This is a genomic window from Paraglaciecola sp. L3A3, assembly GCF_009796765.1.
In the GTDB taxonomy this organism is placed as follows: domain Bacteria; phylum Pseudomonadota; class Gammaproteobacteria; order Enterobacterales; family Alteromonadaceae; genus Paraglaciecola.
In genome coordinates this window covers 3034360-3092030 of the sequence record NZ_CP047023.1, presented here as the reverse complement: position 1 = coordinate 3092030, position 57671 = coordinate 3034360, and the positions used below count along the sequence as shown (strand labels likewise).

Below are 57671 nucleotides of genomic sequence, written 5' to 3'. Positions count from 1 at the left end.
TACCATTAGGGTACCTGAGTGGCATAGAGCAGATGCAAAACATGACAATTGGCAAGTTTTTGCAACGGGTAACTCTCGTCAGCATTCACCTGCAAGTGATGAAAATATGCTCTATAAAAATATAACTGACTTAAGAGGATTGGGAGCTAAATATGCCGACCCGAATATTGTCTATAAAGTATTGAAGTATAAAATTGGCGCTTATTCTGCAGAGCCTCCTATTCACAATACTTTCTATGCCATTAAGAAACAGCAACATTAATACAATATAAATTAATACTTTAACCACAAATAATGTGTTGTTAATGAACACTTGTTTGTCATGATTAACATAAAAATAAATAGGAATAAAAACAGATGCGAGCTCCAAAATTATTTATTTTTGCACTAGCCGTTAATTTAACTTTGCTGGGCTGTGCAAAACATTCAAGTTTAACCACTGAGCAGTTAGTCGATCTTGAATATGGTGATCCGGGCTGGGTGTTTGATGAAGCTAAGGCCGATCCAAAATATCCTGATATGGTTGAATGGGCAAAAGCAGGCGTCAGAGGAGGTATTCCTTTTCGAGACACAACACCTATTGTAAAAACAATTAACCCGGGAACAGACAATATTCAAGGGGCTATTGATCAAGTAAAAAACGGTGGCGTGATTATTTTAAAATCGGGTGCTTATACCCTTAATCAGCCTGTGTATTTAAAATCAAATATTATTCTGCGCGGCGAAACGGGTGATCCTAAAGATGTGATTATCAATATTAATTTTCGTCAGACATGGCAAGGCTGGGCGTCAAAGCGTTATGGTTTAGTATTAGATGATGTTAACAATGCGGGAATAGAAGACTTAACCTTGTTTTACTTGGTACCAGGTTTAGAACCAAAAGATAATGATGATTATAGTGACAAATGGGTTCAAGGCGTGATGAATAATGACGTTGACCGAGATGACTTATATGTGGGGTTGATAAGCTTATCTGGTACTACATCAGATTCATGGGTTGATAATTGCCGACTGCTAGAGGCCGGTACTGATCCAATTTTAACGGGTAAAAACACAAAACATTTAACTTTTCGTAATAACTTTGTAGACCGAGCCTATAACAAAGGTGGTCGCGGCAATGCTTATTTTGATATGCGCGGCCAGTATATTTTAGTGACCGGCAACACTATAAAACGTGTACGCCATCTTGCTATTGAAATGGGCGCAAAATATGTGGTGGTTTATAACAATCAATTAGAAGTGGATGTTAATTTTCATCAAGGTGATTTAGGTCATAATTTGGTTGAAAATAATACGATCCGTATTCCTGAGTGGCATAGACATAAAGGGAGTCATAATGGTTGGGCCGTTTTTGCTGCAGGTAATTCTGGTATGCATTTGGCTGCCGGAGAAGGTAATAAAATGTTTAAAAATGTAAGCGATTTACGTAATACAGGCGCAAAATATGCGGATCCAAATGTTGTTTATACTACCGTTAAATATCATATTGAAGCCTATTCTGAAACGCCACCATTACATAACACTCTGTATGCCATCAAGCCTCAAGGGCAGTAGGGCTTATTGAGTTTTACTTAAAGATTTTGGTAATTTGTGCGGTATTTCTATAGTACTGACGTGGTTCAGGTTATAGCAGATGCCGCACAAGTTATGTATTCTGGATTGTCCTGATCCCTTTTTACAATCAATGCTCTGCCTCCATTTCTCATATCAACAAAAAACTCTCTAACAGTATTTAGTAAGGCTGCACATCTAAATAGCCCCAAAAAGTAAATAAAAAGTTAAATAAATGTCTAACAAGTGTTTGTGTAGCATGACAAAATAAGTATACTTATAAGATAACGTATAAGTGATGGTTTGTATGTTTTGCAAACAAGCTTGAGATTAAAGTGGAGGATTTTCTCTAAGCGTCTTCGTCTTGTTTAGAGTAAAGCCTCAACCTAAGCTAAATCGCTAAAAAACATATGCATTTTAACCAAGAGGCCTAATGAAAAAATCTATCACTAGCCGTTTTATTATCTTAATGGCTCATTTGTTATTTTCTGCTGCTGTTCTTTCATCAAGTAATGTCAGCGCTGATCAATTAAAGGCTGACGCAGTATACAAATCAATGAATAAATTGAATTGGCAGTTAGCCTTTGAGGATAAAGGCACTGCTGCTTGGCAAGATAATTGGGTGTTAGACGGCCTAAAAGCTAAAGTAGAAAATAGCGCTAAGGGTATGACTATTTCGGCTGGCCCTAAGTGGCGAGATGACGCCCACCATGCGACCTTATGGACTAAACAAAGTTTTAATGGCGACATCAAAATAGAATATGACTTTATCCGTTTAGATAACAACGACCGTGGGGTGAATATTCTCTATGTTCAGGCGACCGGTAGAGACGTAGGACCTTATAAAAAAGATATATTTGCTTGGTCAAAACTGCGCGAAGTGCCTGTGATGCGTTATTACATCAATAACATGCACCTTTATCATTTAAGTTATGCGGCATTTGCGGTGGATAATAATGACGAGACAGCTGATTATTTAAAATCTCGTCGTTATATGCCAGAACACAAAGATGGCTTTTCTAATACAGGGTTTGGTCCTAAATATACAAAAAGCGGTTTTTTTAAGCCCGGTGTTCCCCATCATATTACCTACATAAAAAAAGGCACCGATGTTTATTTTCATGTGGAGAATCCTCAACAAACTAAAGTTTTCGATTTTGACGGTGCAAGTTTTCCTCCAGTAGAAGAGGGGCGTATAGGCCTTCGTTTGATGTATACCCGTAGTTCTTTATTTAAAAACTTTCGTGTAAGTGAATTAGCAGAGTAAAATTAAGCATTAAAAACCCACAGAGCAATTCAATATAAACATGCAGCTTAAATATGTTTTAGCGCTTTTTAAAATTAACAAAAATTGATTGTTGTAGTATTTCAGATAGGAAAACCGAATGATTAACATTACCACTTTAAACAAACTTAGCTGGACTAAATGCCGGATCAGCCTAGCGTTATCTTTGAGTACTTTGCTCATGGGGGCATGCTCAACAGATTCACCGCAGACCCAGGAGAAATCGGAAAATCTAGTGTCCAGTACTGCTGTGACCAAAAAGCCTAATTTGCTGTATATTTTTCCTGACCAATTACGTCTTTATTCAATGGGATTATGGAGCCAATCGGGTTATGACAAGGTGTTGAGAACCAAAGGCGATCCTGTTTATACCCCAGCCATTGACCAATTAGCTAAAGATAGTGTGATCTATACACAGGTGGTGAGTAATCATCCGGTTTGTAGTCCGCATCGGGCTATGTTGATGTCGGGTATGTGGCCAAGCCAAAATGGGGTGGAAGACTTAAATACTAAGGTTAATCGTACTCAAGGATTACGACAAGATATCACCACTTTTACCGATGTACTGAATGATGCGGGTTACGATACGGCTTATGTAGGAAAAGTACATTGGCAACGGATCAAGAAGGTATTTGATAAAGACGGCAATTACGTTGGTACTGAAGAGGCGCCAGGTGGTTTCGTGCCTAACCCTTTTGATAACTATGTTCCTCCTGGAGTTGAAAGGCGTGGCAACGAGTATTGGTTTCAGTCTGTGGGTGATGTACACAATGATAATAAGGCCTACTCATCTGAGCCTGATCTGGTAGCAGGTAAAAAAGATGGTGACTTTCATAACCCTCATCAATTCTCGGTAGATGTTGAAGCTGATGTGATCGTTAAATACCTTAAAAACGAAAATGGTGAACGTGATCCTAGCAAACCATTTAGTATCGTTTGGGCACCCAATCCACCCCATAATCCATATTCTGATGTAGGGGACACTAAGGCTTCTGTGTATGAACAGTATTACCAAGGATTACCAGCAGATGAGTTATTGGTTAGAGACAATGTCAAAGCCGATAAATCAAGTCGTGTTGTGCCCTGGAATGGTGATCCTAGAGCGGTGGCTAATACCCCTAAGGCAGAAACGGCTATCCCTATTTACCTTTCTCATGTTACCGCTGTCGATCAGCAAGTAGCGAAAGTACTCCAAGCACTGGAAGCCGCAGGAGAAGCTGACAACACCATAATAGTGTATACCACTGATCATGGTGAAATGATGGGCAGCCAAAGTTTAATGGCAAAAAATTATATGTATGAAGAAAGTTTTCGTGTGCCATTTATCCTTAAAGCCCCAAATGTTGCCCACCGAATTGATGATTTGATGCTAAGTACTGTGGATATTATGCCAACCCTGCTGTCTTTAATGGGTCTCGCAGATAATATTCCGGCGACCGTATCTGGTAGAGACTATTCAACCGGTGTTAAAACAGGGCAATACCAGCAAAAACCTGCTTCGGCTTTATACCTCAATATGAGCCGTAAAGGGGTACGCACAGACCGTTATAGTTATGTGGTGATTAAAACGGGTGAAACCGAGTTATACGACAACATCAACGACCCATATCAGTTGAAAAATCTCCACCCGAGTGACATTCCCGCAAGTGACTATAAGTTTCTAAAAGAGCAGCTGGGATATTGGCTTATCGAAGCTCAAGACGGCTGGGCTGAGCAAGGTAAACATGCACAACTAATAACTTACCCTAACAGTTAATTCAGTTAATTCAGTTAACGCTACAGCTTGTTGCTGTAGCGTTTCTGTCAATAGAAACAGTATTTGATAGTCACAATGCATCCGCGGTAGGTAAATATATTGAAACCCACTCAATTATTGTCAATCAGTAAAAAGCTTCACATTAATAAAATCTACAAAGTCGTTATAGCTACAGTAGTATTTTTAATTACACAGCCTGTTTTAGCTCAAGCTAAATATGGAAACTATTTGGGAGCAATAATCAAGCCCGGCTGGCAGTAATAGGTCGATTACTGCCACAGTTTTCCATTATCCTTCATTGGCTACTTTTATTTTTTGTACTAAAAAGTCTACTGCTGCTTTGACTTTGGGCACTAAATAACGCTGTTTTTGATACAACAAATATACGGCCATATTCGCATGTTGATTGATTGCCAACTCATGCTCAAACTTAAGTTCTTGTAACTGCCCGGACTTAATATATTCAGCTAACGCCCATCTAGTCGACATTAAAATACCTTCACCATTACAGGCTTTTTTTGCTAGCCATGGCCCGTTATTTGAAATCGCTACCGCTGGGCCTGAGACATCATGCCATTGATCGTTTATTTGGCATAACCAAGGTGTAGGCCCTGACGGTGCTTTAAAATAAAGGCCTTTATGCTGCTTTAATTCCAGCGCATTATTAGGCACCCCGTACTTCTCTAGATAACTGGGGGAAGCCACAGGGATAAAACCATTGTCCATTAACTTTATGGCTAACACGCGTTCATTTGGTGCATAACCACCACGGATAGCAATATCCACATCGTCACGGCCAAGTGTTGATAATTCGTCACTTAAACTGACATCTAATACAATTTCAGGATACAAGGCGCTAAATTCATCTAACAGTGGAAGCAGTATCTTGTCACCAAAACTGACCATAGAACTGATACGTAAACGGCCCATTGGTGTGGTTTGGTAACTACGCACTGTTTCATTGCTTTGTTCCAACTGATTTAATATTTGTTGTACATCCTTGTAATAAATTTGACCCACTTCAGTGAGTTTAACTATGCGGGTCGAACGTTTTAGCAAGGTTGCGCCCAAACTCTTTTCTAAGTCAGCCACTCGTCTTGACAAGGAAGAGGGCGGCACATTAAAGGCCCTGGCAGCTTTGGTAAAGCTACTAGTCTCGACGACTTTACTGAAATAACGCATGGCGCGTAGTTGATCCAATGACCTCTCCCTTAATTAAATAGCTGATTGGCTGACCTATTTTTGCTTTATTGTTGTCTTAAAAGCAATAGTGATTGCCATTTAACCCCATATATAAGTCGATTGAAACCAGTAATAATAGCTTTACTTTAAATACAGGCACTTAATTACTTTTACAGTTATTAAACATAACCTGATCTTACTAATGGAAAACTAATTTATGATTATTTTGCACGGTTTTGCCGCTAGCAATTATTACAACTTAGTAAAACACGTATTGTTATACAAAGAACTGCCATTTAAAGAACATCTTGTTTATGGCGGGAGTAATGAGTTACTGGCTATTAGCCCGGCAGGAAAAGTACCTGCTATTACCACTAAAGAAGGCCTTTATCTTTCAGAGTCGAGTGTCATTTGTGACTTTATTGAAGAGACTTATCCTGAGACTCCGCTATATCCTGAAAATACTGGGGAACGTGCAACTGTGCGGCAAATTATGAAAATAGCAGAGCTTTATTGTGAACTGCCAAGTAGGCGACTTATACCCTATGTATTTTCAGACACTGACATTCCTGAGCCAGTTAAAGCTGAAGTACGTCAGGTATTGAGCCGCGGAGTAACAGCGTTAAATCGCTTGTGTCAGTTTTCACCTTGGATTGCCGGTAAACAATTTACTATGGCTGATATCTATGTGTATTACGTAAACACTATCGTTAACACTTTTGCCTCTAGGCAGCTTAACTGGGACGTACTAGCAGATATACCCGGCATGCAAGCGTGGAATGATTCTATGAGTCAATCAGCAATTGCGCAAAAAGTAGAGGCAGAGCGTTTGGCAAATATGCCTGAGTTTATGCAGAAGGTGAAAGCCCAGGTCCAAGCTGCACAGCTAAAATAGTCTATTTATTCAACAAAAATCAAAGTATGGCCAATACAATAAAAAGCTTGGTCGAAACATTTAATCATTTACAGGAGTAAGACCTTATGAAAGAGTCAAATATTCAACTGATATCAACAATTACTGAAGACAATAAACTAACCCTAGCTTTGCAAAGCATTGAAATGCCAAAACCTAGTGCCGATGAAGTAGTTATTCGCATTGAAGCTGCGCCATTAAACCCATCAGATTTGGGTGTCATGTTCAGTGCTGCCGATATGAGTACAGCAACACAAACTGGTACTGAACAAAACCCAGTTATTACCGCTGATGTGGCTGCTAAGTTTATGCCGGGACTAAAAACACGTGTAGGTAAAGCAACGCCTGTAGGTAACGAAGGGGCAGGCACAGTTGTCGCAGCGGGCTCATCGCCTGCAGCCCAAGCATTAATGGGTAAAACAGTTGCTGTCATTGGTGGTGGGACATACCGCCAATATCACTGTGCCAATGTACAAAGTTGTTTAGTGTTAAAAGAAGGCACTACAGCTAAAGAGGGGGCCTCTTCTTTTGTTAACCCATTAACTGCATTAGCTATGGTTGAAACTATGCGTGCAGAAGGCCATAAAGCCATCATCCATGCAGCAGCGGCCTCTAACCTGGGGCAAATGTTAAACCGTATTTGTATTGCCGATGGCATAGATTTAATCAACATCGTACGTAAACCAGAACAAGAAACCTTGTTACGTGATATGGGCGCTAAATATGTAGTTAATTCAACGAGTGAAACTTTTCTTGCCGACTTAACCGCCGCGATTATTGAAACCGGTGCCACGATTGCTTTTGATCCAATTGGTGGCGGACAATTAACCAGTGACATTCTTAATTGTATGGAAGTGGCTGTGGCTCGCGATATGAAAGAGCATAGTGTTTATGGCTCAGACATATTCAAACAAGTATATATTTATGGCGCCTTAAACCGCGGTCCTATTACCTTAAATCGTAATTTTGGTTTTGCTTGGGCAGTAAATGGTTTCTTATTATTTAATGCTCTAGGCAAATTAGGCGCAGAAACAGTGATGGCAATGCGTAAACGTGTTGCAGATGAAATCACCAGCACATTTGCTAGTCACTACACACATGAAGTGTCGTTGACTGAAGTGCTACAAATATCTTCAATAGAAGCATATTCTAAACAAGCTACTGGTGAGAAATACTTAATTACACCGCAAAAATAGGAAGTCTTTAACGGATTGATTTTGCATAAATGGAAAAGCAGATACTGAGTATCTGCTTTTTTTTAGCGGAATTATTTAGCTAATTTGTACAACTCGCTACCAGTTAATAAAAAGGCACCTGTTGCATATATTTGTGTATCTTCAGCTGACACATTATCTGGAGAATCACCAATTTGTTGTACCCAGCCTAATTTGCCACTTGGTTGAACCGCATCTATTAGTGCAGCCCAAGCTTTATTGACTACCGGCATAAATGTTTCTTTATCTAATATGCCTTGATTAATCCCTGATGCAAAAGCGAAAGCCATTAGACCTGTGCCACTGGTTTCTTTGTAAGGTTGAGTGTCAGGATCTAAAACTGAAGGACGCCATAAGCCGTCTGATTGCTGAGCCCCAGCTAAACGAGTCATCATCTTACGAAAAATATCTTCGTATTTAGCTCGGCTAGGGTGATCTTTAGGGAAGTGCTCAAGAATACGGGCTAATCCTGCCGCAACCCAACCCACACCTCTCGCCCAAATCACTTTTTCACCATTTGGCTCTCTCTTGTCAAAAAAGCGAGTGTCGCGAAAAAATAGGTGATCTTTGTCATCCCACAATAAATTAACGGTTTCCCATAATTCTTTATCAGCAAATTCTAAATAACGTGAGTCACCTGTTACTTTACTTAAGTTAATCCATACTGGAGGTCCCATAAATAAGGCGTCGGCCCAACACCATCTATTTTTACATGGGCGAAGTTGAAATTGTCTATTTCCAAAAAAATCTTGCAGTAATTTACCATCATGCACTGAAGTCTGAGTAACATCTTCATAAGTTAAGGTAGTAGTTGAAGGGGTTTGTAAAATGATTTCAAAGATCACTTTAAGTGGGGTCAACATTTCTTCGTTAGGGTATTTTTTGTATAAATCTAAATATAATTGGCCAATTGCGTAGTCGTCAGCGTTATAAATTCTAGGGGCAAATAAATACTTACCATGCTTGGCTATATCAAGTAATTGCTCTGAATACTGGTCGTTACCTTTTGCACTTTCTAATTCTGCCATACGTGCCATGCCTACATAAAATGAGGCATAAACCCAACCTTGAGGATGACTACTCTCGTCTGTAGGAGCCATGTGAGCACCTTCTTCATAACCTTCAAACAAATATGTCTTGTTGTTAAATCTAGACATCTGCCAGTCAGTTACCTTTTTCATTGCTTTATATACAGATTGTTTATTTAAAGCGCTGTCTAACTGTGCTTTTTCTGTCGAAGCACAAGATAAAGTACTAAAAGCAATTAAACTGATACTGAGTTTGGCCAGTGTTTTTGCTATAGACATAGGATCCCCTTATAAATGAGTGTGTATAGAGTCACAATAAGCTCTCTATTATTGTAAGTATAAACTTATCTTTCAAACCTAATATGATATGTTTTATTAGTGAATACTTATTTTAACTAAGTGTATGACGTCAGACAAGTATATGTAAAAAAGGTACTTTGACAAGTGAATATTTAGATGATTTTAGTTGTTTAGTGTGACTTTTGTTAAAATAATGTATTTAAAACAATGGTTACACTTATGCTTGTATGATAACATGACTTCAGAGTTTACATTTTTTGTTGGAGAAAATAAATGCAAGACACTCTTTTTTCATTACAAGGTAAAACAGCTTTAGTGACTGGGGCCAGTCGTGGTTTAGGCCAAGCTTTAGCTGTTGGCTTAGCTAAAGCAGGCGCTACAGTGGTTTGCGCCAGTTCAGCTATTGGCGGCACAGATCATACATTAAGCCTTATTAAACAAGCTGGTGGCAAAGCTTTTGGCCTAGCTGCCGATTTATCTGATGAAGTTCAGGTAGAACAACTCGCTAAAGATGCGTTAAAAATCACTGGTCAAATTGATGTGTTAATCAATAATGGCGGCACTATTTCTCGCTTTCCTGCGACAGATTATCCTATGCACGAATTTAAGAAAGTGATTGATGTTAATGTCAATTCTGTATTTCAATTAAGTCAACTTCTCGGTAGAGAAATGATTAATAATGGGTATGGAAAAATCATTAATATTGCTTCTATGCTGTCTTATTCTGGGGGTATGACTGTACCAGCTTATACCGCTAGCAAACACGCTGTAGCAGGCATCACACGAGCTTTAGCAAATGAGTGGGCGGGACAGAATATTCAAGTAAATGCTATTGCACCTGGGTATTTTCGAACAGATAACACTCAAGCTTTACAAGACAATCCTGAAAGAAATCAACAAATACAAGCGCGTATCCCTGCTGGTGAATGGGGTGAACCCGAACAGTTGGTTGGGGCCGCAATCTTTTTATCGACTCAAGCAAGTGATTACGTAAATGGCCATATATTGGCCGTTGATGGCGGCTGGTTAGCCCGTTAATTTATAAGGTATATATATGACTATTCAATTTGAAACCCGTTATGCAGTAGGCCCTAACGAAGCAAAAAACTTCACTACAGAACAGTTACGTGAAGCCTTTGTGGGTGATAATTTATTTGAAGATAACAAAATAAATTTAATTTATACCCACTATGATCGTTATATTGTAGGGGCTGCGGTTCCTACCAAAGAGCCACTCGTGCTTGATTCTATCGATCCTCTGAAAAGTGAGCATTTTTTATCTCGTCGTGAATTAGGTGCGGTTAATATTGGTCAAGCAGGTGTAGTAATTGTCGATGGTGAAGAATTTAGCATAGGCAATAAAGAAGCTATTTATGTCGGTTCAGGAACCAAGGAAGTCATTTTTAAAAGCGTAAACCCAGAAGCGCCAGCTCGTTTTTATATTAATTCAGCTCAAGCTTTTAAATCTTTCCCAACCAAAAAAATAACCATGGCTGACGCGACGGTTTTACATATGGGCTCACAAGAAACATCCAATGAAAGAACCATTGCTCAACTAATTGTGCAAGGTGTGGTCGATACTTGTCAGTTGCAGATGGGCTTAACTTCTCTTAAAACCGGAAGTGTCTGGAATACTATGCCTGCGCATCAGCATGACAGACGTATGGAAGCGTATTTATATTTTGATATAAAAGAAGATCAAGCGGTTGCACATTTTATGGGTGAGCCAAAACAAACCCGTGTTATTTGGGCAGGCAACGAACAAGTGATGATTTCGCCAGCTTGGTCAATTCATTGTGGTTCTGGTACTTCAAATTATTCCTTTATATGGGGAATGGCAGGTGAAAACTTGGACTATAACGATATGGATAAATACCAAGCGTCTGAACTCCGTTAATTGGTGAAGTTATTGATAGTAGGTTAATGATATTTCTCATTAACTTACTATTGAAGCATTCCAAATTATTGAATTTCAAATGAATTTTGAGAGTAAGATGTGATGAGATGTCTCCGCTATAAAAGAGTTATGGCAATAATTTTGCTACTGCTAATTTCTGGATGTGCTGATAAAAGTAATAAAACAGTATTACGAGTAGGCCATACCCTAGATACCAAACATTCTGTACATAAAGCATTAGAATTTATGTCTGAAAGGCTTAAGTTCTACTCCAATGGCGAAATGAGCCTGAAGTTATATCCTAATGGCACATTAGGTTCAGAACGTGAATTAGTTGAATTGCTACAAATTGGTAGCTTAGCCATGACTAAAGTATCAGCCGCTACCTTAGAAAGTTTTGTAGATGATATGCGCTTATTTGGCTTACCTTATGTTTTCTCTAGTCGAGACCATCGTTGGCAGATTTTAGAAAGCGATATTGGCGAAGATATATTACATTCAATGCAATCTGCTCATTTATATGGCTTAGGTTATTTCGACGCTGGTAGCCGTAGCTTTTATTCCTGCGACAAAATGATACGGACTCCCGATGATGTCAAAGGCCTGAAAATTCGTGTCATGAATAGCCAAAATGCGGTAAAAATGATTGATGCATTTAATGGCTCGGCTACCCCAATTAGTTGGGGCGAACTATACGCTGCTTTACAACAAGGAGTGGTTGACGGAGCTGAAAATAATCCCCCTAGTTTTTATTCTGCGCGGCATTATGAAGTGTGTAAAAATTATTCTTTAAATGAACATACTTCGATTCCTGATGTGATTGTTATTAGTCAGTATATTTTTCAGCATTTATCAGAACCAGAAAAGAAATGGTTAAAGTTAGCTATGTCTGATGCGGTAGATGAACAAAAACGTCTTTGGTTAGAATCTGAAAACTTTGCTCTGGATGAAATGAAGAAGGTTGGGTTAAACATATATTACCCAGATAAAAAGCCTTTTATGCAGGCCGTATCTCATTTGCATAATGCTTATCAAGGTACAGTGGTTGGTCAATACCTTGAACGGATAAAGGCTAAACAATGAAACAGATAAATTTTTGGTTAACTAAAATTACTGGATATTTTGTATCTATATTGATGTTATTGATTGTGATAACTGTTTTATGGCAAGTATTCTCACGTTATGTGTTGATGTCGCCTAGTGCCGGATCTGATGAAATATCTCGGTTTTTATTAATTTGGTTAGGACTGCTAGGTTCGACTTATTGTTATCAACAAAACTCCCACCTCAGTTTAGATATTTTAGCCCGTAAACTGAGTCTTAATGCGCAAGTTAATTTAGCCCGCTTAGTACATTTTTTGATATTTACATTTTCATTGGCAGTACTGATTATTGGTGGCATAAACCTTGTTGCCACCACATTACAACCTGTTCAGTTATCTGCGGTATTAGAAATCAAAATGGCATATGTCTACAGTGTGATGCCTTTAACTGGGGCGATTTATTGTTTTACTGCAATAGAGAAGTTATTTTTTGTTAAAAGTGCTCATTTTGTTTCACCGCAAGTGGCAGGAGAATAAACATGGAATTTAGTGGCCTAATTTTAATTTTAGTGTTTTTTCTATTATTAGTATTAAACGTACCAATAAGCTTCTGTATTGGTATTTCAACTGTTGTTGCTATGTTATTTAGTATCGACTTTATTCCTGCAACCACCACCATTTCTCAGCGTATGGTAGGAGGATTAGACAGCTTTGCTTTACTAGCCATACCTTTATTTGTGTTATCAGGCTTACTGATGGGACGGGGAGGAGTGGCACGTAAACTGATTGATTGTGCGATGGCATTAATTGGCATGTTACCTGGCGGCTTAGCTTTGGTGAACGTTATGTCATGTACCTTATTTGGTAGTATTTCAGGTTCTGCCGTTGCGACTACAAGTGCTATTGGTAGCTTCATTATTCCTGAGATGGAAAAGAAAGGTTATGATCGTAATTTTGCCACAGCTGTGACGGCTTCTGCTGCCACAACTGGAATGATCATCCCACCTAGTAATATCCTAATTATCTATGCGATTGCCAGTGGTGGTGTTTCGGTTTCGGCGTTATTTGTTGCAGGTTACTTACCCGGTTTATTGTTAGCCTCATTATTGATGACCGTGTGTGCTGTATATGCGGTTAAAAAAGGGTTTCCTACTGAAGCTAGATTGCCTATTTCTATAGTTGCTAAAAAAGTGATTGCAGCTGTACCTAGTTTATTGCTGATAGTTATTATTATTGGCGGTATTTTAGGGGGCGTTTTTACTGCTACTGAAGCTGGGGCGATTGCGGTCTTTTATTCTTTGTTTTTAGCCGTACCTGTCTACAAAGAGGTTAAATTAGGCGAATTAAAAGAAATTTTTGTCAAATCAGGGGAAATATCTGCCATTGTATTGTTGTTAATCGCCGCATCTTCGGCTATGTCATGGATGTTATCTTATGAAAATATCCCTGAAATTATCAGCGCATCCTTGATGGCGATAAGTGAAAACCCTTTAATTATCCTACTTATAATTAACTTAATATTAATTATTGTGGGTGCCTTTATGGATATGACTCCTGCAGTATTAATATTCACTCCCATATTTTTACCTATTGTTGAAAGCCTGGGTATGTCACCACTACATTTCGGCATCATGATGGTGTTAAATCTTTCTATAGGTTTATGTTCACCACCTGTTGGGGCCGTATTGTTTGTAGGCTGTTCTGTTGGCAATACAACCATAGATAAAATTATTCGACCTATGGTGCCTTTATATATTGCGATGTTTATTGCACTAATGTTAGTCACTTATATTCCGGCAATTAGTGAGTTTTTACCCAAAGCTTTTGGTTTATATTAAAGTTAACGTGAGATTATGATGAGAAATTTAAAAAATATTTTTATCCTAGCAAGTACAGTCACTGCAATGTCTGCATGTGATGTAGGGGATAATTCAACTAAGTCAGCAAAGCAAACTGATACTCAAATTGAGCATAGCCAAGCAACTACCTTTGCCCGTTTTGTCCCTGAAAGAAATGATGATTTTGCTTGGGAAAATGATTTGGTTGCTTTTCGTGTTTATGGTCCTTTCGCTAGGAACATGTCAGAAAATGCAGGATTGGATTGTTGGTTAAAACGAGTAAAAACACCAATCGTTAACAAATGGTATAAACAAGCCTTAGAGCAAGACAAAACCTATCATAAAGATTGGGGGGAAGGTTTAGATAATTACCATGTTGGCTCTTCAGCGGGTTGTGGTAGTTCAGCTTTATGGTTAGATGATCAACGACAGCCGTTAGAAACATTTGTTGATTGGAAAATACTTGAACAATCAGCAGAAAAAACTCGCTTTGTACTTAGCTATAAAAATGAAATAAATGACATTGTATATGAAGAGAAAAAGGAAATTGAAATACAGACAGGTCAGCGAGTGTTCAAAGCCACATCCACCTATTGGCAGGACGGAGAGCTAGCTGTAGGTTTACCAATTACTGTTGGTTTAACCACTCATGATGAAGCCGCCATTGCAAACTGGGACAAACAAACAGGCATGGTCGCAACGTGGGAAGTCACAGATGGTTTTGGTCTAGGAACTGGAGTTTTAGTTGATCCTAAACGCATTGATGACTTTAAGCTGGTGCCAAGTCTAGGACAAAAAGATATTGGCCATGCTCTGGCTATCACCAAAACTGACGATAAAGGGCAAGTGACATATTATGCTGGTTATGGCTGGGAAAAAGCCCAAGAGATAACAACTTTCGCCCAATGGAAACAGTATTTAAATGAATTTTATCGTACTGAGTCTGACTTTAAATAACCTGAGTTCAGGTAAAAACAGGGGGAAGGTTAAGAAAAAACTGTCTGTTTTAAAGTGATATTTTATAAGATACCTAAAAGCTCAGTTTATTATTAATAGACTGAGCTTTTTTATTGTTAGTTAATAGGGGAGACAGAAACGAGTGTTTCTTCAATTGTACTATGGCGTTTAATACTATTGCTTAGGTGAGCTTTTGCAGAGGCTTTTGCTAGTTCACTGTCTTGCGACTGAATTGCTCTGGCAATTTGACGATGTTCATCTTGGATAACAGTTAACAGTCCTTCGCTATCACTGTCTTTTTCATACTTGGTAATAATTTCGCGAGCAGGGATCACGCCAGAACCTATGTAGTCAATAAAACGAAGAAAATATGGATTTCCTGAAGCTTCTGCAATCGCTTTATGAAATGCAAAATCTTCAGTTGTGGCTTTTTCGCCTAATGCTATCTTTTTTTCCATCGCATGCATACAAGCTATGATATTTTCCATTTGTGCATCTGAACGATATTTAGCTGCCATGCCACACATTTCTGCTTCAACTGACATACGCAATTCTAGGATTTGAATCGCATCATGAATAGATTCGAATTCAGACTTGTCAATTTTAAAAGATTGAGCTTTTTGGGTTGAGGTAATAAAAACACCTACACCCTGACGGCTATCTACTAAGCCTTCGGCTTTTAATTGCGCTACAGCTTCACGTACCACACTTCGACTCACACCAGCTTGGCTCTCGATAACTTTAGAAGAAGGTAACTTATCTCCTGGTTTTAAGGTGCCTTTTTGGATCTCTGTTCTTAAAGATTTGACTAGCTCGTTAGTTAGGCTGAGAGATTTTGGTACTTGGTTAAGTGTGAAAAGTTCCATGTCTGATAACTTATATGTAAACAATGTTAATTCGACAATAGCAAATTTCTGATCTCAGTTCCATTTAAACTTGAATTAAAACAATAGAATGGGGAGCTATTCAATAGCGATAAATTAGTAACTTACCGCTTATTCAAAGCGGTAAATTTCCTGTTACTTTTTATGGTTTGGTATTTACACAATTTTCAGTCAAGAAAGATTGGAAAGGACTGGCTGGAAAACCTTCAAGATTAATTAAACTTGCCACTGGATTGTCTGACCATGCATACCTTACTGAACAGACTGTATTTATATCTTGAGTATCAAGAATAACCCGATTATTGACAATTTTAGCGCTAGTTTTTTGGTATGTAGCATCGATACCCGCAATTTCAAACCCTAATAGTTGACCTTTGGCGATTAACTGTGGTTTAGCGTGTTTAAACTCCAATATAAGTGATTTATCCGCTTGCGTAATTGTTTCAATTAGAGGGCCTGAATATGGAATATTTTCATCATATAGCTTGGCTCTAGCAATTGCAGCAAGGCGTTCGCCTACTGTTTTTTTATTCCGCGGATGTACATCTAAACTATTGCCCACATCAATCGTCACAGCCATACCTGTATTGGCTACTGATAAGGTGTCAAGTTGGGCTTGTCTAATTTCAGCCCAGCCGCTTTCTACCGGATGATTGACTCGCTCTTTATAATTAGCTAATTGTACGTAGTAAAAGGGCAGGTTTTTTTGTTGCCATTTATCACGCCAACTTGTAATCAAGTTTTTGAATTGTGTTTGGTATAAATGAGCTCTGCCAGTATTGCTTTCACCTTGATACCAAATCACCCCTTTGGCTTTAAAATCAATCAGTGGGTGGATCATGGCATTGTATAAAACACTGTGATTGCCTTGATATCGAGTCGCTGATACTAGTGGCGTTTCTAATGTGTTATTGACGCGCCATTCTCCTGTTAAATTGATTTTTTGTTGATTATTTTCTAGATAAAATTGGTCTGTCAAAGCAAATTGATTAAAGTTGCTCCAGTCATTCGCTGTACGGATGGCAATAGTGTTATTGCCATTTTTTAATATACCGGCAGGGATCGTAATTTCGCCTAAAGGCTGGTGTGCTGCTCGTTTAAATACACGCTGATTATTGATAAATACTTCAAAATGATTAGGGTAAAAACCAACAGATAACATGGAAGGCTTGTTAATTGAAATCTCTGATAAGTTCAGACTTTTTCGCAGCCATAGGATGTTTTTAGCCAAATATTTCCCAGGTAAGTTTATACGCTGCCACTTGTTATCATCATATTGATTTGATGCGAGCTGTAATTCTTTGAATGATGTTTCATTGTGCAATTGTTTCTGCCGTAATTTGGATTTTTCATTGGATATTTGTAATTTCTTTTGCCAATGAATTGGATCTAGATAACTTGGATTTGGGTAATCATCAGATGAGCCCTTTACCATACTGTCTGGTGTCCATGCTTCAATAGGTGTGCCGCCCCAAGAACTGTTAATGATACCTATGGGAACATTAGTCTGTTGATAAATGGCTTTGGCGAAATACCATGCTACAGCAGAAAAATCTTTAACGGTTTCTGGTGAGGTCATTATCCATTGTCCTTCAATTTGTTGAGCATTTTTGGGTATCGGGCTAATACTTTTTGCAACATTAAAAAAACGTATTAATGGAAACTTGGCTTGTTCGACTGCTGTTTGCCAGTTTTCTGTAGTCCACGACAATTTCCATTCCATATTTGATTGGCCAGATGCAATCCAAACATCGCCAAAATATATATTGTTAATGGTTTTAGTCGTTTTATCTGAGCTGATGTGTAACTTGTGAGGACCTCCTGCTTTTTCTGCGGGTAATGATAGCTGCCAATCACCGGTTTTATCGGCTGTCGTTGTCCATCTAGTTTGATTAAATACAACTTGTATCTCGCTAAGGGGCAAGGCAGTACCTGTGATGATAAAAGCTTGCTCACGTTGAATAATCATATTGTCTTGAAATAACTTTGATACCGATAAAGCTGTAGCATTAAATGAGATAACACTTAGTGATACATAAATGACTATGTGAAATAATGCGGTGTAAATTTTACTCATATTTTTCTCTGTCTAGTCGGCATTGATTTAGGTTGAGAATAAATCTATTAGATTGTTGATTTTATAATTCACGGACTAAACCTTTAGGCCGTGAATCACTATTTAAACTTAAACTACAATTCTATTAACTCTTTGTTCCAGTTTTCCCATTCGCTCTTCAATCTGTTTTTTATGTGAGGATATTGCTTGATCAGGTTAGTTGTTTCATAAGGATCACTGTTGATATTAAACAAAAACTCCACTGCTTTTTTTTGTCCATTCTCTTGTTCGATTTTGGCTACTAACCATTTCCAATCGCCTTTAATGTGAGCTCGGCCAGACCAAAATTTAAAAAACAAAGACTTGTGTGGTTTCTCGGTCTTTTGCTGTTGAATATATGGCATTAAGTTAACGCCATCTAATGGTAATTGCTTGGCTAAATAGGGAGTATTAGTTGCAGCTAGCAGGGTAGGGAGTAAGTCTAAAGAACTGACACGTTGATGATAACTTGTTTCTGGCTGAATATGTCCAGGCCATTTAATCGCCATGGGTACTCTAATGCCACCTTGAAAATGTGTGCCTTTTGTCCCTCTTAATTTACCATTTGAAGATGCGTTACTGGTAGGCCCGCCATTATCATTTAAGAAAACAATAATGGTATTTTTATCTAGTTTCATTGATGCAAGTGCCTGAGTTAATTTACCCACGTTCTCGTCTAGGGATTTTGTCATGGCATATAGCTTTCGACGTCTGTCATTGCTGATTTCATCGGGCACGTTAGACAATCTCTCAGGCTCGGCATCCATGGGGGTGTGAACAGCCGTGTAAGACAGATACATAAAAAATGGATTGTGCTTATTTTTTGTTATGTATTCGATTGCATCATCGGTTAATAAATTGGTGACATATTCAGTATTTGACTCAGGCAATATTTCACCGTTACGTTGCAGGTAATTGTATTTATCGGCGATATTTTTGGGATTTTCTATATGTTTGAAATAGGTTCTGTGGCCTCCTAACAAACCGAAGAAATAGTCAAAGCCTTTACTATTTGGCTGAAACTCTTGTTGATAACCCACATGCCATTTTCCTATAGCTGCGGTTTTATAGCCTGATGCTTGAAAATGCTGAGCTATTGTGAATTCATCTGTTGGTATACCGCGAGCAAAATCACCAGGAAAACGTGTCATGTTTTTTTCCATACCAAATCTTTGTTGATAACGACCTGTTAACAATCCCGCCCGTGAAGGTGAACATACATTAGATGACACATAAGCTTCAGTGAAAGTCATACCTTGTGTGGCAATTTTGTCAATGTTTGGTGTGTCGAAATGAGCACTGCCTTGAAAGCCAAAGTCATCAAAACCGGCATCATCCACCAGAATAATAATCACATTGGGTTTGTCTTTTAGGTGATTGTTCTGTACATCTGATGACGCATGAATATGACTGCTAAGAGTAAATAACAGAGGGAATAGCAGCATTACTTTAATTTTATCAAACATTATCTTTCACCTATCATTGACCTATATAAATTAGATGTTAACGAATTGTCATTATATTTAGTTGTATGATATCTTACCTATCAACCGGTGCAAATAACAACTATTTTACCCATTAAAGCTTAAGTGAGTGTTCGTCTGATATTTATTCAGGCACTTATAATATAAGTGTAATGCTGTTTGTAGCCATGTTTGAACAAATTTAAATTTTACGTCATTTATCGATTTCGTTGCGTTTGATAACGAAACCGATATTTTTGTTGTCAGTATAAGGAATCTTCATGAAACGAGTGTTATGTCTAGCGACTATCTTTGTTTTTACCGCTTGTGGTCAAACCGTGGTGAAGCAAAATAATGCTATCGAAAAAAATACATCAGAAAATGTCACCCCATGGCAGGCTTATTTACCTGACAACCCAGCTGCGGTATTTTTAGATTATTCGGCAGTAGGGGTAAATTATTCTAATTCAGCTATTCCAACCTTACAGTTGCCTGTTTTTGATGTAACAAATTATGGTGCTATTGCTGATGATGACGTTGAAGATAAAGCTGGGATCCAGCAAGCCATTAAGGCCGCAGAAAAAGCCGGTGGTGGAATAGTGTATTTTCCTGCTGGTCGTTTTTTAATTAATGAAAGTCCAGATCGTCGTTCAGGTCTATCAGTGGGAAGTTCACGGGTTGTCTTACGTGGTAGCGGTAATGATACACAGGGAACTGAGTTATTTATGCGTTACCCACTTGCTCCACAAGATCCAAAAAAGATGTGGACTGTGCCTCCTATGATTAAGTTTCAGCCGTTAGGTGCTTCTGCTCCATCCTCTAGTAAACAGGGTAAATATATTGCTGAATCTGTAATTGTTAAAAATGCCAAACAAAATGATAGTTTGGTTGTGGTTAAAGATGCAGGCCGATTTAAGGCCGGAGATGTAGTCACATTAGATATGCAGAATACCGCGGCAAATGACGATTTCATGTTCAACAAACAACCAAGAGATAGCTGGCAAGAAGTGATTAAAAACGGAGTGCGAGCATCTGAAACGTTAGAAATAGCAGAAGTTAAAGGTGATAAAATCTATTTTAAGCAGCCTCTTATCACACGAATTAACGCTGATTATAAATGGAAAATACGCTCGATCCACACAATCAATAATGTAGGCATAGAAAACTTACGTTTTAGCGGTAACTTTAAAGATAAATTTGCTCATCATAAAAATGCTACCCATGATTCTGGCTATACCGCTGTTCAATTAAATAGAACCACCCATTCTTGGGTACAAAATGTGGTTTTTCGTGATGTATCTGTGGCTGCTACCATTTCTGGTGGGGTCGCGAATTCTATGATGCTTAATGTTATTGAGGGTAATAGGGGGCATTCTTGTTTTAATATTACCTTTGGTACACGAAACCTTACCGCCCTTAATATTGATAAAACTAATGATGGCCAATGGCACGGACCTGGCGCATCACATCTTTCTGTAGGTAACGTCATTTGGCGTTTTGTTAGCCCTAAATCACGAGGCATTGATTCACATGGCTTATTCCCTCGTTTTAGTCTTTACGACAATATCACTTCTTTCGGTTTTGGTGGCTGGGGCGGTAACTATAAAAATTTACCTAACCACCTTGAAGGGTTAGTTTTTTGGAACTTCAAACAAACAGGGAACAAGGTAGGAGAGTGGCATAAAGATAAGTTTAATTTTTGGGATGTTGATGCCCCTAAAGAACAGGCATATACCTTTTTTTCTGCAGTAAACCCTGTATTAATTGGCTATGAAGGTAGCGCTGAAGGTTACCTTGATGAACATACCGGACATGTGGCTAGTTTTGGTAAACGTGTGGCACTGGATTCATTATACGAAGCGCAATTGAGCGAACGATTAGGTGAAACACCTAAGTGGCTTGGCCAGAGGTTGTCAGAATGGCAGGAACTGTTGATTAAACATGATGTTGAAGATTAACTTATTCGCATAACAAGTTTTATCCCATAACAAACTCAATGGCTTAAAAATTTAAGCCATAAATTATTCAAATTTGGATTGAAATAATGAAAATAAAAAATTCAATTTTTATTATGTGCACTAGTTTAGTGGCATTATTGATAACGCCAGTTAGCATGACTAAGAGCATGGCTAAAAGTTCGGATAAATTGGCATCTGAAAAACCTAATGTGCTGGTTATTATTGCTGACGATGCAGGGTTTGGCGATGTCGGTTACAATGGCTCGGTTATTAATACCCCGACATTAGACAAGTTAGCCAGTGATGCTGTGCGCTTAGACAAATTCTATACTTATGCTACTTGCACACCTTCAAGGGCAGCCTTTTTCACTGGGCAAACGCCAAGTCGTTTTGGTTTATTGTACCCTATTATGAAAGAAGACAAAGTTGGCTTACCAGCAGAGCGTAAAGTATTGCCAATTTTGTTTAAAGAGAATGGTTATCAAACCGCTCTGATTGGCAAATGGCATTTGGGTGAAGAAAAAGGTTTTGCACCTTTAGATAAAGGCTTTGATTATCATTATGGTATTCGAGGGGGCTGGATTGATCATTATATGCATCATAATCCCGAGCATGGTCATGATTGGTATCGAAATTCAACACAAATAAAATTACCCCAAGAACATGCAACAGACCTGATCACTAAAGACGCTATGCGCTATTTAAATGATTATCAAAGTAACGATTCAAAGCCATTCTTTTTAACCTTGAGTTATACCGCGCCTCATGTGCCTATTCAGGTTGATGAAAAATGGACTCAACCCTATGAAGATATTATTGGCAACCAAACTCGTAAGGGATATGCCGGTATGATGACTCAGCTTGACGATTCGGTTGGACAGGTTATTGCTAAGCTTGAAGATAATAATTTATTAGCTAATACCATAGTGCTGTTTTTCAGTGATAATGGTCCATCGGCGCCGGGCAAAAAATGGTATATCATGCCAGATTTTCACCATATTAATTTTTATGGCAATGAAGGTGAATATGGAAACACAGGCGGATATCGTGGTTGGAAAGCCCATCCTTATGATGGTGGCATACGTACTCCGGCATTTATCTATTGGCCTAAAGAATTAGCCGCAAAACAATTAACTACGCCTATTATTATTCAAGATCTTTATCGCTCTATTGCCACACTTGCACAATTGTCGGGTGTACCAGAAAACGCCGATGGTGATGGCCGTGATATGAGTCAAACCTTGCACACAGGTGAATCATTATTGGCTACTAAGTTCTATTGGCGTACGGCTAAACATATGGCTTTACGTTTAGAACAATGGAAGTTAGTGATCCATGAAAAAACGCCATATGCTGATAATATCACCCCAGAACTATATAACTTAGCTCTCGACCCATCAGAAACAATAAATTTAGCTAGCAGCAAAGCAGAGAAATTAGCCGAATTATTGACAATGTTACAGCAGGAATTTGATAAAGATTCTGAGCCTTATGTTAATCCTATTTTGTTAATAGACGGCCATTAAAAATCCTGGCGATAAGTCCCTTAGTGGGGCTTATCGTTTTTAAACATAAAACTAGTGTAATCCCCTTAAAATCACTTTAAAAATATTCATCTGATTACTGTCATCTGTGTTTTTGTCAATAATAATTGGTGCAACTTGCTTGTACTATTGTTGGTTACTTTAGCGAACACAATAATTATCGTTAAATGTATCTTTAATAGCGATAAATTTGTCTTTATTGGCTTTTTGGAGATTTATGTCTGCTTTTTGTCACTATAATTTACATTTTAATATAACAAACACTTTACATTTATGTTTGTCGATGTAACATATCAGACAAGTTGTTGGTTTTTTACTTTTTCTGATAGGCAGCTTTGTCTATGCTTTTTTAATTTCACCTGTTGTGCTTTAGGGTCTAAATTTAGCGAGTTTTAAGAGGGAATAATGGCTTTAAAAAAATATATTGCTGCCATGAGTTTTAGTTTCATCAATTGTGTTTATGCGGGCACCATTAATCAGTCAGTAAAAGTAATGGAAAGCTTCGAACAAGGAATTCCTGCCGGGATGAAAGCATCCGCCGGTAAACTCAGTATCGACACTAAACGTATGAAACACGATGCTAAGTCATTACGTTGGGATTGGGTGGGTAATGACAAGTTAATATTTAATACGCCTATTGGTTATCACCAGCGCCGAGACTTAAAAAAGTTAGTTAGAGAGGGACGAGATCAGTATTTAATTACAGGACATTATAATTTTGATGTAGGTGATTCGCCTATTCTTGAACCTGATCGTGGCTTTTTTATGTGGATCTATAATGAAAAAGCCAGTCTTCAACGTTTACGCTTTCAATTTGGCCGTGGTGATAAAGTTGATAGCGAATTTGACTTTGAGTTGAATTTCAGCGGTTGGCGTACAGTCATGATTAATTATGATACTGGGGATATGCGTGGTGTTCCTCATCCTGATATGGATCGGTTAACTATACTAGCTCCAGCAACGGGTGAAGGTACGTATTATATCGACAGTCTTGGTTTATCTTTACCTATGGACTCAAGAACGAATATGCCAAATAAACAATTACCGCATATTCAATTACATCCTCGTCGCTCTACCCAATATGTACAATTTTTACATCAATATTCATCCTTTAAACCTTCGTTGCCATTAGAGCCGCTGACAAAACAGAAGATTGAGCAGTTAAATGCTTTTAATCAGAAGGTCGATGAATATATTTTGCCCGTATCTCAGCAAACATCCTTGGCCAATAAAGGTATTGCAGATTTAAAGAAACGTTACCAAAAATATCAAATTACCCGAGAGGGTGACAACATTTATGGCAAACCTTTAATTAAAGCGACGGTATACAATCAGTATTTTGCTGAGATGGGGAATGATATTCCTAAACCAAGTGAATACATGAATTGGCGCAGAGATTATGGCCATATGATGTTAGATTTGGCTAAGCGTTATCGCTCGTCTAAAAACAAAGATGAGCAAGCTGAAATTGCTGAAATGTTTATTAATCTATTTGATTATGGTGTCGATCAAGGCATGGATGAAGGTGCTGCTTTAAGTTGGTTGCATCACTATGCTTATATTATCCGTGAATGGGGCCCTGCATTATATTTAATGCGCGATGTATTTGAACAAAATGGCCGATTAGATAAAGCGGTAGGGGTATTAAAATATTTCTTAGGTTTTAATCAAGTGTATCGCGAAGATTTCCGATATGGCTCTGCAGATGGAAAACGTCTGGGTGAAGATGCTGATGATGCTCAAGGTTTAATTCAAATTAGACTTTACTCCGCGTTAATGATGAAAAACTCCCCTGAAAAAGTACGAGATTTACAGCATTTTTCGTCACACTTTTCAAATGTCGCTTCGGCTTATGCTTATGGTTTGGATGAAATGTTAAAACCTGATGGCACAGTATTCCGCCATGCTGGTCATACATTGGGATATGGCGGTCGGGGTATTAATGGCATGGCGACCACTATGTATCTGTTAAGTGATACGCCATTTAAAGTATCCTCAGAAGCATTTCGCCGGATAAAACACTGTGCTGAAACGTATTTTCATACGTTAGCCACTGATAAATATATTGCTCCTCGGGCAGTAGAAAGTCTGCGTAATGTAGGTAAATATACTTTACCCAGTAATGTGTATGCTATGCCCGCTATGATTGCGCTCAGTGCAGAGCCTTTTGACAAACGTATGGCTGGTTTGTATCGAGATGTGGTTGAAAACTTGCCTAAAGTTGGCGAAAAAGAACAATTCTGGCTAAATAAACTACAGGATAATGGCGGCTTTATTGATTATTCATATGATAAAGCCAGAGTGTTACCTTATTCGTCTGTGGCGACCACGCGAGATGGCAATCAATGGATGACAACAGTACGCGGCCACAGCAAATATGCATATCCATATGAAGGCTGGGGACCTGATTATTTTGCTTACCCTGCTTATTTAGCTCACGGTTATGTAGATGTGTCTTATGCAAATAGTGTTGATAGTACTTATGAACCTATTACCGATAAAGCTAAAAGCTCTTGGCAAGATGGTTATGACTGGCGTCGTTTTCCTGGGGTAACATCAGTACATTTGCCCCATCAACAGTTATTAACTGCTCCCAATCAAGTAAGAGGTGAGGGCGGCGAATATTTGTTTTCTGACCAAGCTTTTGTTGGTGGTGTTGAAACCAATTCAGGTAACGCTACCTTTGCTTTCCCGTTTCGTGGTCACGACAAATGGGGATTAGAATCATTTAGCGGCAGAAAAAGTTACTTTTTCTTTAATGATCTTATCGTCAGTTTAGGCTCAGATATTCAAAGTGGAGTAGACAAGTATTCTGTCGAAACCACTGTGTTACAAGATAAAATTGTCAATCAAGCAGGCCTTAAAACCAGTAATGGCACAATTACACCTTTACCATTTACCGATGTTAAACAAGACACTGACCCGATCTGGTTTGTTGATTCTCGGGGGACAGGTTACTACATCCCTAGAATGGCGAATAATGCTAATTTAGAAATTAGTAGACAGCGTCAAACCAATCCTGACTCTCATAATAAACAACAAGTGAGTGGTGAGTTTTCGACAGTGTTATTTAATCATGGTGTTAAACCTAAGAACGCCAGTTATGAGTATGCCTTGCTGGTGAATGCTGACGAACACAAAATGAGCCAGTTTATGCAGTCGATGAATACTACAGATAAGCTTTATGAAGTGTTACAACAAGATAAAAAAGCCCATATTGTCAGTGCCAAAGCAGCCAAAACCACCTCTTATATTGTGTTTGATGCAGATAATTCTTTTGCTAAGGGCTTAGTGACTAAAGTGAGTCGGCCTTCATCATTCGCCATTGAACAATCTGCTGAAGGCATCAAATTGGCAGTAGCCGATCCTGATTTGAATATATATGACGGACAGGATGACAGATTACCTAATGGTCAAAGAGTTGAGTTGTCTATATACGAGCGAGAATGGTATTTCTGGCCAAGTCGTGAAACTAAAGTTCGTCTGACTTTACGTGGCCAATGGCAGATAGTTCAACAATTGAAAGCCATCGAAACGCTCAACTACAAGTCGGCAACAATCATTGAATCAAACTCAACAGAAACGGTTATTGAGTTTGCATGTAAAGATGGATTAACGGCAGAAGTATTATTGTCAGCAAAAAAGTAATCTAACTTTTCTACATTAATGAAGGGCCTTTTCCTCTCATTATTATTAAGCATCACCACTTAATAGCAGGTTAGTTTAAGTGGTGATTAAGTAACAATTTTACAAATAGAGAAATAACAGCTATGAAACGTTTTATAACGCCATTGGTTTTGATTTTAACATTAGTCAGCAGTACAAGTTGTTCTGCGGAAACTAACACCTCAGAAAACATTGATAAAGAATCCATTTACGCATCAATGAAAAAAGTAATTGATTGGCAGTTACTGCATTATAACAAGCAGAAACGGGAATTCGAAACTGACGATAAGAAAGCTTATATTGCGTTAGGAGAAGGAGATAGTGATCCTTTAGGTTGGGTCTATGCTTCATTTCATATTGGCATGGATCGCTGGTCAAAATTGGCTGATTCAAAAGGCGACAGTCAATATTTAAAACTGCAATACGATTATGCTAAACACTATAATTACTTATTAGGGCCAAGAATTTACAACGCTGATGATTACGCTATTGGCCAGTTGTACCTCGATTTATACGAAAAATACAAGGAGCCTGAGATGCTGGTTCCTTTGAAGGTTATTTTCGACACTATTTTGCAATCCCCTTCAACTGTGGGATTAGAAATAGAAGTGATTGATCAAGTATCAAAAATATCAGGCCAGATAATAAAAGATTCATATGCCGGGTTAGCCAGTACGCTGGTACCGGCTAAAAATAGATGGAGTTGGGCTGATGCCATCTTTATGGGGCCACCTGTTTGGATCCATTTAGCAAAGATAACCGGTGATGATAAATATTTAGAATTTGCTGATAAAGAGTTTTGGCAAACGGTCAATCTACTTTGGGATGAAGACGACCAATTGTTTTATAGAGACAGCCGTTTTTTCGATAGACGTGAAGAAAATGGCCAGAAAGTTATTTGGGCTCGAGGTGTAGGCTGGGTAGCCGCTGGTTTAGCTAGAATATTAGAACACTTACCTGAGGACCACGCTAAACGTGCTAAATACGAAGATATTTTTGTCAAGTTGATGACTAGATTAGCAGGTGCCCAGCAAAGTGATGGTCTATGGAGACCTTCAGTACTAGCGCCTGAATCCCAACCGTATCGCGAAACTAGTGGTACTGCATTAATGGCCTACGGATACGCTTTTGGTATTAATAATGGCTTATTAGACAAAGAAAAATTTCAGCCTGTAGTCGATAAAGCTTGGCTCGCTCTGGTCGATTCAATTCAAGACAGTGGCAAATTAGGTTGGGTACAACAGATTGGTTATAAACCTGAAAGTGTTACCGAAGATGATACTCAAATATTTGCTATTGGCGCGTTTCTGCTAACCGGTAGCGAAATGTATAAACTCGCTAATAAATAACCTGTTTGGTTTTAAGTATATTGATTGGTATATGACATTTAGGGCATGAGTTCGACCAAATGGAGTTTGGTCGAATGGTCCATCAACCGCTCATGTTGTAGTCTATCTAGGTCACTATGCTAGGGTTATAAGTATTATTGAGTACATATTTAATAAGGTAAGTATATGAAGTTTATTAAAATAATTATTCCTTTTTCGATTCTTCTTGGATTGTTATCAGCATGCACTTTATGGTTGCCTAATCAAAATATAGCTGAAATGAGACCTTATTCTCCGGTCAAGATATCCCTGAATAAACAACTTCAATTGAGTCTTCCTACATTGACTGAAGGTTTGCCGAGGGCAGGCATAAAAGTTTCGGTTACTGCCCCTGAATATCAAGGAACTCAGGTTTATCACACTTTGTATTTACCTGATGATTGGTCTGCAGAGAAAGTGAAACAAGGGCAAACCTGGCCGGTTATGTTTGAATACACAGGTAATAAATATGCCAAATCTGGTTCTACAGGTGAAGTGAAAGATGCGGCTTTTGGCTACGGCTTAACTGCCGGTAAATACATTTGGGTTAGCCTGCCATATATCAGCGCCAATAAATCAGAGAACCAACTCACTTGGTGGGGCGATAAAGAGGCAACGGTTAACTATGCTAAAGCCAATGTTCCCCGTGTTCTGCAATCTTTTGGTGGTGAGCCTAGCGCAGTCTTTTTATGTGGTTTTTCACGAGGAGCCATTGCTGTTAATTATTTAGGTCTACATGACGATGAAATTGCTCAATTATGGTCTGGTTTTATTGTCCATGATCACTTTGACGGGGAACAAGAGTGGAAGGGGACTTCTTGGGGATCACCTTTTGCAACATATCAAAAAGCTGCGGCAGAGCGTTTAAAACGGGTAAATGGTAGGCCATATTTAATTACCAGTGTTCCCTCTCATAGCCAGAGCACTAAGACGTTTATTCAGCAGTATATGGCTAAAACCGAAAATTTTACTTACCTAGATGTGAATACCCGAAAAATATTTGGAACATTTCCCAATGGGATCACTAAAGGCGGGCATACTGATAAGTGGCCTTTGGTTCCTAGCGAATATCGTATTCAAGCTTGGCAGTGGTTGAACAAAAATGTAGCCAGTAAATAACTCGGATTAATCTGAACAGTGGCTAATGGTTATTGTGTTAAGGACGCCTTTTATTAGCAAAGATGCGGAAATAAAAAGTGTATGACAAGTGTTTCATTTCACCTTTATCTTATATGACATCATTTTTATTTGTTATCTTATAAGTTGTGAATTTGTTAAGTTTATTATGTAAATTGTTTATTTATCAGTTGGTTAGATTAATCTTATGCCGTTTTTTAGGTGTTTTAGTTTTTTTAATTAGCTTATTTGTTGCTAAATGGTAATTAAAAAGTTAAAAAAGTTGAGTTCTAGGGTGCTATTTTTTGATTTTTTGGTTATTATTTACTTGGGTTCTTACTTCAGGCCATCACTAAACACAATGTTGTATGATAACGTATAACACATGACGGTTTAATCGAAGTAAGTAAACTATAATTATAATGGGGGTTGTCGTATGACATACAGAAGAACAAAATTATCTTTGGCCATTGGTGGTGTATTATTTTCTACACTCGGATTCGCTGCTGAAGAACAAGACTCGTCTAAAGATGGAATAGAAGTTATTGAAGTTACAGGCTTTAAAAGTAGTTTAAGAAAAGCGCTGAACGATAAACGATTCACTGACGGTGTCTCTGACTCTATTCACGCAGAAGATATTGGTAAATCAACGGACCAAAATATCGCGGATGCTTTGTCTCGAGTAACCGGTGTAACTGTTCAGGAAGATGGTGGGGAAGGTACTCGAATCTCTGTACGTGGTGCCGGTGCTAGTTTAAACCAAATATCGATGAACGGTGTGGCACTAACTAGTGGCTTAAGCGGAGATCCTGATTCCCCTGGGGCTGATCAAAGTGTCGATTTAAGTACTTTCTCTTCTGATATATTATCTTCAATTTCTGTGTATAAAACCTATGCAGCAGATTTAGATGAAGGCTCTCTCGGTGCAAATGTAATACTTAAGACTGTTAAACCTTTAAGTATTGGTAAACCTCGTCGACAGTTTGAAATCCAAGGCCGTTATAATGATTATTCTGAACGAGATAATCGCAAATTATCATTCAGCTTTGCTGATAAATTTTTTGATGAACAACTTGGCTTAGTTTTAACCGTTTCAGATGAAACTCTAAACTCTAGAAGTGATTCATCGGTAACTTCTTGGGATAGCCAAACTAGACCTCTTTTAGATGGAACCGCCAGTGATCTCGACGGTAAAATTCTTCGGATTTTGCCAGAAGGTATGCAGCCTGAAGAACTACCCAATTATAATGCAACAACCGATAGAGTGCTGGGTGATGAATTCTGGACATTAAGTAGAAACGCTGCTTCTTATCGTCTCACTATGAAAGATTCAAAACGTCTGACTATCTCTGGCGGTTTACAGTATCGTCCAGGTGAAAACACAGATATACAATTAGACCTTAATCATTCGACTCGTGAAGATTTTAGAGATCAACATAATTTGTCGATTAGTGTAAGCCCTCATAAGCCGCTAAATTTGTTCGATCCAAATCCTGAATGGTATACTTTAGATGTAGATAACCATACTTTTGTTAAAGAAACAGGCCGAAAAGAAGCAGGTAAATTATCTCGCACTTATGGTGACCAGACAGTTGAAAACAATATTGCCACATTAACTGTTGAACATGATTTTACCGACGACTTAACTATGGAAGTGATTGCGGGTTATTCTAAAACAGAAGATAACACACCTCGTCGTCTTCAAGTGGGTACAGCAACTTGGAAAACCGCTAAAGAAAATATACTTGACCAAACTCCAATGGATGAATTGGAACAAGTGGGTTATGACTGTACTCAAGGTGCCTGCCAAATATTTACTGGTACACAAAATACTCAATATGATCCAATTACGTTAGGTACTACCTATCTGACTAGTAAATTTAACCCGTTTGACTTATATGGTAGTCACTTAGGCTCACTAAAATTTACCAAGAACGAGAACACAGATACTAACAAGTCAGTATTTGTTAATTTTGACTGGGCAGTTGATTTTGCAGGCATTACTAAAGTTGAATTTGGTGGCAAATACGCTAGTCGCGTTAAAGATGTGGTGACTGATACTCAAGAAATTATTACCGGTGGGGCACTTAGGGCTGCTGGTGAAGATAGTAATTATGTTGATGTAAATGCTGCCGGATTAGAAACGGTGAAAATGGCAGATATGGTGTCAAATGACAGTTTCCCTGTTAATAACTTCATGGATTCTATTTTACCTAACTCTGACGAAGCTTACCGCAATGGTTGGTATGTTTTAGACGCAGATAAAGCACTTGCTCAAGTGTATGGTAAAGATCCAGGCGTATTAGAATTGATTAATGTGCCATTAGGTACACGTAATATAGAAACAGAAACCCAAGCCTTATACGGTAAAATTAATTTTGAATATTTAGGTGGCCGTTTAACCGGTAACTTGGGTCTGAGATTGATCAAAGATGAGAATACTGGCTCAGGCTTTTCAAGTGTTAGTTATTCATCTAGTGGCGGTATGTTAGATCCTCACGACCTTATTTATAATCGTGAAGTAGCCAATATGAGCTTACCTGCTTGTGATGCGCCTGATTTTACAGAATTTGAGAATAATCGCGCATATTTACCGGGTAATTATTACAACCCGCGTTCAGAGCAACATAAAGATATTGCTAAATGTTTTGATTATCAGTTAACCCATACCTTTCAAAGTGATAAAGCTGATACCTTGCCACTATTTACTGTGGTGGGTGACCAAAGATATCTACAAGGTTGGTCGCCAGATGTATTTGATGGAAGTGTAGATGCTTGGGCCGAGAAAATGGCTGAGTATGAAGGGAATGACCGTATTTTGATGTTGTACAATTACGCTGACCCTAGTAATCCTCAGATGATCAAAAGTCTTGCAACACCATCTATTATTACCTCTTTGGATGGTGTTAATAGTTATGCGTTAAACACTGGCCGAGCACGTGCTCATTATAATATGCGTGGTTGGATAGATCGTACAACTAATGGTTTTAATGCTGCGGGGGTTGATGTAGCAACTGCATCTAAGCGTTTTGCTCCAGTGACAGATACTTCCAATACCACTCTATTGCTGCCAGCACTTAATCTAAATTATGCTATTAGTGAAGAGTTTATTGGTCGTTTTGCTGCCTCTAAAACCCTAGCTCGTCCTACTTTTGATGGATTGAATCCTGGTTTAAGAATAAGTGAAGGTCCTTGGACTCCTGAGGGCGGCGGTTCTTTGGGGAGTACACAACTAAAACCATTAGAATCTAAAAATCTAGATTTATCTCTTGAATGGTATTTCAATAAATCAGGTTTGGCTTCAATTGCTTTGTTTAACAAAGACATGAATAACTTCCAAGAAAGAGTCGCCACACCGTATTATTGGAAAGATATAAAAACGGATTATGACATTGAAACAATTAGTAAAAAAGAAACACTACTAGCGCCAGATCCTGACTCAACTCCAATGAACTCTGAATGTATGGCTAAACGTTATATTAACGATAATTCAGTGACTTCAGATTTACTGCCAGTGTGTCACGAGTTAATCATTTATGAGGAACGCAATGGTAAAGGTGCTTATTCACGGGGGATTGAAATATCATACAACCAAAACTATGACTTTTTACCGGGTATCTGGTCAGGCTTAGGTGTTAACTTTAACTATACCTATTCAGAATCTGAATCAGAGGCTGAATTGGTATCCACCACTAACAAATTATTACAGTCACTACCCCAACCACATACACCTGAACATTCTAGTAATACCACCCTTTACTGGGAAGATAATGGGATAATGTTGCGTTTGGCTCATCGTTATAATTCGACTCAAATGGTCAGCCGAGGTGGTGTGAATGGTGCTATCTGGAAAGATGCGACTAACCGACTTGATTTTAGCTCGAGTTATACAGTGAATAAGTATTTGAGCCTTACTTTTCAGGCTACCAACTTAACGGATGATACTAGCAGAACCTTCTTTACCAGCACTGATAATACCCTTGGTTTTGATGCTAATGGTCAAGTGATTAACTGGGATGAAGGTAATGCTATGGATGGTGGTGTCACCAACAGTAGAACCGTATCAGAATATAAAACCGGTCGTCTGTATCGTATCGGCTTACGGATGAAATTTTAATCATGTTAATAAAATCCGTATTTAAAGAATTGATTTGGAGAAAAAAATGAAAATTAACGTATTTTCAAGAACATTCGCTTGCACCTTAGGTTTGTCCTTATTAACTGCATGTGGTGGCGATAATGAAGGGTTTGAATCACCTTTTAAAAGTAAAGAGCCTGCCCAGTTTGCAAATGAAAAATTAGTAAAAGCATTTGATGAGTCGCAAGGTATTTTACAAATAGACTTGTTTGAAGGAGCTACTTCTGATGGCATCTCACTCAGTGAAAATAGCGGCTCGGCTCAAGTACGTACTTTTCAAGTAGATGAAGATAGTTGGAATGCATTAAGAGTGACGGGTATTTGGGATGAAAAAAATCTGACTGACCAACAAATTTTGGATGCATCTTCACAATCATTGTTCAGAGTAAATGGTTCTACACTACTTGTTGACACAGACATGTTAGATGATCATTTACATGCTAATGGAGATGTAAGCTCGCACACTTATAAGATTACCTTTAATCTTGATAATGGATATGATTATCCCGCAGATTCTGAGGTCACGGAAACGATACGTTATGTTGAATTGACATTTAATGGTATCCCAGATGAGATTGAAGGCATATCAGGATCTAAATTATCTGTTCCTCTTGATAACTCAGCTCAAGCTGTTGCCTGGGCTTTACCTGAAGCTAAGTTTAGTAAAGCTTATCAAGATTTTAGCTGGCAGATAGCTGATACAGATATCGCGACTGTAGATGCACAAGGGCTGGTAACAGGAAAAGTCATTGGTAGTACAACACTTGTTATTACATCTAATGAAAACAGTGATATCTCTTATACCCTTGATGTTGATGTGGTTAATCCACCCAAAGGAATGACATCTATAGAATTAACAACAGCAAAAGGTGAACAACCTGATGCGCTACAATTCCCTGCTTGTTCATTTTTACCATTAACTGCTATGCCTATAGCAGAACAAGGTCAAACCCTTTCAGGTGATTTTGTGTATGACTGGACTTTGGCAGGTGAAATAGTTGATAGCACTGCTATTTCCTATATCGATACTGAAAAAACCTCTGCACTTTTAACTACGCCTAACAATGATAATCTGGGAAGTATAAATATTAATGCAGAGTTGTTAGGTGCAGATTCACCCATATCAGATAGTATCGAAGCAGGCTTTGTTACCAATCATATGTGTAAGTCAGCTTATGACTTGGATGGTAACTTTGACAAGCTTAAAGAAGACAGTACCAACACCAAGTGGACAACGACTAACGGTATAACATTAGCGTTAGAAGAAGGTGCTGGTTTATCAGGTAACGCTTTTAAAGTGACATTGAAAGATGATGCTTCTGTCAGCACTTATGCCGTTGGTATTACCCATAAACAATGGAGTGCTTGGGGCCAAGCTGGACGTTTATACAACCCTTCAAATGGCAGCAGTGTAGGTAAACAATTCAAAGCTTCAATTTGGGTTAAGGTTGTGACTAATCCTGATAATCAAGACTTCAGCATACGCCACTCTTTGATTAACCGTAGAGATAATGATTATTCACTTAGAAACGAAGGTCCTGAATGGGTCGGCGACTTAGATGGTAGTTCAACTGAATGGCAATACGTAGAGTTCGTTAATACCAACTGGGATTCTGATGATTCAACTGACACCAGTATATTTACTGTTCCGGCAACAGGTTGGGACCAGCAAAAAGCTATCCTATTAGAAATATATTTTAATGGATTAAACCCAGGCGATTCAGTGTTATTAGATAACTTTGCCGTATATGAAGCTAACTAAGAGTAAACCTTGCTAGGGTGAAATAGCGCTGAAGTTTGTAATACTGCTAGATTAATAACAGATCTAGCAGTATTTATTCACCAAGGCTCAGGTTAATTACTCATAAGAAATTCTATTTAAGGACTATCATGAAAAAAATTATTTGTTTAGTAGCAATAATGAGTGCTGCGTTTGTGGCTCAGGCAAAAGAATCATCTGAAGGCACCTCTTTGCAGGGATATTTAAAATGGAAGAAGAACAAAGCCGAGAAACAGGGCGATAGCTTCAATGAAAAATATATTACCAAACAGTTTAAGGAGATGGATACTGACGGTAATGGCTTTGTATCAAAGAAAGAAGTAAAAACTTATTGGGATAAGAAATACCCTAAATAGCAGGTAGCTAATTTAATCTAGTGACTCAATATTAGCCCTGTAATAAAAATTAGAATATCTAACCAAACCCTAGCGGGGCTAATTATTGAGTTTTTTATTGCCTATAAGAGTATATCAAGCGCTGATAAATAATTATTGCTCTTTCACCATTCAAACTAGTTTTCATTTATTTTCTCTACATATTTCTAATGTAAATAACTTTTTATTATAAGATGTCATACAGGTATGGGCGGCTTACGTGCTTTAATCTAGGTTAAAGAACATATTATATTCAAGTTTTTAGCTACTAAAATAACAGCGACAATGTATTGATAAGGCTCAATACGGCTAAGGCTAGTAAAGTTTCAGTAGTATCATATTTTATTAACTATCTGAATTTTATTGATTATTTTACTTTTGGGTAGTGGCTTTTGTTACTTTTGTTAATGAAATAAATATAAATTGTATCTATATTGTTGACATGGTTGTAAATGTTGGTAAATTTAATGCTTGTCAGTTGTCATATAGGTTGTCTTTCAAATATTACAATCATTGGATTGACATAAATTTTAATAATGAATGAAAACAAATAAGGATATGAAATGAAATTTAATCTTATGTTGACATCGGTATTAGCAATTTCATCTTTGACTTTTAGTGCTTTAAGTAACGCACAATGTAATCAGGGTAATCGAATCGGCGATCCTAACTGGGTTTATGATGCGACTAAATTTGATAATGCTTTTCCTTCTATGGCTAAAACTAAATGGGCAGGCGTATCAGGAGGGGTTCCTTGTGCTGAATCAGTGCCGAAAGTCGCTACAAAATGGTTAACCAATACAGGGGTCAGTGCCTTACAAAATAAGATAAATAATGCTTCTGTTCCTGCAGGTAAAAAATCAGCTCATATTTTGATTAAAAATGGTACTCACTATTTAGACCAACCGATAAATATGAAGTCCGGTATTGTGCTCAGAGGAGAAAACAAAAATAATACAAAAATCATTGTTCGCTTAAAGCATAAATGGCAACAAAATGGTAAACGCAAAATATATGCCTTTAATTTTGATAATGTAGTCAATGCGGGTATTGAAAACCTAACGATTAAATATCAAGTCCAAGATGCATCCGGTACTTATCAACCATTAGATCGTAACAATTATGGCGAACCATCTACCACCGTTGCTGGTGAAGCTTGGCCATTTCAAAATGAAGTCAAAGTTAAATTAAATAATCCTAATAAACTGAATCCGATAGCAGATGATGACTTATATGTTGGCATGATCAAGTTTGATGGGTCTACGAACAACTCTTGGGTGCAAGATACTGTTATTCTTGAATCGGGAACAGATCCCATCTGGACAGGTCCAGATACACATCATTTAACCTTCCGATATAATGATATCTACCGTTGTTATAACAAAGGTGGAGAAGGCAATTGTTATTATGATATTCGAGGGCAGTATATTCTGGTAACTAAAGAAAGAGTCAGAAAAATCCGCCATGTTTCTGTGCAAAAAGAAGCTAAATTTAATGTGCTTTACCAAAATAATTTCGAAGTTGATGTGAACTTTCATGATGCTGATTTTGGATATAACTTGATTGAAGGTAATTCAATTAAACTTCCGTTTGTACACAAATGGTATAACATTTCTACTGGTGGAGCAGGCACTCATAGACCGCCAGGCCCTAATAATCTGACCTATAAAAACTCTACAGATCATCAGCGAGCAGGTTACAACAATATTCCTTGGTGGGGAACTGTGTATAAAGTCATCACATTTGCAGATGTTCAACAACTTTCCCAAAAACCTAAACATGGCACCTTATATCCAATGAAGTTTAATTAATCAAAACTTCTTACCATTTTAAATGAATCCATCTGAGCCAAACTCTTGTTAATTGAATATATTCCAAGGTTATTCTTTTGGTTGTTGTACGAAGTTTGAGCTCATTTAACATTCAGGAATTTAAGTGAATACAAGAAAAGTCCCTATATTTTTAATCGCATTTTTGGCAAGTATATTGTTAAGTTGTCAGTCAAACAGCCCTGAAGATCCTACCGTTGAAGGACTTCCTAAAGAGCCAGTTAAAATACCTGAAGTGCCTGAAGATCCTATTAGTTCTGACCACTGTGCAAATGCTAATCGAGTAGGGGATCCTAATTGGGTTTATGACGAAAGCAAAAATGATAGTAATTTTTCTACCATGCAAGAGTGGAAATTGGCTGGTGTTGAAGATGGTATACCGTGTAAAGAAGCATTAACCAAAGTAGCAACAAAATCTGTAACAGAGACAGATATTAATGCATTTCAAGACATAATTGATAATGTCATTATCCCCAATAATACAAGCTCGGCTTACATACTGGTTGAAGAGGGCATACATTACCTCGACCAACCTTTAAATATGAAGTCTGGTATTGTGTTAAGGGGTGAAGATAAAAACAACACTATAATCATTGTGCGTATCAAACATAAATGGCAAGAAAGTGGCTCACGAAAATTGTTTGCCATTAATTTTGACGATGTAGAAAACTCAGGGATTGAGAACTTAACCATTAAATATCAAGTAAAAGATGCCACAGCCACCTATCAACCTTTAGATCGTAATAACTTTGATGAACCAAACGAATCAGTGCCAGATATAGCTTGGCCATTTAGAAATGACTATAAAGTTAACCTAAACAATCCAGATAAAGTGAATCCCTTAATTGATGATAGTTTGTATGTTGGCTTGGTTAAATTTGATGGAACAACAAAAAATTCTTGGATGCAGGATACTGTGTTACTTGAGTCGGGCACAGATCCAATTTGGATCGGTACTCATACTCGGCACCTGACATTGAGATACAACGATATTTATCGTTGTTATAACAAAGGTGGTGAAGGTAATTGTTATTACGACATTAGAGGGCAATATATTTTAGTGACCAATGAAAGAGTCAGAAAAATTCGTCATATTGCAATCCAGCAAGAGGCCAAATATAACGTACTTTATCAAAATGATTTTGAAATCGACGTTAACTTTCATAATGGAGATTTAGGTTTTAATTTGGTGGAACAAAACTCGATTAAAATACCTTTTGTGCATAAGTGGCATAATCTGGCAACAGGGGGCATAGATACACACCAAGCCCCAGGTCCGAAAAATTTATTGTATAAAAATGAAACGGCTCATAAACGTTCAGGTTATAACAATATTCCTGCTGTAGATCTTGTCTATGAAGTTATTACCTTCAATGATGTTCTCTCACTATCAGATAAACCTAAACATGGCACTTTATACCCCATGGCATTTAACTAAATTTAATATGTATAGAGGTTCAACATGACTAGTAGACGGAATTTCTTATTAGGTGGCGCGGGAATATCAGCTGCAGCTGCCTTGTACAAGAGTGATTGCTTAACTGAATTAAACAAAGAATATCTTAGGGGTTGTTGATCTTTGTTGAATGTTTTTACAGCGAGTTGTACGGTATTTATACAATGAAGCGCAAGAGTGATGTAGTGTTCTACTTGAATGAGTGATGAAGCAGTAGAAATGCCGTACAAGCGCTGCCCGAAGGGTTCTTCCTAAACGCTTTTTACTCTTTGTTGCTGATTTTTGACTTAGCCCACTAAGCCTACAAACCAGAGCCGCGGGTGGTCAATCAGGGATGTAAGGACTGCTATAACCTTGCTATAAGCTGATTGGTATATTGGTTTTACCAAAACTAGCAAATATAAAAAGGGGAGCTTAATAGCTCCCCTTTTTTACAATATCAATTGAAATATTTTTTACAGATTTACACGTTAAATCTGAAGTGAATGACATCACCATCTTTAACTATGTAATCTTTACCTTCTAAACGCCATTTACCTGCATCTTTAGCACCTTGTTCACCTTTAAATTCGATGAAGTTTTCGTAGCTAATAATTTCAGCACGAATAAAACCTTTTTCAAAGTCACTATGGATCACACCGGCAGTTTGAGGGGCGGTAGAACCTTCAGGGAAAGTCCAAGCTCGCACTTCTTGTACGCCAGCTGTGAAGTAAGTTTGTAAAGCTAGTAGTTCATAACCACAACGAATAACGCGATTTAACCCAGGCTCTTCTAAGCCCATATCAGCCATAAATTCAGCTTTTTCTTCTTCGTCTAGTTCACCAATTTCTGCTTCTATTTCAGCACAAACCGCAACCACAACCGAGCCTTCTGCAGCAGCAATTTCGCGTACTTGATCTAGGTAAGGGTTATTTTCAAATCCATCATCATTGACGTTAGCAATATACATAGTAGGTTTTAGTGTTAAGAAGTTCATGTAACTGATTAATTTCAGTTCGTCTTTAGTTAACTCAACCGAACGTAATAGTTCACCTTCATCTAAATGAGGTTTAATTTTTTCTAATACCTTCATTTCTGCTTTCGCGTCAGCATCGCCGCCTTTGGCTCTTTTAGCGACTCTGAATAGCGCTTTTTCTGTGGTATCTAAGTCAGATAAGGCTAACTCTGTGTTGATGATTTCAATGTCATCTTTAGGACTCACTTTGCCCGCAACGTGCACTATATTGTCATTATCAAAACAACGTACTACGTGGCCAATGGCGTCAGTTTCACGGATGTTAGCTAAAAACTTGTTACCTAAACCTTCACCTTTAGATGCTCCTTCTACTAAACCTGCAATATCTACAAATTCCATTGTGGTAGGAAGAATACGTTTAGGTTGAACTATTTCAGCTAATTTATCTAAACGTAAATCAGGAACTGGCACTACACCTGTATTAGGTTCAATCGTACAAAATGGAAAGTTTGCTGCTTCAATGCCTGCTTTGGTTAATGCATTAAAAAGCGTAGATTTACCTACATTTGGTAGGCCAACAATGCCGCATTTAAAACCCATTTTGTAATCCTCTTATTCGTATAATATTTACTGGCGAGAGTAATATAGCCAATAAACGTAAATTTTTATAAATTGATGTTTGCATTTCTGGCTATTTAGCCTTAAAGCTATTCAGCTTTAAAAGAATGCAGTCGGTTCATCGCTTTTTTTAAATCATCTTTGATTAAAATATCAGTGCAACGTGTAGCTTCATCAATTGCATCTTCGATTTGCTGCTGTTCTTTTTGTGGGGCTTTACCTAATACATGGCCAGTTACACGGTTTTTATCACCGGGATGACCTATGCCAATCCGTAACCGTAAAAAATCTCGATTGTTGCCCATTTTACTGACAATATCGCGAATGCCATTTTGACTAGAACTGCCGCCAATTTTATATTTTGCTACGCCAGGGGGTAGATCTAACTCGTCAAACGCCACTAATAATCCCGATAATGGAATACGATAAAATTTAGCCATAGCTGCAACAGCTTGACCGCTTTTATTCATGAAAGTTGTGGGGATTAACAGGCGAATATCTTGACCGCCAATGGAGATGCGACCAGTGTAGCCAAAAAACTTGTTTTCGAGTTTTAACGTGCAGTTATATGATTTTGCTAGTGATTCGACAAACCACCATCCAGCATTATGTCGAGTATGCTGATATTCGGGGCCTGGATTACCCAGGCCCACGATTAACTGAATACTGGTATCAGTAGATTCAGTCAAGCAACTTATTCCTCTGTTGCTTCTTCTTCAGCTGAGTCATCTTCGTCAGCTTTAGGGCCTTTAGCTACTTTAACTGTAACAACAGCTAGATCATGATCTTCGCCTTTGCTAAGTTCAACTAAAGAAACACCTTTAGGTAATACTAAGTCAGACAAATGAAGAGTCTGTCCAAGTTCTACAGCTGAAAGATCAACTGAGATAAACTCTGGAAGGTTACCAGGTAAACAGTTAATTTCAACGTCAACCATGTGGTGTTCAGCATGACCGCCTAAAGTTTTAATTGATTCTGCTTTATCTTCATTAATGAAGTGTAAAGGTACGTTAGTTTGCAATTCTTTTTTCGCATCAACACGTAAGAAATCAAGGTGCATAACAAGAGGTTTAAAAGCATGACGTTGCATGTCTTTAACCAATACTTCAACGCTTTCGCCAGCAATATTTAGCGTTAAAACGTGAGAGTAAAAAGCTTCAAATGCTTGAGCAAGAAAAACTTTGTTATGGCTAAGTGTTAAAGAAACGGCTTCTTTTTCCGCTCCGTATAAGACTGCAGGTACTTTACCAGCGTGACGTAGGCGGCGGCTCGCACCTTTCCCTAAATCAGTACGGACTTCTGCGTCTAGAGTAAAAATTCCATCAGACATTGAGATAACTCCAAAATAAGTAAATTGTGTGTAAATCCTTGCGACCAGGATCTACGTTAATATAGATATATTACAGCTTGACGCTCGCGATATATCTAAACCCCAATAAAAAGGGCGGCGAATATTACCACTAGCTTGGGCGCTACACAATGTAAAGACATAAAAAAGGCGACCTTAAGTCGCCTTTTATGCAAAATTCAAATAATTATTAGTATTCGAACATCGCAGAGATAGATTCTTCGTTACTCACACGTCGAATTGCTTCAGCTAACATGTTTGATAAAGTCAGTTGTTTAACTTTAGGAATCGCTCTGATTTCAGGATCTAACGGAATGCTATCTGTGATGATAATTTCGTCGATAACTGAATCACGAATGTTTTGTGCTGCATTACCAGAAAATATCGCATGAGTGGCATAGGCATAAACATTTTTAGCACCGTGTGCTTTAAGTGCTTCGGCGGCTTTAGCTAAGGTACCACCAGTATCAATCATGTCGTCAACTATGATGCAATCTCTGCCTTGAACATCCCCAATAATGTGCATAACTTGGGCAACATTAGCTTTAGGACGACGTTTATCTATGATCGCTAGGTCAGTGTCATTCATTAGTTTGGCAAGTGCTCTTGCACGCACTACACCACCAATATCAGGTGAAACCACTACTGGGTTTTCAAAGTTACGTTGTCGCATGTCATCTAATAAAATTGGTGTACCAAAAGCGTTATCAACTGGAACATCAAAGAACCCCTGAATTTGTTCAGCGTGTAAATCGATAGTTAATACTCGGTCTACGCCAACATTTGATAAGAAGTCAGCCACTACTTTAGCTGTAATGGGGACCCTAGCTGAACGTACACGTCTGTCTTGACGGGCATAACCAAAATAAGGAATTACTGCTGTAATACGACCTGCAGACGCACGACGGAAAGCATCGATCATTACAATCAATTCCATCAAGTTGTCGTTAGTAGGGGCGCAAGTCGATTGAATAATGAATACATCTGAACCACGGACATTTTCATGTACTTCTACACTGATTTCACCGTCACTAAATCTCCCAACACTGGCGTGTCCAAGTTTAGTGTAAAGTCTGTCAGCCACTTTTTGTGCTAATTCAGGTACTGCATTTCCAGCGAAAATCTTCATATCCGGCACGATTCAAATCCTCAGTGCGTAAATTTTAGGAGGTGACTGGCTAGTGAGTGTTTTGCACAATAACAATATAAAATCCAAAACATCGACTTACTCAGCATACATTAATCAGTAAAAATGGCTGGGGTAGCTGGACTTGAACCAACGAATGGCGGGATCAAAACCCGCTGCCTTACCACTTGGCTATACCCCAATTAAACTTTTTATTCCCGGATCACATGTCGACTATATTAATTATCAAAATTACATAGACGTATATAATGGCGAAATGTTTCGACCATCTGCAACAAAACTAGTGCTACCTTGCGGTAACAAAGATTGAACCTTCAGTGCGTCCTGATGTTGTTCAAACATTGCAAATACACATGCACCGGTACCGGTCATTCTTGACGGCGCGTATTCTAACAACCACTGTAATGTGTTTGCAACATTCGGATAGCGTTCACACACTAATTCTTGACAATCATTGTGTGTATTGTCGAATTTGTAGTCTGAAAATTTTATTTTTGCTGTATTTCTGGGCAAATTGGCTTGAGTGAATATTTCTGCGGTAGAAACATGACAATCTGGAAAAACCACTAAATATGATTTTTGAGCTAGTTCTACCCCTTGTAATTTTTCACCCACTCCTTCAGCAAAAGCCGTTTTGCCATAAATAAAAATGGGCACATCGGCACCTAAACTCAATCCAATTTCTGCCAATGTAGTCTTCGTCAGATTAAGGTCCCATAAAATATTCAGTGCCACTAGAGTAGTGGCAGCATTTGAAGAGCCTCCGCCAATACCACCGCCCATAGGTAAACGTTTGATTAGATGAATATGACAACCTATATTCTTGGCTTTATTCGCTAAAGGGTGATTTTGTAATTGTTTGGCGGCTTTAATAATCAGGTTGTCTTCATCTGCCACTCCAGGGATAGGGTCTGCTAAGGTTATTTGACCCGTGTTATTAATTTCAAAAGCCAACTCATCACCAAAATCTAATAATTGAAATAAACTTTGTAATTGATGATAACCATTGTCATAACGACCATTAATATGCAGAAATAAATTTAATTTAGCCGGACTGGGCCACCATTTGAGTGTTGCTTGTGTGTTATCTAAGACCATGAATTCACTCTAATTAATAATTGACTATTATTACTGCGATTTTTGAAGGTTATTTTGTGTGGTAACCAAGTGTCACCCACTAGTTGGTAATTATCGTAATTAATTAACCAGTCTTCACAGCTATCACAATTGGGTTGGATTTGGCTCACCCAGCCTTGCTCGCTAGTGACAAATTTGGCTTTTTCAGTAATTTGACCTTTTACCCAAATAGGGAATTGCTCAACCGGTATTTGCCAGCCAGTGATCCGCCAAATTAAAAAACTAGCATCAGTATCTTCATATACCTCGTCATCGGCTTCTAAAGTAACTTGTTGTTTATCGCCATACATTTTAAGTATCGAAGTGCCAATTATGCTGGTTAAATTTAATTTGTATGTTTGCTGATTTTGTTGCCAACTAAAACTAGCACTTTGTTTTTTACCTTTGCTGCTAAAACCTAATCTGCCTTTGATATGCCAGTTTTGTAGTTGCATTAATTGTTTTTGGTGTTGCGCCGAGTTCAGCATTGCATGTGGGGGAGGCGGCTGAGCACAACTGACAAGCAATATCACTAGACTAGCGATTAAAAGTCGAGCTGATAAATATATTGGTGAGCGAAATAAAGGCAAAAGTTATCCAATTTTTAGTTTTTAAAGTATAAATTTTAGGGAGACAATATGAACATACAAGTGACTGCTCTTTCAATAGTTTTACCTTTTGCGTACAATGCCGCCAAAATTTTGCTGTAAATTAACTATCAATCAATGACTTTAATCGCATTTGGCATCAATCATAAAACCGCTCCTATTGAGTTGCGAGAAAAATTAGCTTTTTCTCCAGACGAAATTGTAGAGGCGCTTGCTTCGTTAAAGCAAAACACAGGTGCACTTGAGTCAGTTATCGTATCTACATGTAATAGAACGGAAATATACGCTCAGATTGAAGAAAGCAAAACCCATAATATTTTACAATGGTTAGCTGATTTTCATGGTGTTAATGCCGATGATTTAACCAATAACAGCTATTTTCATGCTGATCAACAAGCTGCAGTGCACATAATGCGTGTTGCTTGTGGGCTCGATTCTTTGATGTTAGGCGAGCCACAAATTTTAGGGCAAGTGAAACAAGCTTTTACAGATGCAAAAAATTCAGGGGTAATAAATACCGATTTTGAACGGTTATTTCAACATACCTTTTCGGTAGCAAAACGAGTACGAAGTGAAACCGATATAGGAGCTAATGCTGTGTCTGTGGCTTATGCTTCGGTACAACTGGCTAAACATATTTTTTCATCGTTAGAAAAAAGCAGAGTGTTGTTGATAGGCGCCGGTGACACAATCGAACTGGTTGCTAAACATTTATCAGAGCAAGGCGTGAAGTCGCTTACTGTGGCGAATCGTACTTTAGCTAGAGCCCAAGCTATTGCCGAACCTCTAGGTGGCGCGGTATTAACCTTATCGCAAATTCCTAGTCATCTAAAAAATGCCGATATTGTGATCAGCTCTACAGCCAGTCAATTACCTATTTTAGGTAAAGGTTTAGTGCAAAGTGCTTTAAAAGAGCGTAAACATAAACCTATGTTTTTAGTTGATTTAGCCGTACCCAGAGATGTGGAAGCTGAAGTGGCTGAATTAGACGATGCATATTTGTACACAGTGGATGATTTACAACAAATTGTAGAAAAAAATCTAGCCTCACGACAAGATGCGGCAGTGCTTGCTCACGAAATGGTTGAACAACAAGTTCAACAATTTATTCAGTGGCAGCAAGGGAAATCTTCAATTGATGTGTTAAAAACCTTTAGAGATCAAAGTGTAGAACAAAGAGATAACTTAGTTAATCGTGCGATTAACCAGCTAGCTGATGGAAAACAAGCCGAACAGGTGTTGGTAGAACTGGCCAATAAACTGACTAATAGTTTAATTCATGCGCCTACCAAGGCTTTGAAAAAAGCAGCTAATGAGCAAGACACCCAAAGCTTATCTATTTTAAAAGATGCATTAGGACTAAAAAATCTGGATAATTAGCAGATTATCTACAAAATCTAACCAAATACTTTATTAGTTAAGACGGTTACCGTCATTGCTTACAGGAAAAAAATGAAAGAATCTGTTCAAAATAAATTGGAAACCCTAGTTGAGCGCTTTGAAGAAGTGCAAGCTTTGCTGGGTGAAGCAGAAGTCATATCCGACCAAGACAGATACCGTGGTTTAACCAAAGAATATTCTCAGTTAGAAGACGTAGTGAAATGTTTTCGCGAGTATCAAGACGCACAGCAAGATTTAGAATCTTCGCAAGAAATGATGCAAGAAGACGATGCTGAAATGCGTGAAATGGCGCAAGAAGAATTTAAAGCCGCAAAACAAAAAATTGAAGTCTTAACCCAAGACCTACAAGTATTGTTGTTACCTAAAGATCCGAATGATGACAGCAACTGCTTTGTGGAAATACGCGCGGGTGCAGGTGGCGATGAAGCTGCTATTTTTGCTGGTGATATATTCCGTATGTACAGCCGTTTTGCTGAAAAGCAGGGGTGGAAAGTAGAAGTGGTTACCACCAACGAAGGTGAGCACGGTGGTTACAAAGAAGTGATTGCTAATATTTTAGGTGATGGCGCTTACGGTATTATGAAATTTGAATCGGGCGGTCACAGAGTACAACGTGTACCAGAAACCGAATCTCAAGGTCGAGTGCATACTTCTGCTTGTACTGTGGTGGTCATGCCGGAAGTACCAGAATCTGAAGCCATCGAAATCAATAAAGCAGATTTAAAAATTGATACCTTTAGGGCGTCAGGCGCAGGTGGTCAACACGTTAACAAAACGGACTCAGCTATCCGTATTACTCATGTGCCTTCTGGTTTGATAGTCGAATGTCAAGATCAGCGTTCGCAACATAAAAACAGAGCCCAGGCTATGTCGGTACTACAGTCAAGGTTGACTCAACTTGAAGAAGAAAAACGCCAAGCTGAAGAAACCTCTACTCGTCGTAACTTAGTGGCCAGCGGTGATCGTTCTGAACGTATTCGTACTTATAATTTCCCACAAGGTCGAGTCACTGATCACAGAATTAATTTAACCCTATATCGTTTAGATGACGTAATAGCAGGTGAGTTAAACGCTGTACTTGAGCCAATTCGTCAAGAACACCAAGCAGACTTGTTGGCATCACTGTCTGATGCATAACAATTTTTTTATACTTTGAGCGATAGTCAACAGACTATTGCTCAAGTCTTACAATGGGCAAAACAGCAATTAGCCACACATCAGGTAAGTGATGATGGCCAGACCGATTCCTCTGCTATCGACAGTAAATTATTACTCTGCGCAGCCTTAGACTGTGAACTCATTTATCTACATACTTGGCCTGATAAGCTGTTAACTTCGCAACAACTTAATACTTTTCAATCCTTTATCTCACAACGCATAACGGGACAACCCGTGGCTTATCTTGTGGGTTATCGCGATTTTTGGTCTTTGCGCTTAAAAGTTTCAGCCGCCACTTTGATCCCGCGAGCCGATACCGAACGTTTAGTCGAAGTCGCACTCGAATTGCCAATTCCCTCAGACGCCAAGGTATTAGACTTAGGCACTGGGACTGGTGCTATCGCTTTGTCTTTAGCCTCTGAACAAGCAAATTGGACAGTCACAGGTTTAGATAAAAGTGCAGATGCCGTGGCCTTAGCCAAAGACAATGCCACGGCTAATCAGTTACCAAGAGTCAAATTTATTCAGAGTGATTGGTTTAGTGCAGTTGGCCAACAAAAATATCATTTAATTGTCAGTAATCCTCCATACGTTGAATCCGATAGTCAGTTTTTATCACAAGGTGATGTCAGGTTTGAACCTGCTAGTGCTTTAACTTCAGGGATTGATGGCCTAGATGACATCAAATATATAGTGGCGCAAAGCAAACATTATTTATTGCCTGAAGCTTGGTTAGTTATAGAGCATGGTTATCAACAAGGGCAGGCGGTAGCAGAAATATTTGTCTCAAATGGATTTGTGGATGTCCGTACAGAAGTTGATCTAGACCACCAACCTAGGCTCACCTTAGGTAAATATTTATAAATTATCGTTAATAATTAACGATATAGCTTGTTCTTCTGGTCACTTACCTTTATTTTGTCTGGGTTTAATTTTAAATGTCTAACGGCTAGCATACACAGGAAAGGTTTATGTCTGACGAAATATTTTTTGCTGAAGATAATGAAGAACAAGAAACAACAAGTTTAGGTAAATGGAAAGTCTTAATTGTTGATGATGAACCTGAGATTCATGCGGTTACAAAGCTAGCCTTAGGTGATTTTGTGTTTCAAGATCGAAGCTTAGAGTTTATCTGTGCTTATAGTGGTGCTGAAGCTAAAAAAATGTTTCGTGAGCATCGCGATATTGCTGTGGTGTTACTCGATGTAGTCATGGAAACCGATGACGCCGGGCTCAAAGTAGCTGATTTTATTCGAAATGACATCAATAACCATTTTACTCGTATTATTTTACGTACAGGCCAGCCAGGCCAAGCCCCAGAGCGTGATGTGATTATTAATTATGATATTAATGATTATAAATCTAAAACAGAATTAACCTCGCAAAAGCTTTTTACCGTAGTGATTTCAGCCTTACGTTCATATCGTGACATTAATGCGATTGAAGAAAACCGCAAAGGTTTAGAAAAAATCATTGCTGCTTCAGCTGATTTATTTAGCATCTTGTCTCTAGAAAACTTTATTGAAGGCATAGTACAGCAACTTTCATCTTTATTGGGGGGGACAAAAGGTGCGGTATATTTAACCTCTGCGGTGGCCGGACCTAAACCATTAGATAGTTACAATCCCAATGAATTATATGTGTTTACGGGCAAAGGTGATTATGCAAATAGATCTGGTGAAAAGCTAGAACAGGTGCTCTCGGGGGCTGAATTATTATCTTGTCACAATGCTTATCAAAATAAATGTCTGGTTTTTGAAAATGAATATTTAGTGGCTTATTGTGGCAGTAAAACCCAAAAAGGCTCGTTATTGTACATGTCGGGTTTACCTAGAAAATTAAGTGAGACTGACAAACATTTAGTGGAAATATTTTCGCAAAATGTACAAATTGCCTTTGACAATGTCTTACTAACAAAAGATATAGAAGATACTCAAAGAGAAGTGATTGAGCGTATTGGTCAAGCCATGGAACATCATTTTGGTAAAGGTAGGCATATCCAAAGAATGGTCAAAATATGTGATGTGTTAGGTCGCAACGCTGGACTTAACAAAGCCGAATTAAATACTTTATGTTTGGCTGTACCTTTACATGATATTGGTAAAATAAAAATACCAGAAACTTTATCTATGCCTGTCAGTAAGCTTGATAAATCAGAACTAGATTCTTTACGTTATCACGCTGAATTTGGTTATAACTTATTAAAAGACTCAAGTCGTCCTTTGATAAAAACCGCAGCCTTGATTGCTAGAGATCATCATGAATATTGGAACGGCAATGGTTACCCAAGAGGGAAATCAGGTGACAATATTCATATTTTTTGTCGTATTACTAGCTTGGCCAATGCCTTTGATTCTTTACGAAACAAACGTAATAGTGAAGAAAATTGTGATTTACAAAAGGTTTTAGCTGTTATCATCAGTCAAAAAGGTGAACAGTTTGATCCCTCGTTAGTCGATATCCTAGTCGCTAATATCGATGAGATTGAACAAATCATTTGTGACTTTCCAGATGACGAAAATTCGTCAATAAATCAACTCAATTAAGGTTTTTAATATTTATGTATACCCTTGTTAAACATTTACACCTCACAGCTATTGGATTAAGTGTGTTGCTATTTATATTCCGTTTTGTGCTGTTGTCGATCAAGTCGCCAATGTTGCAAAAAAAGTGGATAAGAGTGTTGCCACATATTGTTGATACTGTACTGATTTTAAGTGCCATTACTTTATGTGTGTTACTACAGCAATATCCATTAGTTGATGCTTGGGTAACCGAAAAACTGTTTGCACTGATTATGTATATATTCATGGTAGTACTGGCGTTAAAAATGGCTAGAAACAGCTTTATGCGGGTAGTTGGTTTTGTTGGAGCGTTAAGTTGGGTGGCATTTGCCGGTATGGTAGCCATCAGTAAACAGCCCATATTATTTTTATAATTAAAATAACGAAAATTTAGGTAAAGATCCTCAGTAATAACCCGATAAAAAGGAGTATTGTTTTTATCGGGGTGAGGCCATTGAAAAAGTTAAGACAAGCTATTGCAGACAATAATAGTTTGCTGGCGGGTTTGCAGTTAGCTAATATTTTCAAGACAGAAGGGGTTAATCCTCAATCTTATTTGTGCACTATTTTACAATGGGCTGAACAAGTAAAAAAAGAAATGCGTGTCTCAGCCAGAGATGCCGATTCATTCCAACAATTAAGACGTTACTTTTATGTAGATTTGGCATTTAGTGGTGACCAGAAACAAGATTGTATTAGCCACAATCACTTATTAAACCAAGTGATAGATTACCGAACCGGTATTGCCATCACCTTGTCTATTGTGTTTCAAGCGTTAGCCAAAGCCGTGGGTTTTAATGTTAGTGGCATTAATTTTCCCGGACATTTTTTGTTAAAGTGTCAATTTGACAACGCGGCCACTATTTACCTTGATCCGTTAAATGGTAATCAACTGACTCGCGACGATTTAGCCGCCTTATATTTTTCTATCTTACCCAGTGTAGAAGATGAAAAAATGCCTGAAGAAGCTTTAGACGAAGCCAGTTGTGCCGAAACAGTGGTTAGGTTGTTACATAACCTTAAAAGCACATTTATCAATACTAAGTCTTACGATAACGCATTAACCGTAGTCGAGATTTTAGTTAACTTGTGTCCAAATGATCCCTACGAACGCAGAGACAGAGGGTTTTTATTACACCAACTCGATTGCACCCAAGTGGCAATTGCAGACTACCAATATTTTATTCGTAAGTGCCCTAAAGACCCCTCATCACAATTGCTACAAGCGCAATTACAGCAACTAGCCGAACAACAACCAGAAGTGTTTCATTAGAACAGTCTGACAGCAAGCATAGTGTAAAACCTGCTGCTTGTTGGGGAGACGAGCGGTTTAGTTTACCTCAATTAGCTTAACCGCTTGAATATGTAAAGGTGTACAACTGCCTTGGCTGATTGCCTCATATTTAACCTCATACCAAGCGCCTTTTAATGGCACCGAGTCAAACATGTTAGGCCGCACTTCATATTGGTTATCACCATGACTTAAGATCACAAAAGAGGGAGTGATCTTTGCCACCTGAGCCCTATCGACCGCCGCTAAATAAGTACATGCACCACCTACTTTGTCAGTTAATCCACAGCCGGATAATATTATGCCAAACAACAATATCAGTAATGGTAAGCGATTATTCATTAGGTTTCTCGTGGCTGCATAGAAATTGAATTTTACCTACAAACTAAGTTAAGTCCAAGCAAGCTAAGAAAAACATGATATTCGCTTATCTGTTTTTATGGTATTTCTTTTATCCGAAAACTTGTTAGGATAGAGTGAGTTAAGTGGATAAACCCTAAGATAAATCAGGGTGATCCTATGCATCGCCTTGGTTCAACTGGCTTGCTGTTGCAATAAAAGGAATACAATGTCTGCGGACTATTACAACAATCAAGTGAATGAGATTTCTAGGCAGTATTTGTCTGTTACCTTTGAAGAGGTACATAGTACTTGGTCACAGCATTTAACCCCTATTTTAGCCAAGCCTAATACCACTATTTTAGATGTTGGCGCTGGGGTAGGGCGTGATGTAAAACGCATCGCAGAGCTTGCAGCCGCAATTCAAACCCCAGCCCAAAACATATCTAACACTTGCCAAATTTATGCAGTTGAACCAGCAGCAGAATTGATGAAAGTAGGGCAGTTAACCACTGCCGAACATAATATTCATTGGCTGCAAGACTCACTACCTTCGCTCGATAAAATAACTCGCCTAGAAATCAGTTTTGATTTAATTCTTCTCAGTGCTGTTTGGATGCATGTGCCGCCTTCTAAGCGTAATCGCGCCTTACGTAAACTGGCTAACTTACTTAAGCCAGGCGGCAAAATTGTTATCTCCCTCAAGTTTGGTATGACAGCAAGCGAGCAGCAAAAACGCTGTATGCACAATGTGAGTGTGGAAGAAGTTGAAGGTTTAGCGCAAAACCTTGGGTTGTTTTCGACATTAGTCACAGCAAACCAAACAGATAAACTAGGCCGCAACGAAGTACATTGGCAAACCCTAGTGTTACAAATGCCAGATGACGGCACAGGTGCATTCCCATTTATTCGCCATGTGGCCATTAACGACGGTAAATCTGCCACACACAAGTTGGCGCTTTTAAGAGTTTTATTACGTATTGCCGACGGTCATCCGGGGGCTGTATTACGCCGCGAATCTAGCCCAAGTGGCGACAGGGTGATTTTACCGGTTGGTTTAGTGGCTTTGTATTGGTGTCATCAATATAAAGAATTAATCGATACGCACCAGTTATACCAAACACCCAATAAAAGTCCGAACATGGGCTTTATGAAAGCCGATGGTTGGCATAAGTTAACCCATCGAACAGCGGCAGATTATCGTATTGGTAACTTGTTTGTGGGTGACGATGCTATAGCTTTGCACAAAACCCTTTCAGCAGCAGTGACCAACATTAAAACCATGCCGTGTCGTTTTATTACTCTGCCAAATAGTGAGCAAGCTATTTTTGAGGTAGACAACAAAACAGTCAAAGCCAAAGACAGCTTTTTTCTAGATCTACAAACCTTAGAACAATGGGGCGAGTTTTCACTGCCAGAATCTACTTGGTTGGCCTTCAACCGATACGCCTGTTGGATTGAGCCAGTACTCGTCAACGAATGGGTAAAAACCATGGCCAGTTATGCAGGCAATCAGCAATATGCCGCAGCAGAAAATCAACACCACTTACAACAAGCATTAAACTGGCTAGAGCCAAAACGCACGACCACAGAAGTACGCACTCGTTTTGAACAAGTGAAACAACAAACACCCGAGCTAGCTCAATGTGTATGGTCGGCAAAGTCACTAACCAAACAATACGATATTGACCACAGCATGCCTTTTGCCCGCTGGCCTAATAACGACCTATGGAACCTCTTACCAACCGACTGCAAAATAAATAACCAAAAAAGCGACCGGCTACCCACAGAACAAAAATTAAAAAACGCCAAAGAGCGCATTCAACTCTGGTGGCAACAAGCTTGGCTTAAACCCAGTGATACAAACCAAATTCAAGAACAAACAGCCAGCTACCAAGTTAATTCTGTCAGTACCACTGTAGCGAATATCTCAACAGAATTAGCACAAACAGCAACTAACCAGCCATGGCAAAACAAACGCTTTTTCGCCGAAGCCAACATCGCCTTACCCGGCTTAAACTCAAACAACCAATCAATTGATGACTTGTTTGAAGCGCTAGTGGTACAGCGTGTTAGATTAAAAGAAATGCAGCAGTTGAGGGAGTGGTAACTAATAAGCGGTAACGAATAGAAACTAAAGGGGCTCAATGTGCCTACATTTCGGAAAACTACTGCAACCCAAAAATTCATTACCAATGTTCACTCCTTTTTTCGCGGTACGTTTCACCATAGGCGAAGCACATTTTGGGCATGTGGTTGTAGTTGTCGGCTTAACTATTGGCTTATCGATTGGTTTAACTGAAGGTTGCAAAGGTTTAGTGGTTTGCACGTCAGCAATCAATTCAAGTAATTGATCGCCGTTAATCAACTCAATGGGCAGGTCTTGTGCAAACTTAATTGCATCTTTGGTAAAATGTCCAGAACTCACCACATAAACACTCACAGCGTTTGATGCGGTCAATACACCAAACATTTCACGAACAATCGATACACCCACCTTAGATCTGCGCCATTGTTTGCATTGCACTATGTGTAATCTTCCGTCTTTACGCAGAGTAAGGTCGATACCACCATCGGCACCACCCACCATGTTCTCCTGTACCGCAAATCCCTTACGACGAAAAGCCTCACCCACCAACACCTCAAAATCACTCCAACTGGTTTCTCTAAGGGTTTCGATACTACGTTGTCGATTAATCAATTGTTTGCGTTTTTGGCGTATAAAAATCGACGAAATGGCAGGTAGTAAAAACATACCACCAAACATCCAAGCCATGTTTTGTCCGACAGTCGCAATCATTGATATGTAAGGATTGCCCATTCCCAAATTAGGAAACACAAACTTAAGTGCTACATACACACAGATGCCAGCAATAACACTTACCCACCAAGGTAAATAAGAAAAAGATTTTAAAAGTGAAGGGTTATTGCGACTCATGATCAATCCGTGATTTTAAACTTAGGGATTAAATATACCCGCCAATAAAAATTGTTCAATGTGCCGTTTGATAACTGGTTATTAGATTTTATATATGGGTGCGACGTTTGTCGGGGAGTTATTTGATTGAATTGTGTTTCGTGTTTTGCATTTTATTACGATGGGTGTCCTATTAGTGCGCTATTAGTGCGCTATTACGATGGGTGTCCTATTAGTGTTTCGTGTTTTGCATTTTATTACGATGGGTGTCCTATTAGTGCGCTATTACGATGGGTGTCCTATTAGTGTTAAGGTAAACGGGCGTAAGTGATACGAGGATATGTAACCCGAGCTCATGTTATTTACATCGGATCAAGAGTAAGAAGGACACGCTTGTCATTTTTTTGCAACTGACAAGAACGGTGAACGGCTGCCATTTTAGCTTGTTTGTCCCAAGCTTTTCCTTTTAATAATCCCACATCAAAGGGATTCATTTGTTGGATGTGACTTTGCTTGTAGTACGCACCTGAATTGGTTTTTGCGAAGCCTTGCTTTTGCTGTTTTGGAGGTTGATCTTGTAATGCTTCTAGGGGTAACCATTGAGTGCCTGAACCAAGATATGTGGTCACTAAGCGCACTGGAATATTATCTATGTGAAAAGTAGGGCACATGGCTGATTTCAACGGCACTAAACGTAAACCAACATCATCGCAATCGAACAAGCAAGTAAGCATATCCGAGAGCAAGTAAATATCTTCAATCGCATCTTTCTTACCCTCATATTCGGGTAAAGTGTTGTTAAGCTCTTGCTCTAACGACTTCATTGAAAAGACGCTTCGCATGCCCATTCCCAAAGATTGAAAGGCATTTTCAAAGTAACAACTAATGACAGAAGAAGCCTGCCGCTGCCAAATTGCCACACTAATATTAGGCGAAAAGATATCACTTAACACTAGTGGTGAATCATCACTCCTCCAAGTGGACAGGGATAGTTTTTCAGCTAACTCCATAATTAGTGCTCCCACTCAGGGAAAGGATCGGGCAATGTTGACCACATGGCTTTACCCGCTAACACATCCTCTTCACTTAATAAGCATGCATGCAATCGTTCAGTAATATCATCCTTATTTAAGCCTTGTCCTATAAATACTAACTCTTGACGCATATCACCGAAAGGTTCAACCCATTGCTCTTCAATCGCTGTTAGGTATTCAGGATCGTCTGGCCATTGATCTTTTGGTACTGACTTCCAAAATAACCCCGCCGCTCCGTATCTGGCCATTCCTCCAGCCTGACTCCAGCTTCCTGCTAGTTGAGGACGTGTCGCTAACCAGAAAAAACCTTTGGAGCGAATTAATTTTCCAGCTATTTCTTTGCTATGTAAAAAATCGAAGAACTTTTGTGGATGGAAAGGGCGCCTAGCCTCGAATACAAAACTACTAATGCCGTACTCTTCTGTTTCAGGAATATGTTCACCCCGTAATTCTTTAAGCCAACCAGGAGCTTGCTGTGCTTTTTCAAAACTAAATTTACCTGTAGCTAAAACTTGCCTAACAGGTACATCTCCATTTTTGATTGGGATTTGTATCGCTTCTGTATTTAGCGTACTGAGAATACTCTTTAATCGTCCAAGTTCTGAGTCAGATACTAAATCAACTTTGCTTATCAATAAAACATCAGCAAATTCAACTTGTTCAACTAATAAATCCGCAACACTTCGCTCGTCTTCTTCTCCTAGACTTTCACCTACTTCTTGCAAAGATTTAGCCTGGTCATAATCATTTAAAAAGTTAAGAGCGTCGACTACCGTCACCATAGTATCGAGTACTGCTGCGTTCGAAAGGCTTACACCATCTTCGTCGGCAAAGGTAAAAGTTTCAGCAACAGGCAATGGCTCAGAGATTCCAGTAGATTCAATGACTAAATAGTCATATTTCCCTTCTATTGCTAGGCGGTTAATTTCTTCGAGTAGGTCTTCTCTTAAGGTGCAGCAAATACAACCATTACTCATCTCTACTAACTTTTCTTCAGAACGATTGAAACTTATTTCATTCTTAACGGTAGCGGCATCGATATTAATTTCGCTCATATCATTCACAATAACCGCAACTTTGAGGCCGTCTCTGTTATTAAGAATATGGTTTAATACTGTAGTTTTACCTGCCCCAAGGAAACCTGATAGAACTGTGACTGGCAGTAGAGAATTTTTTGACATGGTAATCGCTATTTTGTTTATTTAAAAAATATTTAATGAATAATTTTGGCTATGAAAACTAAAATCACCCTCATGGTTATGTTATATTATAACATTAAATTCAAAGGTTCTAGGATTTTAATTTTAGAAATAAAAGGGTCAGTGTCACTTTAAATAAATACAGTTTAAGACTCACTGCGTCTTGAATTGAGTTAGTTGAAGTTCTGCGGATCTAGGTTCGTTAAATGTGAACTCTATAAATCAGGTGGAGGGCAGGAACCAGCCCGTTTTTAGATCTTTGCTCGGTGTTTTCTAAACAGTGTCGCGTGCTGTGGTGAATCGCTTTTTAGTCTTTCGACGAAGCTGTACCCTCAAATCTCTGTCATGGTCAATTACAACTGCTCATTACAGCTATTCTATACTGATTAAGGTTTAAGATTGAAGGGTTACACTCTTGTTGAAATAAGAGTGTAACGCTTTAATTGCTTACTTAATCTAAACTCAAGTTACTTAGAATGCGCGATATTATTGGCCTAATTATCGGCCGGTGTTGGCATCGGATAATGCCTTAAAGCGTACGACCTTAAATTCGCCCTTTGTAGCGTCTTTTCCGTTATTTAATACGGGAGAGCGGTGCAGTTCATTCACTGTGCCATAGATGTAACTATCTAAGCCAACTGCAAGCCCATCAGGCCATGACACATCATCGCGTTGAATTAGGGTTTTATAATGACCATTTGGTTGCACATAACCGATTGCGTCATTTGTTATTGAAGTAACGTACACATAGCCAGCGTTATCGATTGTTATGCCGTCAGAAATGGGCTTGTCACCATAACGCTGCACTTTTTTGTTTAGCTCTTGCTCTGATAGCCTTGTATCTAATAGGTCTTTGGTCGCAATTCGGTACAAGCTTGTGCCAGACATCGCGCCGTAGTAAACGTATTCAAAGTTACTATCGATCGTAATTGGGTTGACGCCCATACGAACTGGTTGGCCGTTTAGGTAGACAGTTTGGCCATCAATGACCATATCGATGTCTTCGGCTTTAGTTGATTTTGACTCTTTCAATACTCGGCGAGCATTGCCTGTTGTCAAGTCAACCACAATGATTGAGCTTGTGCCCGTATCAGCGATGTAGATTGCGTTATTTTTGCTATCAACAGCTAAGTCATTTAGAAAGCTTGAGCCAGTAATCACAGGCTTAGCTAAGTAGATTACTTTATGCAGTTGTTCTTTCTTGGTGTTCCATCCTACTAAACGTCCGGCATGGTCAGGCCCAGACGTGTCTAACATCCACAAAATGCCATTGGCATCGATATTTAACCCAAGTACACCGTATAGCCCACCAGATTCACGGCTTTGAGCCGCATACGCCCAG

Annotated in this window: 46 protein-coding genes and 1 tRNA gene (2 of these 47 only partly in view); 30 read left to right on the top strand and 17 right to left on the bottom strand. The window is 38.6% G+C overall.

All coding sequences use genetic code 11. From position 1 onward, the window contains the following. The 4 genes from GQR87_RS12925 to GQR87_RS12910 form a co-directional block, all read left to right on the top strand. Window positions 1-262: the end of a hypothetical protein gene (locus tag GQR87_RS12925; RefSeq protein WP_158969933.1), read on the top strand. The gene continues 935 nt to the left of window position 1, outside the view; 262 of the gene's 1197 nt are visible here — the last part of the coding sequence; its start codon lies beyond the left edge, outside the window; the stop codon is at window positions 260-262. A 95-nt stretch (window positions 263-357) separates the two neighbouring features. Continuing rightward, window positions 358-1554 carry a hypothetical protein gene (locus GQR87_RS12920; RefSeq protein WP_158969931.1) on the top strand — a complete coding sequence of 399 codons (1197 nt, stop codon included), beginning with the start codon at window positions 358-360 and terminating at the stop codon, window positions 1552-1554. Window positions 1555-1984: 430 nt separating this feature from the next. Then, window positions 1985-2818, top strand: a complete 834-nt coding sequence (locus GQR87_RS12915) for a DUF1961 family protein (RefSeq protein ID WP_158969929.1) — start codon at window positions 1985-1987, stop codon at window positions 2816-2818. Window positions 2819-2936: 118 nt separating this feature from the next. Beyond that, a complete protein-coding gene (locus GQR87_RS12910; RefSeq protein WP_158969927.1) occupies window positions 2937-4592 on the top strand; it encodes a sulfatase in 1656 nt (551 codons plus the stop codon). A 288-nt stretch (window positions 4593-4880) separates the two neighbouring features. Here the strand turns inward: GQR87_RS12910 and GQR87_RS12905 are convergent, their stop codons facing one another. Next, window positions 4881-5792 (bottom strand): LysR family transcriptional regulator, encoded by a 912-nt coding sequence (locus GQR87_RS12905; RefSeq protein ID WP_158969925.1) that lies wholly within the window; start codon window positions 5790-5792, stop codon window positions 4881-4883. 199 nt (window positions 5793-5991) lie between these two features. Between GQR87_RS12905 and GQR87_RS12900 the strand changes: the two genes are divergently transcribed. Next, a complete protein-coding gene (locus GQR87_RS12900) occupies window positions 5992-6669 on the top strand; it encodes a glutathione S-transferase family protein (protein WP_158969923.1) in 678 nt (225 codons plus the stop codon). 86 nt (window positions 6670-6755) lie between these two features. Beyond that, window positions 6756-7883, top strand: coding sequence for a zinc-binding dehydrogenase (locus GQR87_RS12895; protein ID WP_158969921.1), 1128 nt, complete (start codon window positions 6756-6758; stop codon window positions 7881-7883). Between the two features lie 71 nt (window positions 7884-7954). On the opposite strand, the gene GQR87_RS12890 is transcribed toward GQR87_RS12895, so the two are convergent. Then, the gene (locus GQR87_RS12890) at window positions 7955-9208 is read right to left on the bottom strand and encodes a glycoside hydrolase family 105 protein (RefSeq protein ID WP_158969919.1); all 1254 of its coding nucleotides are present in this window, start codon (window positions 9206-9208) and stop codon (window positions 7955-7957) included. Between the two features lie 294 nt (window positions 9209-9502). Between GQR87_RS12890 and GQR87_RS12885 the strand changes: the two genes are divergently transcribed. From GQR87_RS12885 to GQR87_RS12860, 6 genes are all read left to right on the top strand, one after another. Then, a complete protein-coding gene (locus GQR87_RS12885) occupies window positions 9503-10267 on the top strand; it encodes an SDR family oxidoreductase (protein WP_158969917.1) in 765 nt (254 codons plus the stop codon). A 16-nt stretch (window positions 10268-10283) separates the two neighbouring features. After that, window positions 10284-11126: a 5-dehydro-4-deoxy-D-glucuronate isomerase gene (kduI, locus tag GQR87_RS12880; protein WP_158969915.1), complete on the top strand. Its 843-nt coding sequence runs from the start codon at window positions 10284-10286 to the stop codon at window positions 11124-11126. Between the two features lie 129 nt (window positions 11127-11255). Continuing rightward, window positions 11256-12209, top strand: a complete 954-nt coding sequence (locus GQR87_RS12875; protein ID WP_233267261.1) for a TRAP transporter substrate-binding protein — start codon at window positions 11256-11258, stop codon at window positions 12207-12209. Continuing rightward, window positions 12206-12706: a TRAP transporter small permease gene (locus GQR87_RS12870; protein WP_158969913.1), complete on the top strand. Its 501-nt coding sequence runs from the start codon at window positions 12206-12208 to the stop codon at window positions 12704-12706. The genes GQR87_RS12875 and GQR87_RS12870 overlap by 4 nt, the downstream gene beginning before the upstream one ends. A gap of 2 nt (window positions 12707-12708) precedes the next feature. Beyond that, on the top strand, window positions 12709-14007 hold the full coding sequence (locus tag GQR87_RS12865; protein WP_158969911.1) for a TRAP transporter large permease: 1299 nt from the start codon (window positions 12709-12711) through the stop codon (window positions 14005-14007). Between the two features lie 15 nt (window positions 14008-14022). After that, window positions 14023-14964 (top strand): DUF4861 family protein, encoded by a 942-nt coding sequence (locus tag GQR87_RS12860; RefSeq protein ID WP_233267260.1) that lies wholly within the window; start codon window positions 14023-14025, stop codon window positions 14962-14964. Window positions 14965-15080: 116 nt separating this feature from the next. Here GQR87_RS12860 and GQR87_RS12855 read toward each other — a convergent pair whose 3' ends face one another. The 3 genes from GQR87_RS12855 to GQR87_RS12845 form a co-directional block, all read right to left on the bottom strand. Continuing rightward, a complete protein-coding gene (locus GQR87_RS12855) occupies window positions 15081-15830 on the bottom strand; it encodes a FadR/GntR family transcriptional regulator (RefSeq protein ID WP_158969909.1) in 750 nt (249 codons plus the stop codon). A 160-nt stretch (window positions 15831-15990) separates the two neighbouring features. Further along, window positions 15991-17925, bottom strand: a complete 1935-nt coding sequence (locus tag GQR87_RS12850; protein ID WP_158969906.1) for a sialate O-acetylesterase — start codon at window positions 17923-17925, stop codon at window positions 15991-15993. Window positions 17926-18038: 113 nt separating this feature from the next. Beyond that, on the bottom strand, window positions 18039-19409 hold the full coding sequence (locus GQR87_RS12845; protein WP_158969904.1) for a sulfatase-like hydrolase/transferase: 1371 nt from the start codon (window positions 19407-19409) through the stop codon (window positions 18039-18041). 278 nt (window positions 19410-19687) lie between these two features. On the opposite strand from GQR87_RS12845, the gene GQR87_RS12840 reads away from it, so the two are divergent. The 11 genes from GQR87_RS12840 to GQR87_RS22660 all read left to right on the top strand — a co-directional run bounded on the left by GQR87_RS12840 (window position 19688) and on the right by GQR87_RS22660 (window position 38754). Further along, window positions 19688-21364: a DUF4955 domain-containing protein gene (locus GQR87_RS12840; protein ID WP_158969902.1), complete on the top strand. Its 1677-nt coding sequence runs from the start codon at window positions 19688-19690 to the stop codon at window positions 21362-21364. 86 nt (window positions 21365-21450) lie between these two features. Then, the gene (locus GQR87_RS12835) at window positions 21451-22890 is read left to right on the top strand and encodes a sulfatase-like hydrolase/transferase (protein WP_158969900.1); all 1440 of its coding nucleotides are present in this window, start codon (window positions 21451-21453) and stop codon (window positions 22888-22890) included. 423 nt (window positions 22891-23313) lie between these two features. Further along, a complete protein-coding gene (locus GQR87_RS12830) occupies window positions 23314-26556 on the top strand; it encodes a chondroitinase family polysaccharide lyase (RefSeq protein ID WP_158969898.1) in 3243 nt (1080 codons plus the stop codon). Window positions 26557-26678: 122 nt separating this feature from the next. Further along, window positions 26679-27923 carry a glycoside hydrolase family 105 protein gene (locus GQR87_RS12825; RefSeq protein ID WP_158969896.1) on the top strand — a complete coding sequence of 415 codons (1245 nt, stop codon included), beginning with the start codon at window positions 26679-26681 and terminating at the stop codon, window positions 27921-27923. A 165-nt stretch (window positions 27924-28088) separates the two neighbouring features. Continuing rightward, complete coding sequence (locus GQR87_RS12820) at window positions 28089-29060, top strand: hypothetical protein (RefSeq protein WP_158969894.1); 972 nt, start codon at window positions 28089-28091, stop codon at window positions 29058-29060. A gap of 433 nt (window positions 29061-29493) precedes the next feature. Beyond that, the gene (locus GQR87_RS12815; RefSeq protein ID WP_158969892.1) at window positions 29494-33174 is read left to right on the top strand and encodes a TonB-dependent receptor domain-containing protein; all 3681 of its coding nucleotides are present in this window, start codon (window positions 29494-29496) and stop codon (window positions 33172-33174) included. A gap of 46 nt (window positions 33175-33220) precedes the next feature. After that, the gene (locus GQR87_RS12810; protein WP_158969890.1) at window positions 33221-34957 is read left to right on the top strand and encodes an Ig-like domain-containing protein; all 1737 of its coding nucleotides are present in this window, start codon (window positions 33221-33223) and stop codon (window positions 34955-34957) included. 128 nt (window positions 34958-35085) lie between these two features. Continuing rightward, complete coding sequence (locus tag GQR87_RS12805) at window positions 35086-35331, top strand: hypothetical protein (RefSeq protein WP_158969888.1); 246 nt, start codon at window positions 35086-35088, stop codon at window positions 35329-35331. Between the two features lie 581 nt (window positions 35332-35912). Then, window positions 35913-37160, top strand: a complete 1248-nt coding sequence (locus GQR87_RS12800; protein ID WP_158969886.1) for a hypothetical protein — start codon at window positions 35913-35915, stop codon at window positions 37158-37160. Window positions 37161-37284: 124 nt separating this feature from the next. Continuing rightward, entirely contained in the window at window positions 37285-38616 is a 1332-nt protein-coding gene (locus tag GQR87_RS12795; RefSeq protein ID WP_158969884.1) for a hypothetical protein, read from the top strand. Between the two features lie 24 nt (window positions 38617-38640). Continuing rightward, window positions 38641-38754: a twin-arginine translocation signal domain-containing protein gene (locus GQR87_RS22660; protein ID WP_158969882.1), complete on the top strand. Its 114-nt coding sequence runs from the start codon at window positions 38641-38643 to the stop codon at window positions 38752-38754. A 343-nt stretch (window positions 38755-39097) separates the two neighbouring features. Here the strand turns inward: GQR87_RS22660 and ychF are convergent, their stop codons facing one another. The 7 genes from ychF to lolB form a co-directional block, all read right to left on the bottom strand. Further along, window positions 39098-40189: a redox-regulated ATPase YchF gene (gene ychF, locus GQR87_RS12785; protein WP_158969880.1), complete on the bottom strand. Its 1092-nt coding sequence runs from the start codon at window positions 40187-40189 to the stop codon at window positions 39098-39100. Between the two features lie 107 nt (window positions 40190-40296). Beyond that, window positions 40297-40896, bottom strand: coding sequence for an aminoacyl-tRNA hydrolase (gene pth, locus GQR87_RS12780; RefSeq protein ID WP_158969878.1), 600 nt, complete (start codon window positions 40894-40896; stop codon window positions 40297-40299). 5 nt (window positions 40897-40901) lie between these two features. Next, the gene (locus GQR87_RS12775; protein WP_158969876.1) at window positions 40902-41537 is read right to left on the bottom strand and encodes a 50S ribosomal protein L25/general stress protein Ctc; all 636 of its coding nucleotides are present in this window, start codon (window positions 41535-41537) and stop codon (window positions 40902-40904) included. 208 nt (window positions 41538-41745) lie between these two features. Continuing rightward, the gene (locus GQR87_RS12770; RefSeq protein WP_158969874.1) at window positions 41746-42693 is read right to left on the bottom strand and encodes a ribose-phosphate pyrophosphokinase; all 948 of its coding nucleotides are present in this window, start codon (window positions 42691-42693) and stop codon (window positions 41746-41748) included. Between the two features lie 115 nt (window positions 42694-42808). Then, window positions 42809-42883: transfer RNA gene (locus GQR87_RS12765), tRNA-Gln, on the bottom strand. Between the two features lie 50 nt (window positions 42884-42933). Next, a complete protein-coding gene (gene ispE / locus GQR87_RS12760) occupies window positions 42934-43800 on the bottom strand; it encodes a 4-(cytidine 5'-diphospho)-2-C-methyl-D-erythritol kinase (protein WP_158969872.1) in 867 nt (288 codons plus the stop codon). Next, window positions 43791-44408, bottom strand: a complete 618-nt coding sequence (gene lolB, locus GQR87_RS12755; RefSeq protein ID WP_233267259.1) for a lipoprotein insertase outer membrane protein LolB — start codon at window positions 44406-44408, stop codon at window positions 43791-43793. Before lolB ends, ispE begins: the two co-directional genes overlap by 10 nt. Before the next feature lie 135 nt (window positions 44409-44543). On the opposite strand from lolB, the gene hemA reads away from it, so the two are divergent. From hemA to GQR87_RS12725, 6 genes are all read left to right on the top strand, one after another. Further along, window positions 44544-45806 (top strand): glutamyl-tRNA reductase, encoded by a 1263-nt coding sequence (hemA, locus tag GQR87_RS12750; RefSeq protein WP_158969869.1) that lies wholly within the window; start codon window positions 44544-44546, stop codon window positions 45804-45806. Between the two features lie 72 nt (window positions 45807-45878). Then, the gene (prfA, locus tag GQR87_RS12745; protein ID WP_158969867.1) at window positions 45879-46964 is read left to right on the top strand and encodes a peptide chain release factor 1; all 1086 of its coding nucleotides are present in this window, start codon (window positions 45879-45881) and stop codon (window positions 46962-46964) included. Between the two features lie 15 nt (window positions 46965-46979). Further along, complete coding sequence (prmC, locus tag GQR87_RS12740) at window positions 46980-47849, top strand: peptide chain release factor N(5)-glutamine methyltransferase (protein WP_158969865.1); 870 nt, start codon at window positions 46980-46982, stop codon at window positions 47847-47849. 107 nt (window positions 47850-47956) lie between these two features. Then, window positions 47957-49531: a DUF3369 domain-containing protein gene (locus GQR87_RS12735; RefSeq protein WP_158969863.1), complete on the top strand. Its 1575-nt coding sequence runs from the start codon at window positions 47957-47959 to the stop codon at window positions 49529-49531. A gap of 14 nt (window positions 49532-49545) precedes the next feature. Then, window positions 49546-49923 (top strand): SirB2 family protein, encoded by a 378-nt coding sequence (locus GQR87_RS12730; RefSeq protein WP_158969861.1) that lies wholly within the window; start codon window positions 49546-49548, stop codon window positions 49921-49923. Window positions 49924-50003: 80 nt separating this feature from the next. Continuing rightward, complete coding sequence (locus tag GQR87_RS12725) at window positions 50004-50822, top strand: SirB1 family protein (protein WP_158969859.1); 819 nt, start codon at window positions 50004-50006, stop codon at window positions 50820-50822. Window positions 50823-50879: 57 nt separating this feature from the next. Here GQR87_RS12725 and GQR87_RS12720 read toward each other — a convergent pair whose 3' ends face one another. Next, complete coding sequence (locus GQR87_RS12720; protein ID WP_158969857.1) at window positions 50880-51182, bottom strand: hypothetical protein; 303 nt, start codon at window positions 51180-51182, stop codon at window positions 50880-50882. 226 nt (window positions 51183-51408) lie between these two features. On the opposite strand from GQR87_RS12720, the gene GQR87_RS12715 reads away from it, so the two are divergent. Further along, complete coding sequence (locus GQR87_RS12715) at window positions 51409-53289, top strand: class I SAM-dependent methyltransferase (protein WP_158969855.1); 1881 nt, start codon at window positions 51409-51411, stop codon at window positions 53287-53289. Between the two features lie 24 nt (window positions 53290-53313). Here GQR87_RS12715 and GQR87_RS12710 read toward each other — a convergent pair whose 3' ends face one another. From GQR87_RS12710 to GQR87_RS12695, 4 genes are all read right to left on the bottom strand, one after another. Next, window positions 53314-54117, bottom strand: a complete 804-nt coding sequence (locus GQR87_RS12710; protein WP_158969853.1) for a restriction endonuclease — start codon at window positions 54115-54117, stop codon at window positions 53314-53316. 341 nt (window positions 54118-54458) lie between these two features. Continuing rightward, the gene (locus GQR87_RS12705) at window positions 54459-55106 is read right to left on the bottom strand and encodes a DUF1826 domain-containing protein (protein ID WP_158969851.1); all 648 of its coding nucleotides are present in this window, start codon (window positions 55104-55106) and stop codon (window positions 54459-54461) included. A 2-nt stretch (window positions 55107-55108) separates the two neighbouring features. Continuing rightward, the gene (zigA, locus tag GQR87_RS12700; protein WP_158969849.1) at window positions 55109-56311 is read right to left on the bottom strand and encodes a zinc metallochaperone GTPase ZigA; all 1203 of its coding nucleotides are present in this window, start codon (window positions 56309-56311) and stop codon (window positions 55109-55111) included. Between the two features lie 516 nt (window positions 56312-56827). Beyond that, window positions 56828-57671, bottom strand: partial view of an L-dopachrome tautomerase-related protein gene (locus GQR87_RS12695; RefSeq protein ID WP_158969847.1) — the 3' portion only. Its footprint extends 254 nt past the window's final position; the window shows 844 of its 1098 coding nt (coding positions 255-1098); the start codon falls outside the window, past its right edge; it ends in the stop codon at window positions 56828-56830.

What these genes read in the sequence shown, in the direction of transcription:
- ispE (WP_158969872.1), bottom strand. Translation starts at nt 43,800, where the DNA reads ATGGTCTTAGATAACACACAAGCAACACTCAAATGGTGGCCCAGTCCG.
- GQR87_RS12835 (WP_158969900.1), top strand. Translation starts at nt 21,451, where the DNA reads ATGAAAATAAAAAATTCAATTTTTATTATGTGCACTAGTTTAGTGGCA.
- GQR87_RS12915 (WP_158969929.1), top strand. Translation starts at nt 1,985, where the DNA reads ATGAAAAAATCTATCACTAGCCGTTTTATTATCTTAATGGCTCATTTG.
- GQR87_RS12895 (WP_158969921.1), top strand. Translation starts at nt 6,756, where the DNA reads ATGAAAGAGTCAAATATTCAACTGATATCAACAATTACTGAAGACAAT.
- GQR87_RS12775 (WP_158969876.1), bottom strand. Translation starts at nt 41,537, where the DNA reads ATGTCTGATGGAATTTTTACTCTAGACGCAGAAGTCCGTACTGATTTA.
- GQR87_RS22660 (WP_158969882.1), top strand. Translation starts at nt 38,641, where the DNA reads ATGACTAGTAGACGGAATTTCTTATTAGGTGGCGCGGGAATATCAGCT.
- GQR87_RS12825 (WP_158969896.1), top strand. Translation starts at nt 26,679, where the DNA reads ATGAAACGTTTTATAACGCCATTGGTTTTGATTTTAACATTAGTCAGC.
- GQR87_RS12920 (WP_158969931.1), top strand. Translation starts at nt 358, where the DNA reads ATGCGAGCTCCAAAATTATTTATTTTTGCACTAGCCGTTAATTTAACT.
- GQR87_RS12730 (WP_158969861.1), top strand. Translation starts at nt 49,546, where the DNA reads ATGTATACCCTTGTTAAACATTTACACCTCACAGCTATTGGATTAAGT.
- GQR87_RS12875 (WP_233267261.1), top strand. Translation starts at nt 11,256, where the DNA reads ATGGCAATAATTTTGCTACTGCTAATTTCTGGATGTGCTGATAAAAGT.
- GQR87_RS12710 (WP_158969853.1), bottom strand. Translation starts at nt 54,117, where the DNA reads ATGAGTCGCAATAACCCTTCACTTTTAAAATCTTTTTCTTATTTACCT.
- hemA (WP_158969869.1), top strand. Translation starts at nt 44,544, where the DNA reads ATGACTTTAATCGCATTTGGCATCAATCATAAAACCGCTCCTATTGAG.
- GQR87_RS12890 (WP_158969919.1), bottom strand. Translation starts at nt 9,208, where the DNA reads ATGTCTATAGCAAAAACACTGGCCAAACTCAGTATCAGTTTAATTGCT.
- GQR87_RS12850 (WP_158969906.1), bottom strand. Translation starts at nt 17,925, where the DNA reads ATGAGTAAAATTTACACCGCATTATTTCACATAGTCATTTATGTATCA.
- ychF (WP_158969880.1), bottom strand. Translation starts at nt 40,189, where the DNA reads ATGGGTTTTAAATGCGGCATTGTTGGCCTACCAAATGTAGGTAAATCT.
- zigA (WP_158969849.1), bottom strand. Translation starts at nt 56,311, where the DNA reads ATGTCAAAAAATTCTCTACTGCCAGTCACAGTTCTATCAGGTTTCCTT.
- prfA (WP_158969867.1), top strand. Translation starts at nt 45,879, where the DNA reads ATGAAAGAATCTGTTCAAAATAAATTGGAAACCCTAGTTGAGCGCTTT.
- GQR87_RS12870 (WP_158969913.1), top strand. Translation starts at nt 12,206, where the DNA reads ATGAAACAGATAAATTTTTGGTTAACTAAAATTACTGGATATTTTGTA.
- GQR87_RS12820 (WP_158969894.1), top strand. Translation starts at nt 28,089, where the DNA reads ATGAAGTTTATTAAAATAATTATTCCTTTTTCGATTCTTCTTGGATTG.
- kduI (WP_158969915.1), top strand. Translation starts at nt 10,284, where the DNA reads ATGACTATTCAATTTGAAACCCGTTATGCAGTAGGCCCTAACGAAGCA.
- GQR87_RS12840 (WP_158969902.1), top strand. Translation starts at nt 19,688, where the DNA reads ATGAAACGAGTGTTATGTCTAGCGACTATCTTTGTTTTTACCGCTTGT.
- GQR87_RS12860 (WP_233267260.1), top strand. Translation starts at nt 14,023, where the DNA reads ATGATGAGAAATTTAAAAAATATTTTTATCCTAGCAAGTACAGTCACT.
- GQR87_RS12910 (WP_158969927.1), top strand. Translation starts at nt 2,937, where the DNA reads ATGATTAACATTACCACTTTAAACAAACTTAGCTGGACTAAATGCCGG.
- GQR87_RS12815 (WP_158969892.1), top strand. Translation starts at nt 29,494, where the DNA reads ATGACATACAGAAGAACAAAATTATCTTTGGCCATTGGTGGTGTATTA.
- GQR87_RS12855 (WP_158969909.1), bottom strand. Translation starts at nt 15,830, where the DNA reads ATGGAACTTTTCACACTTAACCAAGTACCAAAATCTCTCAGCCTAACT.
- GQR87_RS12720 (WP_158969857.1), bottom strand. Translation starts at nt 51,182, where the DNA reads ATGAATAATCGCTTACCATTACTGATATTGTTGTTTGGCATAATATTA.
- GQR87_RS12830 (WP_158969898.1), top strand. Translation starts at nt 23,314, where the DNA reads ATGGCTTTAAAAAAATATATTGCTGCCATGAGTTTTAGTTTCATCAAT.
- GQR87_RS12735 (WP_158969863.1), top strand. Translation starts at nt 47,957, where the DNA reads ATGTCTGACGAAATATTTTTTGCTGAAGATAATGAAGAACAAGAAACA.
- GQR87_RS12705 (WP_158969851.1), bottom strand. Translation starts at nt 55,106, where the DNA reads ATGGAGTTAGCTGAAAAACTATCCCTGTCCACTTGGAGGAGTGATGAT.
- GQR87_RS12865 (WP_158969911.1), top strand. Translation starts at nt 12,709, where the DNA reads ATGGAATTTAGTGGCCTAATTTTAATTTTAGTGTTTTTTCTATTATTA.
- GQR87_RS12715 (WP_158969855.1), top strand. Translation starts at nt 51,409, where the DNA reads ATGTCTGCGGACTATTACAACAATCAAGTGAATGAGATTTCTAGGCAG.
- GQR87_RS12845 (WP_158969904.1), bottom strand. Translation starts at nt 19,409, where the DNA reads ATGTTTGATAAAATTAAAGTAATGCTGCTATTCCCTCTGTTATTTACT.
- GQR87_RS12805 (WP_158969888.1), top strand. Translation starts at nt 35,086, where the DNA reads ATGAAAAAAATTATTTGTTTAGTAGCAATAATGAGTGCTGCGTTTGTG.
- GQR87_RS12810 (WP_158969890.1), top strand. Translation starts at nt 33,221, where the DNA reads ATGAAAATTAACGTATTTTCAAGAACATTCGCTTGCACCTTAGGTTTG.
- GQR87_RS12800 (WP_158969886.1), top strand. Translation starts at nt 35,913, where the DNA reads ATGAAATTTAATCTTATGTTGACATCGGTATTAGCAATTTCATCTTTG.
- GQR87_RS12885 (WP_158969917.1), top strand. Translation starts at nt 9,503, where the DNA reads ATGCAAGACACTCTTTTTTCATTACAAGGTAAAACAGCTTTAGTGACT.
- GQR87_RS12900 (WP_158969923.1), top strand. Translation starts at nt 5,992, where the DNA reads ATGATTATTTTGCACGGTTTTGCCGCTAGCAATTATTACAACTTAGTA.